Genomic DNA, 57,671 nt, shown 5'->3' with positions numbered 1-57,671 from the left:
CGCCGCGAACAACGCGGCCAAGGCGCTCGACCAGGTGGCGAGCACCGTCAACCAGCAGATCAATGCCGCGAAGGCCGGCATTGCGAGCGCGGCATCGGCCGTGCCGCCGCTGTCCGCGAGCGGCCTCGCGTCCGCCGCGCAGGCGCAGATCGATGCGGCCGCTTCCGCGGTCGTCGCGCATGCGGCATCGGAAGCCGGCGCGAAGATCGCGGAGGCCGGCAAGAAGCTCCAGCAGTGGAGCCAGCAGAACGCGTCGGGTGCGAAGCCGGCCAGCGGCGAGTAGCGGGCCTTGCGCAATCCGATAAATGTAATTATAGTGATTACACATTGTCGCCGGCTGCGGTTCGGGCCGGCGTCGCCGAGTGAGTGAGGAATGAATACCAGCAGCCGGTTCGCGTTTGCCGTTCACGTGCTCGCCTTGCTGTCGATGCAGGAAGGCGCGCCGCTGTCGTCCGACATCATCGCGGGCAGCGTGAACACGAATCCGGCGCTGATTCGCCGTCTGTTGTCGATGCTGGCGGCCGCCGGGCTGACCACGTCGCAGCTCGGCGCGGGCGGCGGGGCGCTGCTGGCGCGCGAGCCGGGCGAGATCACGCTGCTCGACGTGTATCGCGCGGTCGACGATGCGCAGCTGTTCGCGCTGCACCGCGAGGCGCCGAATCCTGCGTGTCTCGTCGGGCGGCACATCCAGGGCGTGCTGATCGACTATATCGGCGACGCGCAGCGCGCGATGGAAGCATCGCTTGCCACGCGCACGCTCGCGGACGTCACGGCCGACGTGTTCGCATCGGAGCAGCGCGGCCGGCCGGCGGGGAACGCGAGCGGCTGAGCGCAGGCAGCGGCTGAGGCAGGGCAGGAGGCCGGATGGCGCGCATTGCGTGGCGCCCGGCACGACGGAGTGCGGCTCCGTTTTTTTTCGGTCTTATATGTAATTGCTGTAGTTACTTATTTATTTCTGGAGAATCGACATGACGCAACGTTCCTTGAACATCGCACTGTTTGGCGCCACCGGGATGATCGGCTCGCGCATTGCCGCGGAAGCCGCGCGACGCGGCCATCGCGTGACCGCGCTGTCGCGCCATCCTGGGGCGGCGGCCGACGGCATCACCGCGAAGGCGGCCGACCTGTTCGATGCGGCCAGCATCGCGGCCGCGCTGCCGGGCCACGACGTCGTCGCCAGCGCGTACAGCCCGAAACAGGACGATCCCGCGAAGGTCGTCGCCGCGGCGAAGGCGCTGGTGGAAAGCACGCGCCAGGCGGGGCTGAAGCGGCTCGTGGTGGTGGGTGGCGCCGGGTCGCTCGAGGTGGCGCCGGGCAAGCAGCTGGTCGACACCGAAGGTTTCCCGGACGCGTACAAGGCGGTCGCGCTCGCGCACCGCGATGCGCTCGACTATCTGAAGACGGTCGGCGATCTCGACTGGACGTTCTTCGCGCCGGCCGCGCTGATCGCACCGGGCGAGCGCACGGGCACGTTCCGCACGGGCGTCGGCAAGCTGATCGTGGACGCGCAGGGCAACAGCAAGATCTCGGCGGAAGACTACGCGGTCGCGTTCGTCGATGCGCTCGAGCAAGACAGCTTCGTGCGCGAGATCGCGACCGTCGCGTATTGAGCGGCATCGTGGCGAGGCGGCACGCGAGTGCCGCATTCGCCGTGAGCGGCGCGCGGCACGCAGCGCAGCCGCAGTGACCACGGGCGATTCCATCTCGACGGGTGGAATCGCCCGTTTCGTTTGGGCGCCGATGATTCATGGAGCGATGCGCACGCGACCCGTGCGCGACGCGGATCCGTCCCAGCCTGATTGGTATTTATCCCGGTCGACGCCGCGCAGCGGTTTCCATATTGTTCCCCGTCATGCAGGATGTATAGAAAAAATTTCTATCTACGAGGGACTGGGTAAATGGATGCCATCGATCGCAAGCTGCTGGAGCTGTTGCAGGCAGATGCCACATTGCCGATCGCGGAACTCGCGCAGCGCGTGAACCTGTCGCAGACACCCTGCTGGAAGCGCGTGCAGCGGCTCAAGGAAACCGGCGCGATCCGCGCGCAGGTCGCGCTGTGCGATCCGCGCAAGCTCGGGGTCGGCACGACCGTGTTCGTCGCGATCCGCACGAACCAGCACACCGAGGAGTGGGCGCAGCGTTTCACGCAAGTCGTGTGCGACATGCCGGAAGTCGTCGAGGTCTATCGGATGAGCGGCGAGACCGACTATCTGCTGCGGGTGGTGGTGGCCGGCATCGACGATTTCGATCGCGTGTACAAGCAACTGATCCGCGCGGTGCCGCTGTTCGACGTGAGCTCGTCGTTCGCGATGGAGCAGATCAAGTATTCGACCGCGCTGCCGGTGCGCGATCTGGCCGAGCCGGCGTAGCGCGCGGGACGGCAATGCATCGCGTCGGTACGGGAGGGTGGATTGCGTGTTCCTGCCGCCGAGGCTCGCCGTCGTCGTAATGGCCCGCTCAGCGGCCGCGCGCCATGGCGCGTGCGCGTTCGTCCGCCAGCGCGTCGCGGCGCACGAACTCCGCGACGAACGGGCTGGCCGGCTGGTGATGCAGCGCGTACGGCGTGTCCCATTGCGCGAGCCGGCCGTCTTTCATCACGCCGATCCGGTCGGCGATCGCGAACGCTTCAGCCTGGTTGTGCGTGACGAGGATCGCGGTGTGACCCGTGCGCTTGAGGATGTCGCGCAGCTCGAACGCGAGCCGCTCGCGCGTATCGACGTCGAGATTCGAAAACGGCTCGTCGAGCAGCAGCAGCTCCGGCGACGGCGCGAGCGCGCGGGCGAGGGCGACGCGCTGCTGCTGGCCTCCCGACAGTTCGTGCGGATACGCGCTGCCTGACGCGGCGAGGCCGACGAGTTCGAGCAGGTCCGCGACGCGGGCGCGCCGCTCGGCCTTCGGCATGCGCCGCAGGCCGAAGGCGACGTTGTCGGCCGCGCTCAGGTGCGGGAACAGCGCGTAGTCCTGGAACATCATGCCGATGCGCCGCCGCTCGGGCGGCACGTCGAGCGACGGTGCCGAGACGGGCGTGCCGTCCAGCACGATGCGCCCCCTGCGTACGGGCTCGAAGCCCGCGATCGCGCGCAGCACGGTGGTCTTGCCGCAGCCCGATGCGCCGAGCAGGCAGCCGATGTCGCCGCGCGGCAGCGCGAGGCTCAGCCCTTCGACCACCGTGCGGCGGCCGTGCGGCGTATCGTAGGCGACGCAGAGGTCGTCGAGTTCGAGCAGGTTCACGGTGTCAGGCTCCGATCTTGTGACGGGTGCGTGCGAGCAGGATCACGGGCACGAGCCCGGCCAGCACGATCGCGAGCGCGGCGACCGCGCCTTGCTCGTAGGTGCCGCGCGCGGCTTCCGCATACAGCCAGGTCGCGAGCGTGTCGAAATTCAGCGGACGCAGCAGCAGCGTCGCCGGCAACTCCTTCATCGCATCGACGAAGACGAGCAGCGCGCTCGTCGTGAGCGCGGGCCGCAGCAGCGGCAGGTGCACGCGGCGCAGCGTGCCGCCGGCCGTCTCGCCGAGCGAGCGCGCGGCCTGTTCGAGCGACGGCGGAATGCGCGCGAGGCCGGCTTCGATGCTGCCGGCCGAGATCGCGAGAAAGCGCACGGTGTATGCGATCACGAGCGCGGCCGCCGATCCCATCAGCAGCAGCCCGTCGCGGCCGAGCGCGGCACCCAGCAGCCGGTCGGCGGCCGCGAACGGGATCAGCAGGCCGATCGCGAGCACGGTGCCCGGCACCGCGTAGCCGAGGCTCGCGATTCGCGCGCACACGCGGGCCGGGCCCGCGCGCGCGCTGTCGCGCTGCGCGCGCGCCGCCCACGCGACGACCAGCCCGCACGCGAGCGTCGCGACCGTTGCGGCGGCGGCGATCGTCAGCGTGTTCGCAAGCCCGGTCAGCAACTGCGCGGATACGCCGCCGACGAGATGCAGCCGCTTGCCGGTCTCGACCGCGAGGTACGCGGCCGGCGCGCCGAAGCCGAGCAGCACCGGCAGCCAGCCGAGCGCGGCGGCGCTCCACGCGGCCGCGCCCGTCAGCTTGCGCGGTGCGAGCGGACGCATGCGCCGGCCGTGCGCGTAGCGCTGGCGGCGGCGCCCGTGGCGTTCGAGCACGACCATGCCGACCACGATCGCGAGCATCGCGAGCGCGATCTGCGCGGCGCCCGCGAGATCGGAGCGCGTGATCCACGTGGTGTAGACCGAGACGGTCAGCGTCTGCACGCCGAGGAATTCCGACGCACCGATGTCGTTCAGCGTTTCGAGCAGCGCGAGGCTCACGCCGACCGCGATCGCGGGCCGCGCGAGCGGGACGACGACGCGCCAGAACGTCGCGATGCGTCCGGCGCCGAGCGTGCGCGCGGCTTCGAGCAAGCTCGCGGACTGCGTGACGAACATCGCGCGCGTGCTCAGGTACACATACGGATACAGCACGAAGCCGAGCACGAAGATCGCGCCGGGCAGCGAGCGCAGGTCGGGCAGGCGGAACTGGCGCGGGCTGTCGAAGCCGAGCAGCCAGCGGATCGCGCCCTGCACGGGGCCGATCGGGTGGAGCAGGTCGAGGTACGCGAACGCGACGATGTAGGTGGGCACCGCGAGCGGCAGCAGCAGCGCCCAGGTCAGCATCCGGCGGCCCGGAAAATCGTACGCGGTGACGAGCCACGCGCAGCCGGTGCCGACTATCGTGACAATCGCGCCGACGCCCGCGAGCAGCAGCAGCGTATTGACGAGCGCCTGCGGCAGCACGAATTCGGCGAGGTGCTGCCAGTGCGCGAGATCGGCGCCGAGCGCGGCGGCGACCAGCACCGCGAGCGGCGCGGCGACCACCGCGGCGATCGCGACGGCCGCGCCCAGCCAGAGGCTGCCCGCGCGCGAACCCGGCGGCCGGCGGCGCGCGCGGACGAACGCTGCATCAGTTGTCAAAGCCGACCTTGTCGACGAGCTGGCTGGCCGCCTTGCGGTGCTTCGCGATGTCGGCCAGCGGCAGCGGGTCGACCTTCAGCGTGCCGAAGCTCGCGATCACCGGGTCGAGCTTCACGTTCGCGCGCACCGGGTATTCGTAGTTCGCCTGCGCATACAGCGCCTGCGCTTCCGGCGACACGAGGTACTCGAGCAGCTTCACCGCGTTGGCCTTGTGCGGCGCGTGCTTCGCGACCGTCGCGCCGCTGATGTTGACGTGCGTGCCGCCGCTTTTCGCGTTCGCGAACGTCGGCCGCACGACCTTGATCGCGTCGCCCCACTTGCGCGCGTCGCTGCCGGCTTCCGCGTTCTTCATGTGACCGACGTAGTACGCGTTCGCGAGGCCGACGTCGCAGATGCCGCCGAGAATGTCGCGCGCGACGTCGCGGTCGCCGCCCGTCGCCTTGCGCGCGAGGTTCGCCTTCACGCCGCGCAGCCACTTTTCGGTCGCGGCTTCGCCGTCGTGCGCGATCATCGCCGCGACGAGTGCCGTGTTGTACGGATGCTGCCCCGAGCGGATGCAGACCTTGCCCTTCCATTTCGGATCGGCGAGATCCTCGTAGCGGAACGCGTCGACCTTCAGGTCCTTCTCCACGTACAGCACGCGATCGCGCAGCGACAGCGCGTACCAGTCGCCCTGCGCGCCGCGCAGGTTCGCGGGGATCGCGTCGTCGAGCACCTTCGAGCGCACCGGCTGCGCGAGCCCGCCGTCGACGAGATCGAGCAGGTTGCCGATGTCGACCGTCATCAGCACGTCCGCCGGCGACTGCGTGCCTTCCGCCTTCACGCGCTCGAGCAGGCCGTCCTTCACGAACACCGTATTGACCTTGACGCCGCTCTGTTTCGTGAACGCGTCGATCAGCGGCTGGATCAGCTTCGGTTCGCGGGTGGTGTACAGGCTCACTTCCTCGGCCGCGTGGGCCAGCGGCGCGAATGTGGCGGCGGCAAGGGCGAGGGCGCCGGAGAGCGGCAGCAGGCGGGTGCGCGGATTCGACATGGAGACTCCGATGAGGCAGGCGGACGAGGAAGCGTTCCGGGGCGAGCCTGCCGCCCGAGCGACCCGAAACATTACAAAGCGAAAGATTTCGGATTCTAGATCGAAATGGGAATGATTATCAAATGAAAGGTGATGGAAAGTGCTGCGGAAGGAACGGGGAGGGGCACGGCGACGGGGCGTCGCGGCACGGGCGCAAGCGCGTAGAATGCCCGCTTCAATGAATTCGACGGAGCCGCACCGACCATGAACGATCAGCGCAAGAAGAACCCTGTCCGCAACGTGAGCATCCTGATCGTCGTGGCCGTGCTGCTCGTGATCGGGACGATCCTGTACAACGCGATCTCGGAGAAGCACGCGTACGACGAGGCCCATCCGGCCGAGGCCGCGAGCGCCGCGTCGCACTGACGCTGACGCGGATGCGCACGATCGCTGCGTGGCCCGGACGGGCGGCCAGCGATGTGCGGGTGGGAAGCGGGAAGCGGCGGCGGGCGACGCGCGAAGCGCCGCGTTACGCCGGGAGAGACGCGGGCGCCGAAGCCGGCGCGCCGCATGCAAGGATCAGGCGTGCGTCATCGTGACGCAGGCGCAAACTTCGGGCGGATCCGTGCGTAGAACACGGCCGCGAGCAGCGCGAGCCATGCCGCGCCGACGTAGAGCGCGACACGCGTATCCTCGAACCAGCCGAGCATCACGATCACGAAGCCCATGAACGCGATCGTCAGCGCGGGCGCGACGGGCCACAGCGGCACCTTGAACTTCAGCGCCGCGACTTCCGCGCTCGACAGGCGACGGCGCATCGCGACCTGCGACAGCAGGATCATCAGCCACACCCATACGGTCGCGAACGTCGCGATCGCCGCGACCACCAGGAACACGTCCTTCGGCATCAGGTAGTTGAGCAGCACGCCGATGAGCAGCGCGCCGGCCATCACGAGCACCGTGACCCACGGCACGCCGTGCCGCGACGTCGTCATCAGCACGCGCGGCGCCTGGCCCTGCCGCGCCATCCCGAACATCATCCGGCCCGCGCCGAAGATGTCGCTGTTGATCGCCGAGATCGCCGCGCTGATCACCACGAGGTTGAGGATCGTCGCGGCCGACTTCACGCCGAGCGCCGAGAAGATCTGCACGAACGGGCTGCCGTCGCTGCCGACGCCGGTCCACGGGCTGATCGACATCAGCACGACCATCGTCAGCACGTAGAACAGCAGGATGCGTGCGGGCACCGCGTTGATCGCGCGCGGAATCACGCGCTCCGGGTCCTTCGCTTCGCCGGCGCTCATCCCGATCACCTCGATGCCGCCGTACGCGAAGATCACGACCGACAGCGACGCGATCAACCCGCCGATCCCGTTCGGGAAGAAGCCGCCATGGTTCCACAGGTTCGCGAACGTCGGCACGTCGGCCGAATGGCCGAAATGCATGCCGGCGAGCAGGATCGCGACGCCGCCGCCGATCATCGCGACGATCGCGCCGACCTTGATGATCGACAGCCAGAATTCGAGCTCGCCGAACACCTTCACGTGGCACAGGTTCAGCCCGCAGATGACCGCGACGACGCCGAGCACCCAGATCCATTGCGGGACATCCGGAAACCAGAAGCCCATGTAGATGCCGAACGCGGTGATGTCGGCGATCGCGACGATCACCATTTCGAGCGTGTAGGTCCAGCCGGTGACGAAGCCCGCGAACGGGCCGAGGTTTTCGGTCGCGTAGTGGCCGAACGAGCCGGCGACGGGCTCGCGCACGGCCATCTCGCCGAGCGCGCGCATCACCATGTAGACGGCCGCGCCGCCCAGGATATAGGCCAGGATCACCGCCGGGCCCGCGAGCTGGATCGCGGACGCCGAGCCGTAGAACAGGCCGGTGCCGATCGCCGAGCCCAGCGCGAGAAAGCGGATGTGCCGCGCGCTCAGGTGGCGCTGCAAGTTTTTCATCGAGTCTCCGATATCGTTTTATGCGACGGACCGGGCGAGCGGGGCCGGTCCCGATGGCTCAAGTTGTCTATACAACTTAAATGTGAACGAATGATAACAAGCCGGGCGATGTGACCGGAATCGGGTATTCCCTGACTGGCGCAACCGGCGGAATCGGGCGTGGGGCCATCGCGCGACGGGCGCGGCGGGCTCTGTGGGGCGTGCGGGGCGGGCGGGGCATGCGGCGGAAGGGTATTGCGGGAGCGGGGCGCGCCGCCGGCCGGCCTGCATGCGCGGGCGGCCGGCGGCGGGACAACTTCATGCCGTCATGCGGGCAGGCGGATGACGCTTGCGTCCTTGCGGATCAGCAGCGACGACGCGAGCATCTGCTTGCACTGATGTGCGAGCACCTTCAGGTCGTGCGTGAGCTCGGCGCCCACCGCATCGGATTTTTCCGCGGACACGACCATCGCGTCGAGCTCGCGCGTGATCTGCTTCGTCGCGTCGAGCTGGTCGGCCGGCGGCGGCTCGCCGGCTTCCGCTTTCTCGAGGTTCTCGAGCACGGCGGACAGGCCGCGGCGCAGCGCATCGTCGTGGACGAGGTGCGCGTCGGCCGCGCATGCGCTTCGGATCAGCGGTGCGGCGGCGGTGATCTGCGCGCCGAGCACGTGCGTCTGCACGAGCAGGTCGTTCAGTTCGGGCACGAAGCGCTGGTGCGCCTTCGGCTCGATCATCATCCGCTGGAACGCCTGGCCGAGGTTCGCGAACGCGATGTGCACGTCCTTGCGCGCAAGGCGGTAGCGGTAGTCGTCGTCGAGGGTGGCGGCCGGTGTCTCGATCGCCGCGGCGACGATCGGCACGACCGCCGCGCCGTCGGCGGCCGGCACCGGCGGCGGCGATGCACCGCGCCCGGCGCGCCAGACGGCCTCGAAATACTTGCGGGTCGACGTCAGCATGTCGGTGACGAGCTTGCCCATCAGCCGGTATTCCCAGTACGGGAACAGGCGGCTCGCGGCGATCGCGATCATGCAGCCGACCACCGTGTCGATCGCGCGCTCGCCGATGATCCGCATGCTGCCCGGCGCGAGCAGGTGGAACATCAGCAGTACATAAGACGACGTGAATACGACGCTCGCCGCGTAGTTGAACAGCAGCAGGCTGTAGCTCATCACCATCGACCCGAACATGATCGCGATCAGCAGGTGCGGCTCCTTGACCGTGTAGATCAGCGCGATGCTCGCCGCGCAGCCGATCAGCGTGCCGACGATACGCTGCGCGTTGCGCTGCTTGGTGAGCGAGTAGCCGGGCTTCAGGATGATGATGGTCGTCATCACGATCCAGTACGCGTTCGTGAGCGGCAGCAGCCGGCCGAGCCAGAAGCCGACCGCGACCGCGATCGTCACGCGCAGCGCGTGGCGGAAGCTCGGCGAGCGCATGTTCAGGTTCGAGAAGATCAGCAGCGGCGACATCCGGCGCCGCTGCAGGAAGCGCGTCAGCGCCTTGTCGATCTTCAGTTCGGTCTGCTGCGGGTCGGCATGGCCCGACAGGTTGCGGCGCATCCGGTCGATCAGGCGCGTCGCGCTCCAGATGCGCCGGAACGTCGCGAGCACGGCCGCGTAGGCTTCCGCGTTGGTGGCCGGGAAGCTCTTCTTGCGCATCAGCTCGATCTCGTACTCGATCGCGCGCAGTTCTGCCTTCACGCTGATGCGCGAATGCGGCGCGCGGTTCTCGAGCACCGCGAGGCCGATCTCCTCGAGATCGGCGGCCGCCTTGCAGATCAGGTCGCGATAGAAAATGATCAGGTCGGAGCCGCCGAACGTGTTGCGTATGAGCGGGTAGTCGGTATGTGCGCCAACGAACAGTTCGTGCAGGTCGACGCTGTTGATGAACAGGTTGTACATCGTCGCGCGGCCGGGATCGAGCTTGCCGCGGCGCAGCTTCGGCAGGTTGCGCAACACGATGTCGCGCGCGGTTTCCTGCGTTTCGACCGCGGTGATCTGCTTCGCGACGAGATTGCGGTAGCACTCGTCGAGATCGGCGTCGAGATCGTAGAACCGCGCGCGCGCGAGCAGGTAGTCGGCGCACGCGAACAGGCTTTCGGCGAGCGCCTGCTGCTCGATCCGGCGCGCCTGCCATTGCGACACGAGCGTCGCCCAGTACGTGTACCAGAGGCCGCCCGCGAGAATCCAGCCGGCATTGATGAACGCCTGCAGCGGCGTGAACTTCTCCTCGAGCGTCATCACCATCATGAACAGCGTCGCGAAGCTGATCTGCGGCCAGCGGTTGCCGTAGACGACGATCAGCGACAGCACGAACGTGAGCGGCACGATCGTCAGCCACAGCGCGAAGATGTTCGGCGTGGCGAGGCCGGTCGCGAGCGCGGCCAGGAAGCCGATCACGCTGCACGCGAGCATTTCGTTGTGCTTGTACTTCAGCGGGCCCGGCATGTCGACGACGCACGCGCCGAGCGCGCCGGTCGAGATCGTGAAGCCGAGCTCCCGGTTGTGAAACACGATCAGGCACAGCACGGCCGGCAGCGATACGCCGACCGCAATCCGCAGGCCGCCGAAGAAGTACTGGCTGTAGAAAAACTTTCTGATTTCGACCGAATAGCGCATCGATGGGCTGAATGACAGACGAAGACGCCCGGGGCGGCGTATTGACTGGCGACGAGTCTATCGTATTTCGCGGTCCGCAAAACCTGGCCGTTCGGACGACGTTCATCGCGACGGCCCTTTTGCTATCCTTGGTGCTCCCGTTCGCCCGGCCCGTCCGGCGCGAGGCTCCGACACCCGCTTCATGCTCCATCTCTTCTATTCGAACCGTCACGAGACGCTGGCCGACGCGCTGCTCGACGACCTGGCCGCGTTCCCGGCCCGCAACGGCCCGTGGGCGCCGCAGCAGGTCATCGTGCCGAGCGCGGCGCTGCGCCGCCGTCTGGAACTCGACATCGCCGCGCGCCACGGCGTGTGCGCGAACGTCGAGTTCACGTATCTCGCGCAATGGCTGTGGGCGCAGATCGGCCGCGTGCTGACGGTGCCGGCACGCTCGCCGTTCGCACCCGATCGCCTCGTGTGGCGCTGCTACCGGCTGTTCGCGCAGGGCGCGGGCGGCGCGCCGTGGCTCGCGTCGCCGCGGCTGGCCGCGTATCTGTCCGCGTCCGACGATGCAATGCGCTACGAGCTCGCGCAGCGCGTCGCGGCCGTGCTCGATCATTACCTGACTTACCGACCCGAATGGCTGGCCGCGTGGCAGGCCGGCGAATCGGTGCTCGCGGGCGACGCCGCGCCGCGCGGGATCAGCGACGCCGCGCGCGACGACGAGCGCTGGCAGGCCGCATTGTGGCGCGCGCTGCTCGCGGAGCTGAGCGACAGCGGCACGCCGCCCGCGCATCGCTTCCTCGTGGAGGCGCGCAACCTCGATCCCGAAACCGTCCCGCGTGCCGACTGGCCGGAATCGGTCAGCGTGTTCGCGCTGCCGACGATGCCGCCGCTGCACGTCGCGCTGCTGCGCGAGCTGTCGCGCTGGATCGACGTGCGCGTCTATGCGCTCAACCCGTGCCGCGAATTCTGGTTCGACATCGTCACCGCCGCGCATGCCGAGGCGCTCGACGCGGCCGGCCGGCTCGACTACCAGGAAGTCGGCCATCCGCTGCTCGCCGAGTGGGGCCGGCAGACGCAGGCGCAACTGCACATGTTGCACGAACTGACTGAAAGCGCCGCGTCGGGCGATGCGTCGCGTTTCGTCGGGAATCCCGCGCCGACCTGGCTTGCGCGCGTACAGAACGCGATCCTCGACCTGCAGCCGGAGGCCGCGCTCGGCGAAGCGCCGGTCGAGCGCGGGATCGAGGTGCACGTGTGCCACAGCCTCGCGCGCCAGCTCGAGGTGCTGCACGACCGCCTGCTCGCGTGGTTCGATGCGGACGCGACGCTGCAGCCGTCCGACGTGCTGGTGGCGGTCGCCGATCTGGCAGCGGCCGGGCCGCTGATCGATGCCGTGTTCGGCACGGCGGGCGCCGGCGGCGCGCGCGTGCCTTACCGGATCACCGGCCTGCCGCCGTCGCAGGCGAACCCGGTCGCGCGCGTGCTGCTCGAATGGCTCGCGTTGCCGGAACGGCAGGTCGGCGCGCCGGAGCTGGTCGAATGGCTGCGCGTCGACGCGGTGGCGGCCCGTTACGGCATCGACGCGGCCGCGCTCGAGACGGTGCAGACCTGGCTCGCGGCCGCCGGCGCGCGGCGCGGGCTGTCGCCGACGGCGAGCGACGATGCGGCGGTGCCTGCGCCGCGCCATACGTTTTCCGATGCGCTGGCGCGGCTGTTCCTCGGCTACGCGATGCCCGAAGGCGCGGCACCGGTCGGCGCGTGGCTGCCGATCGAGGCGGCCACCGGCAGCGAGGCCGAACTGCTCGGCCGGCTCGCGCGCTTCACGGACGATCTCGACGGCTTCTCGCGACGGCTCGCCGACGCACACACGCCGCGCGCATGGAGCGAACTGTTCGCCGACACGCTCGCACGGTTCTCCGACTCCGGCGCCGCGTATGCCGATGCGCTCTCGGGCGTGCGCGACGCGCTCGACGCGATGCTCGCCGCGATGACGGAAGGCGCGCCCGACGAGGCCTTGCCCGCAGCCGTCGTGCGCGCGGGGCTGGCCGCCGCGCTCGACGATCCGGCGCGCGGCGGGGTGCCGTGGGGCGGCGTCACGTTCTCGTCGCTGACGAGCTTGCGCGGGCTGCCGTACCGCGTCGTGTGCCTGCTCGGGATGGACGACGGCGTGCTGCCGAGCCTCGCCCGCGCGGACGAGTTCGACCTGATGGCCGTGTTGCCGAAGCTCGGCGACCGGCAGCGCCGCGACGACGAGCGCAACCTGTTCCTCGACCTGCTGCTCGCCGCGCGCGACCGGCTGCTGATTGCCTATACGGGGCGCAGCATTCGCGACAACGCGCCGTTGCCGCCCGCGGCGCTCGTCGACGAACTGCTCGACCATCTCGCGCTCGTCACCGCCGGCGAGGACGCCGCGCCGGACGCGGTCGATGCCGCGCGGCGCGCGTTCATCGTCGAACATCCGCTGCAACCGTTCGCGGCCGAGTATTTCCGGCCCGGCAGCGAACTGGCTTCGTACGACGCCGAGCGCGCGACACTCGCGTCGCTGCTGGCAGCCGAAGCCGCGCGCGACGCGACGCGCGAGCAGCCGTTCTTCGCGCAGCCGCTGCCGGCCGAGCCGGTCGAGCCCGTCGCGTTCAGCGAATTCGAACGTTTCTGGCGGCATCCGGCCCGCGCGCTGCTGCGTGCCCGGCTCGGCATCGTGCTGTCCGACGCGCAGGCCGAACTGCTCGATACCGAACCGTTCGCGCTCGACTTCGCGGGCAGCGACGCGCTCGCCGAGCGCGTGCTGCCGCTTTTGATCGAATCGGACGAAGGCGGCGTGCACGATCATGCGCTGCGCATCGCGGACGCCAGCCCGGAACTGCCGGGCGGCGCGACGGGCGCGGTGTGGCGCGACCAGGCGCTCGGCTCGATGACGCAGCTCGCGTCGAACGTGCGGCGTGCGCTGGCCGACGGCATGGAACGGCGGCCGTTCACGCTCGCGATCGCGCCCGCATGGCCCGACACCGACCACGCGCTGTTCGGCGCCGACGACGCGATGCTGTCGCGCGATGCGGTGAGTGCGCCGCTCGAATTGCACGGCACGCTGAACCGGCTGACGGCGGCCGGCCAGATCATCTATCGCTATGCACGGCCGAGCGCGCGCGACTACCTGTCCGCGTGGCTCGCGCATCTCGTCTATTGCGCGGTGGAGCCCGAGGGTCCGCGCCGCACGCTGTGGTTCGGCAGCGGCGGCGCCTTCGAGCTCGCGCCGGTCGCGGCGCCGCTGGAGCGCCTTGCGCCGCTTGCCGCGCTGTTTCGCGCGGGGCGGCGCATGCCGCTGCGCTTCTTCCCGCGCAGCGCATGGGCGTGCGTGTCCGACGGCGAGGCGAAGGCCGCGAGCGTGTGGATCAACGAGCGCGTGGTGAGCGAAGCCGACGATCCGGCCATCGCGATCGCATGGCGCGGCGCGCATCCGTCGCTCGACGAGCCGTTCGGCACGCTCGCGCGGCTCGTGTTCGAGCCGATGCTGGAACACCTGAAGGAGGTCGCATGAGCGCCGCATCCCGGCCGCAGGCGGCGCTCGAACTCGACGTGTTCGCGTGCCCGCTCGACGGCGTCAACCAGATCGAGGCGTCGGCCGGTACCGGCAAGACCTGGAACATTTGCGCGCTTTACGTGCGCCTGTTGCTGGAGAAGGATCTCGGCGCGGACGAAATCCTCGTCGTGACCTTCACGAAGGCGGCGACGGCCGAATTGCACGAGCGGATCCGCGGCCGGCTGGCGCAGCTCGCCCATGCGCTCGATACCGGTGACGACGGCGGCGATCCATTCGTCGCGCGCCTGCTCGAGACGACGCTCGGCGCAGCCGGCGCGCTCGACCCCGAGACCGCCGCCAAGCGGGTCCGGCGTGCGCTGCGCGCATTCGACCAGGCGGCGATCCACACGATCCACGCGTTCTGCCAGCGTGCGCTGCAGGAAGCGCCGTTCGCGGCCGCGATGCCGTTCGCGTTCGACATGCAGGCCGACGATGCGGCGCTGCGCTTCGAGCTTGCGGCGGACTTCTGGCGCACGCGCGTCGAACCGCTGGCCGCACGCTGGCCGGGCTTCGCGACGTGGCTCGTCGATTCGGGCGCGGGCCCGGCCGCGCTCGACGCGCAGCTGGCGCGCCGGCTGAAGAAGCCGCTCGCCGCACTGCGCTGGGACGGCGTCGTCGAACCGGACGAATCGGCCGAGGCCGCTGCCGCCGAATGCTTTGCGGAGGCCGCACGGATGTGGGCCGCCGAGCGCGACGCGATCGATGCGTTGCTGCGCACCGCGCAGCCCGCGCTCAACCAGCGTTCGCACAAGCCTGACGCGCTCGCCGATGCGCTCGCAGCATGGTCCGCGCATTTCGCGCAGGGCAATGCCGCGGCCGCGCTGCCGAAGGCGGCGCTCAAGCTCACGCGCACCGCGCTCGTGAAGGCGACGAAAAAGGGCGGCGCAACGCCCGAGCATGCGTTCTTCGACGTCGCCGATGCGCTCGAAGCGGCGGTGGCCGCGGCCGAGGCCGCGCAGCGCGCGCGCTGGCTCGCGCTGATCGCCGACTGGCTCGACACCGCGCCGGGCGCGCTGGCCGAACGCAAGCGCACGCGCCGCGTCGTGTCGTTCGACGACCTGCTCGCGAACCTGTATCACGCGCTGCATGCGCATCCGTGGCTCGCCGAGACGCTGCGCGCGCGCTATCCGGCCGCGCTGATCGACGAATTCCAGGATACCGACCCGCTGCAGTTCGCGATCTTCGACCGGATCTTCGCGCCGGGCGGCCCGCTCTTTCTCGTCGGCGATCCGAAGCAGGCCATCTACAGCTTCCGTGCGGCGGATCTGCACACGTATCTCGCCGCGCGAGCCAGCGCGAGCGCGTGCTACACGCTCGCGGTCAACCAGCGCTCGACGCCGGCGATCGTCGATGCGTGCAACCGCTTCTTCAAGTCGAACCCGCGCGCGTTCGTGCTCGACGGGCTCGACTATTACGCGGTGCGGGCCGGCACGCGCGTGCGTGCACCGTTCGTCGACGGCACCGATCCGGGCCCGGCCGGCGATTTCCGGATCTGGGCGCTGCCGGGCGGCGACGGCACGCTGCTCAAGCGCGAAGCACAAGCACAGGCCGCGCAGGCGTGCGCGGCCGAGATTGCCCGGCTGATGCGCGGCGCGCGCGAAGGGCATGTGCGGCTCGGGCGTACGCCGCTGTCGCCGGGCGACATCGCGGTGCTGGTGCAGACGCACCGGCAGGGCAGCCTCGTGAAGCGCGTGCTCGCGACGTGGGGCATCGGCAGCGTCGAGCTCGCGCAGGCGTCGGTGTTTTCGACCGGCGACGCGGAGCAGCTCGAGCGCGTGCTGGCGGCGATCGATGCGCCGGGCGACCTGCGGCGCCTGCGCGCGGCGCTGGCGGCCGACTGGTTCGGCCTCGATGCGGGTGCGCTGTGGCGAATGGAGCAGGGCGACGGCGACGCGTCGCGCGAAGCTGACGACAGTGCGGACGCGATGAGCTGGGTCGAGCGCTTCTCGCGTTATCGGCTGCTGTGGCGCGAACGCGGCTTCGCGGTGATGTGGCGCACGTTCACGCGCGAGTTGCGAATCGCCGAGCGGCTGATGGCCGGCGCGGACGGCGAACGCCGCGTGACCGACATCAACCATCTGGCCGAGCTGACGCAGGCGCGCGCGTCCGCGCAGCCGGGCATCGCGCCGACGCTGCGCTGGCTCGCCGCGCAACGGCTCGACGGCGGCGGCGAGGAAGCCCAGTTGCGTCTCGAATCCGATCGCAACCTCGTGCAGATCGTGACCGTGCACAAGTCGAAGGGCCTCGAATACGCGGTCGTGTTCTGTCCGTTCCTGAACGACGGCGGGCTGCGCGAGCCGCCCGCGTCGGCGCTGCCCGACGCCCGCGAGTATCACGACGACGCGGGCGACGCCGTGCTGCATTACGGGTGCGACGACGAGGCCGCCGAGCATGCCGCGCGCCAGGCGCTGCGCGAACAGGCGGCGGAACGCGCGCGGCTCGTCTACGTGGCGCTCACGCGCGCGGTCTATCGGTGCTATCTCGTCGCCGGGCCTTATCTGTCGTCGCGCTCGACCCGCGAGGCGCGACGCAGCGTGCTGAACTGGCTCGTGGCCGGCGCCGGCCAGTCGTTCGACGCGTGGCTCGACGAGCCGCCCGACGAAGCTGCGCTCGACGCGGCGTGGCAAGCACTCGCGAGCGGGCCCGTGAGCGTTGCACCGTTGCCGGTGCCGGCGCGCCCTGAGCGGCTCGCGGCCGGGCACGATGCATCGCAGACGCTCGCGGCACGTCATGCGACGCGCGTGTTGCGCGACGCGTGGCGGATGGCGAGCTTCAGTTCGCTGACCGCGTCGATGGCACGCGAGGAAGCAGGCGTCGCGGTCGTGCCGGACGACGAGCTGCGGCCCGATCACGATGCGCTTGCCGCCGTGGCGCCGGACGGCGCATTCGTCGTGGCCGACACCCCGGCGGTCGAGCCGCCGGACGACGACATCCTCGTGTTTCCGCGCGGTGCGGCAGCGGGCGAATGCCTGCACCGCCTGTTCGAACTCAGCCGGTTCACCGAGCCCGATTCGTGGCACCGGGCGGCGCTCGGCGCGCTGCACGACCGGCCGGTCGAGGCCGAGCCCGAACTCGCGACGCGCCTGCCGGCGATGATGGCGCGGCTCGTCGGCGATGTCGTGCGCACGGAGCTCGTGCCGGGCATGCGGCTTGCGGATCTCGACCCCGCCAGGCGGCTCGACGAAATGGGTTTCCTGTTTCCGGCGCCGTCGCTCGAGCTGGGCGCGCTGCGCCGGTTGCTGGTCGCGCACGGCTATCCGGACGTTGCGCTGGACGCGGGCGTGCTCGCCGGTTTCATCAAGGGTTTCATCGACATGATCGTCGAACACGACGGCCGCTTCTGGATCGTCGACTGGAAGTCGAACCACCTCGGCAATACGCCGGATGCCTATGGTCCGCGCGCGCTCGACGTCGCGATGGCCGATCACGCGTATCACCTGCAGGCACTGCTCTATACGGTCGCGCTGCATCGCTATCTGCGCGGGCGGCTGCCCGACTATGACTACGACACGCACATGGCGGGCTACCTGTACCTGTTCGTGCGCGGCGTGCGGCCCGGCTGGCGCAGCGGCGGCGAACCGGCCGGCGTGCATGCGCGGCGGCCCGCGCGCGAACTCGTCGACGCGCTCGACCGGATGATGGAAGGGGGCCGCGCATGAACGTCACCGACGATACGCTCGAATTCACCGGTGGCCTCGTCGCGCGCCTGCCCGAGCCCGCGGATTTCGGCATCGCGCTCGCGGAAGGGTTCGCGCGGCGCATCGGCGACCTGTCGCGCCGCGCGGGTGCGCCGGCCGCGGCTGCGCGCTGGGCGGCGCGCGCCGCGTTCGCGACGAGCCGGGCGACCGCGGGCGGTCACGTGTGCGTGTCGCTCGGCGCGCTCGCGCAACGCTACGAGGAACCGGTCGACGACGTACGCGCGGCGCTTGCCGCGAGCGGCGTGGTGGCGTTCGGCACGCTCGCGCGCGGCGACGAGCGGCCGCTGATCGTCGACCGGCTCGACCATCTGTATCTGTCGCGCTATTTCGACTACGAACGTCGGCTCGCTGATGCGCTCGTCGCGCAGGCCGGCGTCGCCGCGCCGGGCGACGCGCTGTCGCCGGACCGGTTGCGCGACAGTCTCGCGCGTTACTTCGGGCCCGCGACGGGCGACGTGGACTGGCAGCGCGTCGCGGCGATCGTCGCGCTGACGGGACGCGTGACGATCGTCAGCGGCGGCCCCGGCACCGGCAAGACGACGACCGTCGTCGGCGTGCTGGCGTGCCTGCTCGACGCGCATCCGGGCTTGCGCATCGCGCTGGCGGCACCGACCGGCAAGGCCGCGCAGCGGATGCAGGAAGCGCTGCACGCGCGGGCGGGCGACCTGCCGCCGGAACTTGCCGCGCGCCTGCCGGACACGTCGTACACGCTGCACCGCCTGCTGGGCGGCGGCGGCGCGGCGGGCTTCCGCCATCATCGCGACAATCCGTTGCCGTACGACCTGATCGTGGTCGACGAGGCGTCGATGATCGACGTCGCGCTCGCCGCGCATCTGCTCGATGCGCTCGCGCCCGGCGCACGGCTCGTGTTGCTCGGCGACAAGGACCAGCTTGCCGCGGTCGAAGCCGGCGCCGTGTTCGCCGAACTCAGCGCCCGGCCGACGTTTACCGCCACGGCGCGCACGCGCATCGCGGACGCGCTCGGGGTCGACGAGGCGGCGTTCGTCGCGGCGTTGCCGGTGCCGGACGGCGAGGCGGCGGGGGCGGTCGGGGCGGTTGCCGCGCCAATTCCAGCGCCAGCATCCGTTTCGTTACCGGCTGCTCCCGCGCGCAAGGCGTCGGCGCGGCGGAACGTGGATACGCGCCAGGCGTCGCTGTTCGACGATGAGCCGCAGGCTGAAGCGGTTTCGCCGGCCGATGCCGCGCCACCCGCGGCTTCGTTGCCGCCTGCGGCGCTTGCATCGACCGGCACCGATCGCAGCTCGGCGGCCACCGATCCTGCATGGATCGACGCCGGCGAACTCGCGTGGCTCGACGCGGTCGAGCTCACGCCGTTCGATCCGGCCGCTGCGGGCGATTCGGCGTGGGCGTCGACCGTTGCAACGCGCGCCGCCGAAGGCGTTGCCACCGCGTCCCCCGCACCCGCACCACTCGCGGACTGCGTCGTGTGGCTCGAACGCAATTACCGTTTCGGTCTCGATTCGGCGATCGGCCGCCTGTCGCTCGCGATCCGCCGCGGCGACGTGCAGGGTGCGCTCGACGCGTTGCCGACGGACGAGGCCGCGGCCGCGTCGTTTCATGACGATGCGGGCGACACGCTTGCGGCGTCGACGATCGAGCGACTCGCGCGCCGGTTCGGCGCCTACCTCGATGCGTTGCGCGCCGCGTTGTCCGCGCCGGTGCCCGACCCGTTGCCGTTGTTCGATGCGCTCAACCGCTTCCGGATCCTGTGCGCGACGCGCACGGGCTCGCGCGGCGCCGAGCACGTCAATGCGCTGGTGGCCACGCATGTGCGGCATGCCGCGCGCGTGCCGCTCGCGGTCGGCGCACACTGGTTCACCGGGCGGCCGATCATGGTGACGCGCAACGACTATGCGCTCGCGCTGTTCAACGGTGACATCGGCATCGCGCTGCCGGACGCGCACGGCGTGCTGCGCGTGTGGTTCCGCCGCGCGGACGGCTCCGCGCGCGCCGTGTCGCCTGCAGCGCTGCCGCCGCACGAAACGGCGTTCGCGCTGACCGTCCACAAGTCGCAAGGCTCCGAATTCGACGAGGCCGCGCTCGTGCTGCCGGCGTCGTTCAGCCGCGTGCTCACGCGCGAACTCGTCTATACGGCCGTCACGCGCGCGCGCACGCGCGTGCAGGTGATCGGCCCGCGGCGTGTGCTGGCGCAGGCGGTCGCGACGCGCACGCAACGCGATTCGGGCCTCGCGGCCCGCGTCGACGAGGCGCTCGCGCGGCGCCGCAAGGAGACGTCGCGATGATGATCCGCTACACGCTCGATCCGGCCGAAGTCGAATGGACCGCCGTGCGCGCGCAGGGCGCGGGCGGCCAGAACGTCAACAAGGTATCGAGCGCGATTCACCTGCGCTTCGACATCCGCGCGTCGTCGCTGCCGCCCGTCATCAAGGAGCGGCTGCTTGCGCTGTCCGACCAGCGCATCACGCGCGACGGCATCGTCGTGATCAAGTCGCAGGAATACCGCACCCAGGAGAAAAACCGCGAGGCAGCGCTCGCGCGGCTCGATGCGTTGATCGGCAGCGTCGCGTTCACGCCGCGCGCGCGCGTGGCGACACGGCCGACGCGCGCATCGAAGGAGCGGCGGCTCGAACACAAGTCGCGCCGCAGCGTGGTGAAATCCGGAAGAGGGAAGGTGATCGACTGACGGAAGGTCGACCCGGCTGACCCCAGCCGACCCAGCCGACATGGCGGGCCCCGCCGCGCCCGTCAGCGCATCACGGTGCCCGCGCTGTCGAGCACGAAGTCGACGCAGAACACGACGAGGCGGCTTTGCGCACGAATCGCGACGGCCGCCGTGTAGCAGTCGCGGCCTTCGGTTAGCGAGAAGTGCGGGCCCATCAGCGCGACGCGCCCCGGCGCCGCGATCGCGCGCTGGAAGTACGGGCGCCGCGACCAGTTGCTGTGCGTCTCCGGGAACAACGGTGCGAGCCGCGTGCCGCTCGCCTGGCCATCCTCGGGGCGCGCGCCGATCGACGGCAGGAACTGTTCGCCGATCTCGTCCGTGACGAACACGCGGCGCGCGGCCGGCACCGCGAATACGCGCTGCGCGGCGTCCTGCAGGTTGCCGCTCGCGGAAAAGGCGGCCGCGCCGGCGAGCACGAGCCGCTCGATCGCATCGAAGCCCGGTTGCTCGGCGATCGCCGGCGTATGCCGGCGCGCGATGAAGCGTTGCCACGCGGCGTCGAGCATCGCGGGCGCCGCAGCGCTCGCGTGCGCGATCGACGCATCGGGCTGGCCGAACTGGAAGCCCTGGACGAAATCGATATCGGCTTCCATCAGCGTCTGCAGCGCGTCGTCGCTTTCGACACCCTCCGCGAGCACCATCGCGCCGGCCTGGTGGAGCATCGATACCAGGTGATGCATGATGCGGCGATCGTCGGCCGACGCGTTCGCGCGCTCGACGAGCGAGCGATCGAGCTTGACGATATCGGGTCGCGCGCGCCACACGCGGTCGAAATTCGAGAATCCGGTACCGAAATCGTCGATCGCGATCAGGAAGTCGCGATGCTGGATCATGTCGATCGTGCGGGCGAGTGCGGCTTCGTCGCGCGACGGCTGCTCGACGACTTCCAGCACGATGCGGTTCGGCGGCAGCGCGAAATGACGGCACAGCGCCTCGACGAATTCGCGCTGCACGAGGCCCGAATCGAGCACGCGTGGCGTCACGTTCAGGAACAGCCAGCCGTCGCCGATGCCCTGCGCGACGAAGTTGGCCGTATGCAGGCAGCGGGCGAGCCGGTCGAGCAGCAGCGCGTCGGCAGCGGCGCGCGTCTTGTCGAACAGCGCGACCGGCGAAGCCAGCGTACCGTTCTCGTCCACGACGCGCAGCAGCGCTTCATAGCCGACCACGCGCTTGTGCGTGATCGACAGCACGGGTTGGAACACGCTGCGCAGCGTCGTGTCGCGATACGTGGCGATCCAGCCGCTGGGCGTCGGTGTCAGGCGTTCGAGCAGGGAATCGAGCGAGAGGTCGCGGGCGGGCTTCATGTCAACGATGCCCTGGGGCGATCGGGGGGCGGTGTCGTGCGCGCCACGCAGAAGCCGTCGCACGCGCAGGTGGACGCGAAAGAACGTGGTGCATCGTGACCGCCTTCTGCGGATGAGTGCTACGAGTGTAACGGGAATGGCGCGGTGCGCGTATCAGGGTAACTCCAGACGCAAACGCTACACCGTCGCCTGGACGGGGTTGTCCGCCCGCAAGCTCGACACGCAAGGGCCGCCGGTCGTGCACGCGGCGACAGCGCCGCGTATGCCGCGTGCATTGCGTGCGAAGAAGGCCGGCGGATCAGGAAAACGGAAAAACGGGCAAGCCATGCGGCTGCATCGGCATCAGGTGCAAAACGACCTGCGCCGTCGCGCACCGGTCCATGCGCGGCGCTCGACGAACGGTGGCCGGCGTGTCGCGGGAAACCGGAAACCGGCAGGGCGCGGGCCCTGCGCGTCGCTCAGGCCGCTTCGCCGCCGCGCGGGCCCAACCCGGGAATCCGCTTGATCACGCCGGTCGCGAGCGCGGTGCCGACGAGCACGATCGCGCAGCCTTCGATCATCACGACCGACACGTGTTCGCCGAGGAACAGCGCGCCCCACAGCAGGCCGAACACCGGGATCACGAACGTCACCGTAATCGCGCGGGCCGGGCCGACATGCGCGATCAGATAGAAGAAGATGAAATATGCGATGCCCGTGCAGGCGATGCCGAGCGCGAGCACGGCGCCCCACGCATGCGCGCTGACGGCAGCCGCGGGCCAGGTCGCGATCGCGAACGGCAGCAGCAGCACGGTCGAGCCGATCATGCTGCCGGTCGCGTTGACGAGCGGGTCGACGCCGCTGAGCGTGCGCTTCGTGTAGTTGGCCGCGATGCCGTACAGCAGCGTCGCGCCGAGCGCGGCGGCGGCGGCCAGCGCGGTCGCGCTGGCGCCGGTGCTGCCGCTTGCGTTGGCGACCTGGTCCCACACGAGCGTGAGCACGCCGGCAAAGCCGATCACGAGGCCGAGCGCGCGCGGCAGCGACAGCTTGTCCTTCAGCCAGAGGTAGGCGACGAGCGCGCCCCACAGCGGCGTCGTCGCGTTGATCACCGACGTCATGCCGGCCGACAGCGTCAGCTCGGCGAACGCGAACAGGCAGAACGGGATGCCCGAGTTCAGCGCGCCGACGACGAACAACGGCCATGCGCGACGGCGCAACTGCGCGCCGAGCTCGGCGGGCTTGAAGCGCGTCAGCGCGAAGCCGGTGAGAAACAGCGCGCCGATACCCACGCGCAGCGCCATCAGCGGCGCGACACCGAAGTCGGCGACGCCGACCCGGATGAACAGGAACGACGCGCCCCACAGGGCGGCGAGGACGGTCAGCAGAAAGGCGTTCTTGGGCGACATCGAGCGTGGCGGGCGAGGGGACGGGATGCAAAGGATCTTACACCGCGTTACCGCGCCGTCGTTTCACGATCGGATGAAACGACAAGAAACGGGAACGTCGCCGGTCGCCGGCTCGGGGCGGCCGGCGGCTGCGGGCCGCCGGCTCCGGATGGAGCGGTGCGCTCAGTGATGGTGGTGCCAGCCGCCGCGTCTGCCGAAGCCGAAATTGAGCGACAGCGCGGGTCCCCAATAACCGCCCCATGCCGGCGCATACGCAGGCGCCGGGTAGTAGTAGGCGGGGCCCGGATCGACGTACACGGGTGCCGGCTGTACCGGTGCGGCCGCGTAATAGCCGCCGGGATAATAGCCGTACGGGTAGTAGCAGCCGGCGAGCGTCGTGCACGCGAGCGCCGCGGCGGCGAGTGCGACGAGGGTCCTGTTCATGATGTCTCTCCGGCGGAGCCGGCAATCGGCAGATGCTTAAGCTTAGGCCGCGCGACGATGACAAGATGCGCAAAACGGTAACGGATCATTTCCGGGCCGCTGCGTCGTGTTGCGGCGCCGCATACGAAAAACGGCGCTTCCGCCGCGCGGAAACGCCGTCAGGCCGGAGCTTGCCGCGCGTCGCGGCAGCCGGGTAAGCCGGTCGGCTTATTTGCCGACCTGGTTGCCGATGATGCCGCCGGCGGCTGCGCCGCCGAGTGTCGACAATGCGTTGCCGCCGATCGCCGCGCCCGCGACGCCGCCAACACCCGCACCGATTGCCGTATCGCGCTGGCGCCGCGTCATCGAATCGCAGGCCGACAGGCTGGCCACCGTCGTGACGAGCAGCGCGCATACCCCAAAACGCCGAATCGAAGCATTCATGATGGTTGTCCTTGCGATAGTGAACGGAAGGTCGCACGGGCGCATCGCGGCCGCGCATGAAACCAATCTACCTGCCGTCCCAGCGGGCTGCTGTAAGGACTTGTTAAGGCTCGGGCGGTTTCGTAATCAATTGTTTCCCTTGCGCCGGCAGGCACGACGCATGCGCGCGCACGCAAAAAAGCCCGCTCGAAAGCGGGCCTGGTGCAGTGCGCCACGATGCGGTCCGTGCGGACCGCCGCGTTCGCTGGCCGGCTTACTGACGGTGATAGATCTCGGCGCCGGTCTTCACGAACTCGACCGCCTTGACTTCCATCCCCTTCTTCAGCGCTTCGCTTTCCGATACGCCCTGTTGCGCCGCGAACTCGCGCACGTCCTGCGTGATCTTCATCGAGCAGAAGTGCGGGCCGCACATCGAGCAGAAGTGCGCGACTTTCGCGGAATCCTTCGGCAGCGTCTCGTCGTGGAATTCGCGCGCCTTGTCCGGATCGAGGCCGATGTTGAACTGGTCTTCCCAGCGGAACTCGAAGCGCGCCTTCGACAGCGCGTTGTCGCGGACCTGCGCGCCGGGGTGACCCTTGGCGAGGTCGGCCGCGTGCGCGGCGAGCTTGTACGTGATGATCCCTTCCTTCACGTCGTCCTTGTTCGGCAGCCCGAGGTGTTCCTTCGGCGTCACGTAGCACAGCATCGCGGTGCCGAACCAGCCGATCATCGCGGCGCCGATGCCCGACGTGATGTGGTCGTAGCCCGGCGCGATGTCGGTGGTCAGCGGCCCGAGCGTGTAGAACGGCGCTTCCTTGCACCAGTCGAGCTGGAGATCCATGTTCTCCTTGATCAGCTGCATCGGCACGTGGCCGGGGCCTTCGATCATCACCTGCACGTCGTGCTTCCACGCGATCTGCGTGAGCTCGCCGAGCGTCTTCAGCTCGCCGAGCTGCGCTTCGTCGTTCGCGTCGTAGATCGAGCCGGGGCGCAGGCCGTCGCCGAGCGAGAAGCTCACGTCATACGCCTTCATGATCTCGCAGATCTCTTCGAAGTGTTCGTACAGGAAGCTTTCCTTGTGATGCGCGAGGCACCACTTCGCCATGATCGAGCCGCCGCGCGACACGATGCCCGTCATCCGGTTCGCGGTGAGCGGCACGTATTGCAGACGCACGCCCGCGTGGATCGTGAAGTAGTCGACGCCTTGCTCGGCCTGCTCGATCAGCGTGTCGCGGAAGATTTCCCAGGTCAGGTCCTCGGCCTTGCCGTTGACCTTCTCGAGCGCCTGGTAGATCGGCACCGTGCCGATCGGCACCGGGCTGTTGCGGATGATCCACTCGCGCGTTTCATGGATGTGCTTGCCGGTCGACAAGTCCATCACCGTGTCGCCGCCCCAGCGGATCGCCCACGTCATCTTGTCGACTTCCTCGCCGATCGACGACGTGACGGCCGAGTTGCCGATGTTCGCGTTGATCTTCACGAGGAAGTTGCGGCCGATGATCATCGGCTCGGATTCCGGGTGGTTGATGTTCGCGGGGATGATCGCGCGGCCGCGCGCGACTTCGTCGCGCACGAACTCGGGGGTGATCTCGGCCAGCGCGTTCGCGCCGAAGGCCGCGGCGCCGAACGCCTGGCCCGGGTGCTGGCGGCCCATCATCGCGGCGAGCTTCGCGCCGTTCGGGCCGCTCGACTTCAGGCTCTCGATGTATTCGGCGCGGCGCTGGTTCTCGCGAATCGCGATGTATTCCATTTCCGGCGTGATGATGCCCTGCCGCGCGTAGTGCATCTGCGTGACGTTCTTGCCGGCCTGCGCGCGGCGCGGGTTGCGGTGCAGGCCCGGGAAACGCAGGTCGGCGGTAGCCGGGTCGGCCGCGCGCTCGAGGCCGTACTGGCTCGACAGGCCGTCGAGCACTTCGGTGTCGCCGCGCGCTTCGATCCAGCGCTGGCGCAGCGCGGGCAGGCCCGCGCGGATGTCGATCTTCGCGTCCGGATCGGTGTAGGGGCCCGACGTGTCGTACACGTAGATCGGCGGATTCTTTTCGCCGCCGAAGCCGGTCGGCGTGTCGGCCTGCGTGATTTCACGCATCGGCACGCGGATGTCGGGCTGCGAGCCGGTTACATACACCTTTCGCGAATTGGGCAGCGGCGCGACGGCAGCAGCGTCGACGTGGGCGTCGGCAGACAGAAACTTCGGATTGGCGTTCATGCAATCTCCTGTGTGAGCGCCGGACAGGCGCTTCGGCGCTTGCCCGGAGCCCTTGACGAATGTGGGGCTCGAGCTAAGCAGGAGACGAGGCTTGGTGAGGCGGCGGATTTCGTCAGAAGGATGGCGGTGAAATCCGTACGCTTCCCTGCGCTGGCATTATCCAGATCAGGTTCAAAGGGTATTTCTCACCCGCAATGCCGGTTGTTTGACCGAACGCATTGCAGGACCCCCGCGTTAGCAGCGCACACGATACACTGGCTTGGCGGCGGTTTCAACCGGGACGGGATCGGCCGTCCCGGTGCGGCCGCAGCATGGCGGGCGGTGTGATGGCCCGTCGAAGTGACAGCGCGCGTCGCCGCCGCGCGGCCCCACGGCTCGGCCGGCCGCGGCGAAGCGGTGCAACATGGCGCGCCTTCGCGCGACCTCAAAAAAAATTTCGCAGCGGCTGTCATTTCCCGCGACGTCGTCCGTCTATTCGGCTCCTTAAACCCATGTTTTGGAGAGATGTCATGAAAAACGTACTGATCGCCACCTGTGTCGCTGCTTTCGCCACGCTTGCAACGGGCGCGTATGCGCAGAACGACGCGATGTCGCAAAACGGCTCGTCGATGTCGAAGGACGCGATGGGGCACGACGCGATGGCGAAGGACGGCGCGATGAAGAAGGACGCCATGAAGAAACATGCGATGAAGAAGGACGCGATGAAGAAAGACGCGATGTCGCACGACGAGATGGGCAAGGCGAAGTCGGACGACAAGATGGCGCCGTCGAACTGACGGAGCCGGGCAGGGCGTGCGGCCGGCGCATGTGCTCGACGACGGCCGCCCGCGTCTCGTTTTGTCTCGACTCGACTCGTCTCGTCGACGCGTTCCGGGAGTCTTCATCATGCAAACCGTTCCCGCCACCGGGCGCGCGGCCGTCACGCCGCCCGCCCGCAAGATTCACCCACTGTGGGTGCGCGTGAGCCACTGGCTCAACGCGCTCGCGGCGATCCTGATGGCGCTGTCCGGCTGGCGCATCTACGATGCGTCGCCGATCTATCCGCCGTTCGTGTTTCCGCACGGCATCACGCTCGGCGGCTGGCTCGGCGGCGCGCTGCAATGGCATTTCGCGGCGATGTGGCTGCTGGTCGGCAACGGGCTGTTCTACCTGGCGATGTCGATCGCGACCGGACGCCTCGCGCGCAAGATGCTGCCGGTCACGCCGGCGTCCGTGTGGCGCGACGTGCGCGCCGCGCTGCGCGGCCGGCTCGCGCACGACGATCTGAGCGTCTACAACGCGGTGCAGCGTGCCGCGTACCTGGTCGCGATCGTCGATCTGATCGTGCTGGTGCTGTCCGGGCTGACGATCTGGAAGTCGGTGCAGTTTCCGCTGCTGCGCGAACTGTTCGGCGGTTACGACAACGCGCGCGTCGTGCATTTCTGGGCGATGTCGCTGCTCGTCGCGTTCTTCTTCGTGCACGTCGCGATGGCGCTGCTGGTGCCGCGCTCGCTGCTCGCGATGCTGCGCGGGCGCTGACCCGTCAACTCCGGGTGAAGGAAATCATCATGTCCGATTCCGAATACAGGCGCGCCGATTCGAGCTGGACGCTCGACCGCAAGTCGCTCGAACTCGACGTGCGCCGCGAGCTGGAGATGCCGTCGCGACGGCTGTTCAATCGCCGCATCCTGACGCTCGGCGGCCTGACGATGCTGACCGGCTGCACGCTGAAGGACGACGCGTCGGTCAACACGTTCCTCGAGAAGGTGTCGCGCATGAACGACCGCGTGCAGGCGTGGCTCTTCAGCGGCGAGCGGCTCGCGCCGACCTACACCGAGGCCGACATCACGCGGCCGTTCCCGTTCAACGCGTATTACGGCATCGACGAGGTGCCGCACGTCGACGCATCGACGTACCGGCTCGTGCTGTCGGGCCGCGTGACGGGCAAGCGCGTGTGGACGCTCGACGAGCTGTATGCGCTGCCGCACGCGGAGCAGATCACGCGGCACATCTGCGTGGAAGGGTGGAGCGCGATCGGCCGCTGGGGCGGCACGCCGTTCGGCGCGTTCCTAGCGCGTGCCGGCGCCGATACGCACGCGAAATACGTCGGCTTCAAATGCGCGGACGACTACTACGAAAGCATCGACATGCCGACCGCGCTGCATCCGCAGACGCTGCTCGCATTCGACTACGACGGCCATCGCCTGCCGCCGGAATTCGGTTTCCCGATGAAGCTGCGGATGCCGACCAAGCTCGGCTACAAGAATCCGAAGCACATCATGGAGATCTTCGTGACCGATACCTTCCCGGGCGGCTACTGGGTCGATCAGGGGTACAACTGGTTCGGCGGATCGTGAAGCGGCGGCGCGCGAACGCGTGCTGCCGTGCGTCGCGGCGTGTCACACGGATTCGCGCACCTGCAGGTCGACGCGCAGGCCGACCGCCGCCGCCATGTTCACGAGCGCGTCGAGCCCGAACAGGTTGATCTTGCCGCGCAGCAGGTCGGACACGCGCGGCTGCGTGACGCCCAGCCGTTGCGCGGCCTGCGCCTGGCTGAGCTCGAGCTGCGCGATGCGCTGCTTGAGCGCGATCATCAGCTCGGAGCGCAGCTTCATGTTCTCGGCTTCGGCCGGCCGGCCTTCGAGTGCGTCCCAGACGCTCGCATGACGTTCGTTGCTCATCGTTTCCTCTCCATCATCAGCGCCCGGTAGCGCCGGGCAGCCAGGTCGATATCGGTCCTGCAGGTGCGCGCCGACTGCTTGCGGAAGCAATGCAGCACGTAGATCGCGTCGGCGAAGGTCGCGACGTAGACGATCCGGAACGCACCGCTCGCGTCGCGCAGGCGAATTTCCCGCACGCCCGGGCCAACGGTGCGCATCGGCTTCCAGTCGTCGGGCGCGAGGCCGCGCTGCACCTGGTCGATCTGGTGGCCGGCTTCGCGGCGCGCGAGAAGCGGAAAGCCGCGCAGGTCGTCGAGTGCGGTGCCGACGAACACGACCGGCTTCGGCGGAAGAATGGTGGAATTATACAAAATTTTGTATGGATGGTGGGCGGATTGAAAGGGCGAATGTCGGTGGCCGGACGCGCCTGCCGACCGTCACCGATCATCACCATAAGCGCGAAGCGACCGCTGAAGCGCATGACTGGCCATCAGGCCGATGGAGCGATCGCCACGGGCGGGACCGGATGCCGGGCGGCCCGCGCGACGCCCGCGCCGCGCGTATCGAGCCCCCGATCCGGTTGGTCCGGATGCCGAAAAATGTCGCGCCGAAACGTCAGTGGATAAGCTTTCAGACTGGTCTGATGATGCTTTCGAATCCTTGATGCCATAATGCCGAGCGGGCGCAGCCGAAGCGGCTCGCGCCCGCTTTTCGACCTTCTGCCGCCGCTTGCCGGTTCTTATTCGTCGCCGTTCGCACTGCCATGTCGTTCCGCACGTCCGTCTCCGCCTTCCCGGTCCAGTCAGGGCCGTTTGCCGGTCTCTCCGGCGTCTTTCAGCGGAGCACGCGACACGTCGTGCGGGCGGGCTGAACGATGACCCCGCTCGACCGCCTCCTCGATTTCCTCGCCCGCCTGCCGATCCGGATCCGCCTGCCGCAAAGCCGCGGCGGCCGCGTCGCGCTCGCCCTGGTCTTCATCTATTTCGTCTGGGGTTCGACCTACAGCGGCCTGCATTTCGCGCTGCAGTCGTTCCCGCCGCTGCTGCTGTCGGGGCTGCGCAACCTGCTCGGCGGGATCGGCCTGTTCATCTTCGCGCTGCGGCGCAAGCCCGAATGGCCGACGCTGCTCGAAATCCGCAACTCGGCGATCGTCGGCACGATGCTGGTCGCGCTGTCGTCGGGCACGATCGCGCTCGGGATGCGCACGGTCAGCAGCGGCTCGGCCGCGGTGATGGTCGCGACGGTGCCGCTGTTCGCGACCGTGATCGCGGCGGTCGCCGGACGCCCGGTGACGAAGGGCGAGTGGGCGGCCGTCGCGCTCGGGATGGTCGGCATCGTCGTGCTGAATTCGGGCGGCGCGGCCGCCGCGAACTCGGCGCTCGGCACGATCTGCGTGCTGGCCGGCGCGCTGTTCTGGGCGGGCGGCGCGCATCTCGCGACGCGGCTCAAGCTGCCGTCCGACCTGTTCCTGTCGACGTCGCTGCAGATCGGCCTGGGCGGGTTGATGTCCACGATCGGGGCGTGGCTGATGGGCGAGCGCATCGAACAGGTCGCGGTCGCGCCAGTGTTCGCGTTCGTGTACCTGATGGTGTTCTGCACGATGGCCGCGTACGTCGCGTACGGCTACCTGATTCGCCACACGAGCCCGATCATCGCGAGCAGCTGCATGTACGTGAACCCGATCGTCGCGGTCGCGCTCGGCGCGCTGATGCTCGGCGAGCCCGTGACGATGGCAACCGTGGTCGCGACGGTCGCGATCCTCGGCAGCGTCGGGCTGTCGTTCCTGTTCGATCCCGCGCGCCGGCCCGCGGCGCGCGCGGCGGCCGACGCTTCTCCGGCCGTGGCGACCGCGGCAACCGTCGCCGCCGAATCGACGGCGGATGCGGCGCCCGCACCGGCTCAGGCGGCGATGCCGGAGCCGGCACCGATCCTCGCGCCTTCCGCGGTACCGCTTGCGGTGCCCGCACCGGCCGCCGTCGTGGACCCGGCCGCGGTCATGGATCCCGCGCAGGCATTCACGCCGCCGCCTGCCGTCGATCCGGCCGCGTCGCGGGCCGACGCATGACGCCGGTGCGCGACGCGGCGTTCAGCCGCGCCGTGCGCCGCGATGGTGGGACCAGCCGGCGAGTGCGGTAAACAGCAGGCCGGCCGCGCACATGCCGATCCAGCCAAAGGCGTGCCACGCGGCGACGCCGGCCGACGAGCCGAGCGCGCCGCCGATGAAGTAGCACACCATGTACACGGTGTTCACGCGGCTGCGCGCCTCGGGCTTCAGCGCGTAGATGCGCGACTGGTTCGAGATCTGCGCGGCCTGCACGCCGACATCCAGCACGATCACGCCGATCACGAGCCCGACGAGGCTCGTCCCCGACAGCGCGAATATCACGAACGACGCCGCGAGCAGCGCGATCGCGAGCGAGATGATCGCGCGCGGGCCGCGCGTGTCCGCGAAACGGCCCGCGTACGGTGCGGCCAGCGCACCGGCCGCGCCGACGATGCCGAACAGCCCTGCGGCCTGCGGGCCGAGATGGAACGGCGCACCGGCGAGCAGCAGCGTGAGCACCGGCCAGAACGCGCTGAACGCGGCGAACAGCGCGGAGCCCGTCAGCGACGCCTCGCGCAGCCCGCGCAGTTCGACCGCCAGGTGCCACATCGAGCCGAGCAGCTTGCCGTACGGCAGCGTCGACGTCGGCGAGCTGCGCGGCAGCCGCAGCACGATCACCGCGGCCAGCGCGACGAGCGCCGCGACCGACGCGCTGAACACCGCCCGCCAGCCGAAATATTCGGCGACGAAGCCGGCCGCCGTGCGCGCCAGCAGGATGCCGAGCAGCAGGCCGCTCATCACGGTGCCGACCGCATGCCCGCGCTCGGCCGGCGGCGCGATCTCGGCCGCGAACGGCACGGCCTGCTGCGCGATCGTCGCGAGCACGCCGATCGCGAGGCTCGCCACGGCCAGCACCGCCAGCGACGGCGCGGCCGCGGCCACGATCAGCGCGATCGACAGGCCCGCGATCTGCATCAGGATCAGCCCGCGGCGATCGAAGCGGTCGCCCAGCGGCGCGAGCAGGAACATCCCGGCCGCATAGCCGAGCTGCGTCGCGGTCGGCACCGCGCCGATCCACGACGCGCCGTCCGGGAAGGCCGAGCGGAAGCTGTCGAGCAGCGGCTGGTTGTAGTAGATGTTCGCGACCGACACGCCCGCGATCGTCGCGAGCAGCAACAGCAGGCTGCGCGAGTAGTGGGGCGAGGCGGCGTCGGTCGGGCGGTCGGTGGAGGCGGCGGACATGGCGGCAACGGAACGGAGTTGGGCGGCGTGGCGCGCGGCGCGGCGTCGGCGGCGCAGGCGGCCGGGCGCCGATCGAGCGTGCCGATCATACCGGAGCACCGGGAATCGTGCCGGCGGTGCTGCGGTGCTGAGGCTCAGCGGCTCAGCGGCCCAACGGCCAAACGGCCAAACGGCTCAGCGGGCCCAGAGGCCAGAAGCCCAGAAGCGCAGAAGCGCAGAAGCGCAGCGGCGCAGCGGCGCGGTCGGCTGCGCGGCCGGCGCGATCGCAGCATGGCCGGCCGCGCTCAGCCGCAATCAACCGCAATCATTCGACGCGGCCCCCACCGGCCGCAGCCGCTCGTCATGCATCCGCGATTGCGTACCGTTCAATCGACCAGTTCCCCGCTCGGCTCATAGAACGGATACGGCCCGTCGCCTTCGTCCACGTACACGTGGTGGGACGTCATTCCCGCGTCCGGCGTATGGACGTGCACCGCGAACGCGGGCGGCTCGAGCCGGAACGCGGACGGCGCGTCCGCTCGCAAATCGAACGCCACCTGGTGCGCGGGCGCCGGCACGGCCGACGCGAGCGTGCCGCCGAAGCGCGTGAACATCGTCCGGTGCACGTGGCCGCACAGCACGCGCTCGACGTTCGGATAGCGGCGCAGCAGCGCGTCGAGTTTCGCGGCAGCGGTGGGCGCGAGGCGCAGCGCGTCCATATGTCCGATCCCGGACACGAACGGCGGGTGATGCAGCGCGACGATCACCGGCCGGTCGCGCGCGGCGTCGAGTTGCGCGGTGAGCCACGCGAGCCGCGCATCGCACAGGTCGCCATGGCTCGTGCCGGGCACCTGCGAATCGAGTGCGAGCACGCGCACGGCGCCGATATCGAGCGCGTACTGCACGAACTCGCCGTCCTGCAATTCGGGACGATCGGCGAACGCGCGGCGCAACCCCGCACGATCGTCGTGATTGCCGACCATCAGGTAATACGGAATCTCGAGCGGCGCGAGCAGGTCGCGCAGGTGGCGGTATTCGTCGTCGTGGCCGAAGTCGGTCAGGTCGCCGGTGACGAGCACCGCGTCGGGGCGCGGCACCAGCGCGTTCAGCTTCGCGATGCAGCGCGCGAGCGCGGCGGCCGTGTCGACGCGCCGGTACGCGAGCTGGCCCGGGCGCTTGATGTGGAGATCGCTGATTTGAGCAAGCAGCATCGTCGTTCCTCGGAATGTGTGGTTATCGTGGGGCGGTGTTACGCGGCGAGTGCGATCAGGCCTTCCGCCGCGATCGTGAGGCCGACCGCCGTGCCGCGCGCGAGCTCGATGCGGCCCGGCACGTCGATCACGAGCGCGTCGGGTGCCGCGTGCTCGATCGTGAGCCGCGTGCGTTCGCCGAGGAACGCGCACGCGCCGATCGCGCTGCGCAGCGGCGCATGCGCGGGATCGGCGAGCCGCGCATCCTCCGGACGGAAGAACCACTCGTCGGCGGCATGCGGCGTGACGATCGAGCCCCCCGTCGTCACGAGCGCGCCGTCCTGCCATTGTCCTGCAAGCCGGTTCAGCGTGCCGATGAACTGCGCGACCGTCCGGTTCGCCGGCCGGTAGTAGATGTCGCGCGGCGTGCCGATCTGCTCGATGCGGCCCGCGCCCATCACGACGATCCGGTCGCCGAGCTCCATCGCCTCGGCCTGGTCGTGCGTGACGTAGACGGTCGTCACGCCGAGCTCGCGCAACAGCGCATTCATCTCGCGGCGCAGCACGTCGCGCAGCTTCGCGTCGAGCGCGGTCAGCGGCTCGTCGAGCAGCAGCACGCGCGGGCGCACCGCGAGCGCACGCGCCAGCGCGACCCGCTGGCGCTGGCCGCCGGACAGCTGATCGACCGGTTTGTCCGCATGCGCGTCGAGCCGCATCATCGCGAGCAGCTCGTCGACGCGTTCGCGCAGCGCGCGCGGCTCGGTCTTGCGGATCTTCAGTCCGTAGCCGACGTTGCCGCGCACCGTGAGGTTCGGGAACAGCGCGTAGTTCTGGAACACCATGCCGACCTGGCGGCGCTCGATCGGCAGCGCGGTCACGTCGTCGCCGCCGAACCGGATCGTGCCGCCGGCATCCGGCGTGTCGAGGCCCGCGATCAGGCGCAGCGTCGTCGTCTTGCCGCAGCCCGACGGGCCGAGCAGCACGAGCGTCTCGCCCGCGCCGATCGACAGGTCGAGCGGTTCGAGCACGCGCGTGCCGCGGAACGTCTTCGCGCAGCGGGTCAGGGTGATGGGGGTGGAATCGAGTTTCATGGGAAGGGTAAGGTCAGCGCAGGGTCAGCGCGGGCGACGCTTCGGCGCGCGCGTGCCGGACGGATCGACGCCGAGCCACTGCATCGCGACGAGGAGCGGCAGCGTCATCAGCAGGAACACGATCGTGTACGCGCTGCCGACTTCGAGGCGCAGCGACGCATAGGTATCGGCAAGCCCGACAGGCAGCGTCTTCGTGTCGGGTGTATGCAGCATCCAGGTCAGGTTGAATTCGCCGATCGACAGCGTGAGCACCGCGAGCGCGCCCGCGACGATGCCGGGGCGCAGGTTCGGCAGCACGATCGTGACGAAGCGCGTGACGAACGACGCGCCGAGGCTCGCCGCACCTTCCTCGAGCGTACGCAGGTCGGCGCCGGCGGCGACCGCCGCGACCGCGCGCACCATGAACGGCAGCGTGAACACGACGTGGCCGACGACGATGAACCACAGGCTCATCCGGAACGCGGTGAAGCCGCCGTACACGACCAGCAGCGCGAGCGCCGACGCGAGGCCCGGCAGCGCGACCGGCAGCACGAGCGCTTCCTCGATCACGCGGGCGACGCGGCTCTTGCTGCGCGCGAGCGCATAGCCGGCCGGCACGCCGACGGCGAGCACGATCGCGAGCGTCGCGAACGCGACGCCGAGCGACAGCGCGACCGAGCCCTGGTACTGCTGCCACACCTGTTCGAGCCAGCGCAGCGTGAGGCCGCTCGACAGCCCGCGGAAATAGTTGACGGTGAGGCCCGCGAGCACCGACATCACGACGGGCACGATCAGGAACGCGCACAGCAGCAGCGTGACGCCCCATTGCAGCGCGGCGATCGCGCGCGCGCCCGACACGCGCGGCGCGCGTCGGGCGGCGCCGTTCGCCTGCGACGAAGCAGGCGACGGCGCGGACGAACCGGAAAGCGATTGCATGAAGGAATCCTCAGGCCGCGGCAGCGGCGGTGTGGCCGGTGAACCGGCGCGCGAGCGCGAGCACGGCCCACGTGACGACGCCGAGCACGATCGACAGGCCGGCAGCCGTCGCGATGTTCGCGTTCAGCGTGAATTCGGTGTAGATCGTCATCGGCAGCACGTTCAGGTCGGTGGCGAGCGTGAAGGCGGTGCCGAACGCGCCCATCGCGGTCGCGAAGCAGATCGCGCCGGCCGCGACCAGGCCCGGCGCGAGCGCCGGCAGCACGATGTCGACGAAGATGCGCCACGGCGACGCGCCGAGCGAGCGCGCGGCTTCCTCGAGCGACGCGTCGAGCTTCGACGCGGCCGCGATCACGGTGACGATCACGCGCGGGATCGAGAAGTACAGGTAGCCGACGAACAGCCCGGCGACCGAATACGCGAACACCCACTTGTCGCCGGTCAGCTTCGCGGACAGCATGCCGATCAGCCCTTGCCGGCCGGCGAGCATGATCACCATGAAGCCGACCACGACGCCCGGGAACGCGAGCGGAAAGGTGAGCAGCGCGAGCAGCACGCGCTTGCCGGCGAATTCGCGGCGCGCGAGCAGCAGGCCCGAGATCGTCGACAGCGCCAGCGTCGCGAGCGTGACGCCGGCCGACAACGCGATCGTTTCGCCGAGGCTCGTCATGTAACGCGCGTTGCCGAGCAGCGCCGCGTATTGCGCGAAGAACGCGCCGTCGGCGGACACCCGCACGAGCGCCGCCATCGGCAGCAGCCAGAACGCGGCGAACACCGCGAGCGCCGGCGCGACGAGGGCGACGCGCCAGCGCAGCGGGAAAGTCAGGTCGAGCATGGCGTGGTCCGGCGCTTACTGCATCACTTGCAGGTATTGCTGGCCGAACGCCTGCTGGCCGGCCGCCATCTTGCCGAAGTCGACCGATTTCGCCCGGGCGTATTCGCTCGCCGGCAGGAACTTCGCGGCGACGTCGGCGCCGAGCGTTTGCGCGCGCACCGGACGCAGGTACGCATTGGCCCACAGCTTCTGGCCTTCGTCGGACAGCACGAAGTCGAGCACCTTCCTGCCGTTCGCGTCGTGCGGCGCACCCTTCACGAGGCTCATCACGTACGGCACCGCGATCGTGCCTTCCTTCGGAATCACGAACTCGACGTTCGCATGATCCTTGTACTTCGCGCGATACGCGTCGAAGTCGTAGTCGAGCAGGATCGGAATCTCGCCGGACAGCACGCGCGCATACGCGGTCTGCTTCGGCACGATCGGCGCGTTCGCCTTCAGCTTGCGGAACCAGTCGAGCCCCGGCTTGAAGTCGTCGAGGCTGCCGCCGAGCGCCTGGTTGACGGCCACGGCGCCTGCATAGCCGACGAACGCGCTCGACGGATCGAGGTAGCCGACCATGCCCTTGTATTCGGGCTTCAGCAGGTCGGCCCACGAGCGCGGGACCGGCTTGCCGTCGAGCGCGTCCTTGTTCACGAAGAAGCCGAGCGTGCCCGAGTGGATCGCGAACCAGTAGCCCTGCGGGTCCTTCAGGTTCGCGGGGATGTCGTTCCAGTGCGCGGGCTTGTACGGCGCGATCACGCCCTTGTCCTTCGCCTGGAACGCCGACGACACGCCGAGATAGACGACGTCGGCGACCGGGCTCTTCTGCTCGGCGATCAGCTGCGCGATCGCCTGGCCCGAGTTCTTGTTGTCGAACGGCACGCGGATGCCGGTCTTCTGCTTGATCGCCGCGATCTGCGCGGCCCAGTCGGCCCATTCGGGCGGGCAGTTGTAGCAGATCGCGGATTCGTCGGCATGGGCCGCGGGTGCGAACGCGACGAGCGCGGCGCAGGCGACGGGGGCTGCGAGCACGCGCAGCAGCGAGGTCAGGCGAAAGGACACGGTGGATCTCCGGGCGGGGTCGGGGTAGCTTGCGCGCGCCGCGCACGATGGCGTGGCGCGCGTGTTCAGGCTTGGTGCAACTGCAGGTCGGCGGCCGGCGGCGCGACCGTCGCGCCGTCGCGTACCGTATGCGGCAGGATCAGCGACGTGCGCTCGATCGTCGCGCCGCCGATGCATTCGACGAGGCGCTGCCATGCATGACGGCCGATGTCCTGGTTCGGCGTCGCGACGCTCGCGAGCGGCGGCGCGAGCAGCTCGCCGATCGCGATGCCGTCGAAGCCGAGCACCGACAGGTCGTCGGGAATCGAGAAGCCCGCGCGGCGCAGGCCGCGCATCACGACCATCGCGAGCAGGTCGTTGCTGCAGAAGAGGGCGGTCGGGCGCGTGGCTCGCGCGGTGAGGTGCGCGAGCACCGCGTCGGGCAGCTCGGCCGCGTTGAAGTCGACCTCGACCGGCGGCAGCGTCGCGACGCCGGCCTCCTCGAGCGCCTGCGCGTAGCCGAGATGGCGCTGGCGAGCGCGATCCGACGCGGCGAGCGAACCGGCCAGCATCAGCACGCGGCGATGACCGCGTGCCGTCAGCATGCGCACGCCGTCGTAGGCGGCGCTGCGGTTGTCGACCGACACCGACGGGCGGCGTTGCGTGTCGTTGTGCATCAGCACGTAGTGCGGGCCGTCGCGGTCGAGCATGTCGAGCAGCGGATGCGTGTCCGCATCGGCGACGGTCAGGATCAGCCCCTCGACGCGCTGCTCGCGCAGCGTCTCGATCGCGTGGCGCTCGCGCGCCGCGTCGTATTCGGTCGTCATCAGGATCAGCTTGAAGCCGGCCGCGGTCGCGAGTTCGTCGATGCCCTGCAGGCAGTCGGCGAATACCGGATTCGACAGCGTCGGCAGGACGACGCCGACGAGCCGCGTGCGCTCGCCGCGCAACTGCCGGCCGAGCGGGCTCGGGCGGAACTGCAGCGTGTCGATGGCGGTGCGGATGGTCGCCAGCGTGGCGGGGCTGACGGTATGCGGCGCGTTGATCGCACGCGAGACGGTGGCGATCGAGAAGCCGGCGAGCGCGGCGACGTCCTTGATGGTCGGGGGCATGAAGTTACGCGATGTAAACGTTTTCGACGGGAGAATTATCGAAAGCGTTTGTGACTTCGCGATGACTGACGAGACGTCTGTTTCGCAAAAGATGCGATACAAACATCAGACGGTTGGCGCCCGGCGAGCGGGGCGGGTTCGATTGTATCGGCGGATGCTGCGGCGCGGGAGGAAATCGGTGACGGTGTCGCGCCGACGTCGATTGCGGTGCTCGGGTTCGGGTGTGGACAGGGTAGGCCGACATGCTGCATCGCGATGCAATGCACGCGAATCAGCTAATGCATGTGCAAGCAATGGTAGAATCGCGTCCGCCCTTTTGCCGGGGTGATGAAATTGGTAAACATAGCGGACTTAAACGATTGAGTGCCCGGCCGGAAACGACCGGTGCAGAACCCTTCAAATTCGGTGAAACCCCTGACGCGCGCCGTGCGTCGAGGCAACGCCGAGCCAAGCCTCGCGGTACGACTGCAGCGAGGAAGGTGTAGAGACTAGACGGGGGGCGCCTAAGGCGCACGGGCGGCAACACCGCCCGCGCGCGACGGCGAAGGCATAGTCCAGCGCACGAACGGCGTCGTTTCGACGACGCCGGCTTTGAAAGAAGCAGTGTGACGAAAATCCGCCGCCTTAACTGGCTTGCCGGTTCGAGTCCGGTCCCCGGCACCAAGATCGCTTCCGTGCGATTCCATGAAGTTCCGAAAACCCGCGAGAAACAAGCCGCTCGCGGGTTTTTTGTTTTTCAGGTCGTGCTTCGATTGCGGCGGCCGGTTCCCGTAGATCCCCGCGCCGGCCAAACGCAAACGTACCGGCGATTGAAATATCGATTCCCCGCGATTTGCTTCAGGCGTCCGCTCGTCGCCCGAATGAAGCGCGCTTCAACACCCGGCTATCCGCTTTCCGCGCCGAAAAACAGCCGGCGTTCTGGAGAGCACCTTTCCGCCGCAGGCCGCTAACAGCAGAAAAACGGCTCATTACACTGCGCCCGTCGCATCGCCGGGAAACATCGACGCGACGCACCTTCGCAGCACGCAACCGTTGCGACCAGCAAACGAAAGACCTGGGGGTAAATCGTCATGAACATGCGTTGGGGGATCATCGCACCCGCCGCGTTGCTTGCTGCTGCGGCGCATGCACAAAGCAGCGTGACGCTGTACGGCAAGATCGAGGACGGCATCAACTACACGAGCAACGCGCGCGGCCACGGAACCGTGCAATTGCAAAGCGGCTACGACTACGGCAGCCGCTGGGGTATCAAGGGCACCGAAGACCTCGGCGCAGGTTACCAGGCGATTTTCACGCTCGAGAGCGGCTTCGACGTCAACAACGGAAAAATGAGCCAGGGCGGCCGGGAATTCGGCCGTCAGGCTTTCGTCGGCATCGCGTCGGATCGTTACGGCACCCTGACGTTCGGTCGCCAGTACGATCCGAGCGTCGACGTCTTCTCGCCGCTCACCGCAAACGGCAACTGGACCGGCTACCTGTTCTCGCATCCGTACGACAACGACAACACCGACTACTCGTTCCGCGTGAACAACGCGGTCAAGTACGTGTCGCCCGCGTGGCACGGTGTTACCGCGGAGGCGATGTATGGATTCAGCAATCAGGCGGGCGGTTTCGCGAACAACCGTCTCTATGGCGCCGCGCTGCAATACCAGCAGGGCGGGCTGACGGTCGGCGCGTCGTACCTGAAGATCAACAACGCACGCAATGCCGATTCGGCCGGGGCGATCACCGGCGACAACACGTTCGATGCGTCGTCGCAGCAGAACATCGGCATCGGCGTGAATTATGCGTTCTCGAATGCGCTCGTGGGATTCACGTATTCGCACGTCGACGTCTACGATCCGACGTCGAACGCGTATTTCACCGGTACGACGCAGCCGGCGGGCGGTGCGTGGCAGTCGTGGAAATTCGACAACTTCGAGGTGAACGGCCTCTATCACTTCACGACCGCGTTCTACATCGGCGCGGCATACACGTACACCCAGGCCCGCGTGGCGTCGACGGTCGGCTCGTTCAATCCGAAGTGGCATCAACTGAGCGCGAAGCTGAACTACGACTTGTCGAAACGCACGTCGGTATTCGTCGAAGGTGTCTATCAGCATGCGCTGAACGCGCACACTGGCACCGACTTCGACTACGCGTACATTCCGGGCGCCGCCGATATCTCGTCGGGTCCGAATCAATACGTCGCGCGTGTCGCGCTGCTGCATCATTTCTGACGCTGCTCTCCGGCGGTTATCGGTCATGTGTGGGTAAAAAAGTCCTGAACTTCGGGCTTGAAGGGAAATGTCGGCTCGACGGGCCATGGCGGGCCACTTCGCTGCGACGAAAGCGCCGCCATGTGATACTTGGCACGTACGTCGCACAGGCCGTCGCCACCACCGTCGCCGCACGTGACGCGGCCGATGGAATCAAACGACGTTTCCCTCCCGCAAGACCACCCGCCATGACCGACTCGAACTACCACTATTACGAACCGTCGCAAGGCCACGGGCTGCCGCACGATCCTTTGAACGCGATCGTGGGCCCGCGCCCGATCGGCTGGATTTCCTCCCGCGGCAACGACGGCACGCTCAACCTCGCGCCGTACAGCTTCTTCAACGCATTCAACTATCGTCCGCCGATCATCGGCTTTTCGAGCACGGCCGCGAAGGACAGCCTGCGCAACGTGCAGGAAACCGGCGAGTTCGTCTGGAACCTCGCGACGCGCGACCTTGCCGACCGGATGAACCAGACCTGTGCCGCCGTGCCGTACGGCGTGAACGAATTCGAACTCGGCGGCCTGACCGCGATTCCGTCGCGCCTCGTCGGCGTGCCGCGCGTGGCGGAAAGCGGCGTCAACTTCGAATGCAAGGTGACCGACGTGATCCGGCTGCGCGACCACCGCGGCGTCGAGACGCCGGCCACGCTGGTGCTGGGCGAGGTCGTCGCCGTGCATATCCGTCACGACCTGCTGAAGGACGGCCTCTTCGACACGTTCGGCGCGGGCATCATTCTGCGCGCGGGCGGCCCGTCCGCCTACGTGCACGTGACGCCCGACAGCCGCTTCGACATCGCGCGCCCCGACGCGTGACGCATCGCATCATCGACGCATCGCGCCTTCGCGCCTTCGCGCGCCGGAACGATCCGGCGCGCGAGCGCTGAAGCACGCGGACGCGCACCGACAAAGACAAAGACCCCGCCGAAATCCAGGATTTCGCGGGGTCTTTCGCTTCGTACCCTCCGACACGCGTGACAGACGCGCATCGATTCCGCGCTCGCCGACGCGTTGACGCATCGCAGCACACGCAACCGTCCTTCAAACCCACCGGCAACGCCGCTCGCCCATCGTCGCCGCCATGGCAAATCTGCTCACCCCGAACGAGCGGGTTGGGCATCGACGTCCGGCACGGCAAGGCATACATTCCCAAGGTTGGCGTGCTTATCCGCGCGCCAGCCCGCGCGTGAGCCGGCAACCGGCCGCGCGTTTCAATCAGCGTGAGACACAATCGAGCGTGGAGACGACACGATGAGCCTGTCAGAGCCATTGCGTCTGCATGTGCCGGAGCCCACCGGGCGCCCGGGCTGCAAGACGGATTTTTCCTATCTGCATCTATCGCCGGCCGGCGCGGTTCGCCGCCCGCCGATCGACGTAGCGCCGGCGGACACCGCCCATCTCGCCCGCAGCCTGGTGCGCGTGCTCGACGATCACGGCGAAGCCCTCGGCCCGTGGGCGCCGGATCTCGACGATGCGCGCCTGATCGCCGGGATGCGCGCGATGCTGAAGACCCGCATCTTCGACGCGCGCATGATGATCGCGCAGCGTCAGAAGAAAATCTCGTTCTACATGTTGAGCCTCGGCGAAGAGGCGATCGGCGCCGCGCATGCGATGGCGCTGCGTCACGGCGACATGTGCTTCCCGACCTACCGCCAGCAAAGCATCCTGATCGCGCGCGACGTGCCGCTCGAACGGATGATCTGCCAGCTGATGTCGAACGAAGGCGACCCGCTGAAGGGGCGCCAGCTTCCGGTGATGTACTCGGACCGCGAAGCCGGCTTCTTCTCGATCTCCGGCAATCTCGCGACGCAGTTCATCCAGGCGGTCGGCTGGGCGATGGCGTCGGCGATCAAGGGCGACACGAAGATCTCGTCCGCGTGGATCGGCGACGGCGCGACCGCGGAAGCCGACTTCCACACCGCGCTGACGTTCGCGCACGTGTATCGCGCGCCGGTCGTGCTGAACGTCGTCAACAACCAGTGGGCGATCTCGACGTTCCAGGCGATCGCGGGCGGCGAGGGGACGACCTTCGCCGGGCGCGGCGTCGGCTGCGGCATCGCTTCGCTGCGCGTCGACGGCAACGACTTCCTCGCGATCTACGCGGCGTCGACCTGGGCCGCCGAACGCGCGCGCCGCAATCTCGGCCCGACGCTGATCGAGTGGGTCACCTATCGCGCCGGCGCGCATTCGACGTCGGACGATCCGACGAAATACCGGCCGGCCGACGACTGGGCCCATTTCCCGCTCGGCGATCCGATCGCCCGCTTCAAGCAGCACCTGATCGCGAAGGGCATCTGGTCGGACAGCGCGCACGACGCGCTCACGGCCGAACTGGAAGCCGAGGTGATCGCCGCGCAGAAGGAAGCGGAGAAGTTCGGGACGCTGGCCGACGACCGGATTCCGTCGCCGGCCTCGATGTTCGACGACGTGTACAAGGAGCTGCCCGCGCATCTGCGCCGTCAGCGCCAGGAACTGGGAGCGTGATCATGGCGCAACATGAAACAACGACGTCATCGGCCCAGCCGATGACGATGATCCAGGCGCTGCGCTCCGCGATGGACGTGATGCTCGGCCGCGACGACGACGTGGTCGTGTTCGGGCAGGACGTCGGCTACTTCGGCGGCGTGTTCCGCTGCACCGAGGGGCTGCAGGCCAAGTACGGCAAGTCGCGCGTGTTCGACGCGCCGATCTCGGAAGGCGGGATCGTGGGCGCTGCGGTCGGGATGGGCGCGTATGGCTTGCGGCCGGTCTGCGAGATCCAGTTCGCGGACTACTTCTACCCGGCTTCCGACCAGATCGTGTCGGAAGGCGCGCGGCTGCGCTATCGCTCGGCGGGCCAGTTCACCGCGCCGATGACGATCCGGATGCCGTGCGGCGGCGGCATCTACGGCGGCCAGACGCACAGCCAGAGCCCGGAGGCGATGTTCACGCAAGTCTGCGGACTGCGCACGGTGATGCCGTCGAATCCGTACGACGCGAAAGGACTCCTGATCGCGTCGATCGAGAACGACGATCCGGTGATCTTCCTCGAGCCGAAACGCCTGTACAACGGGCCGTTCGACGGCCATCACGAGCGTCCGGTCACGTCGTGGCTCAAGCATCCGGGCAGTGAGGTGCCGGACGGCTATTACACGGTGCCGCTCGACACGGCCGCCGTCGTGCGGCCCGGCAACGACGTGACGGTGCTGACGTACGGCACGACCGTCCACGTGTCGCTGGCGGCTGCCGAGGAGACCGGCATCGATGCGGAAGTGATCGACCTGCGCACGCTATGGCCGGTCGATCTCGACACGATCGTCGCGTCGGTGCGCAAGACCGGCCGCTGCGTGGTCGTGCACGAGGCGACGCGCACCTGCGGCTACGGCGCGGAGCTGGTGTCGCTCGTCCAGGAGCATTGCTTCTACCATCTGGAGGCACCGGTCGAGCGGACGACGGGCTGGGACACGCCGTATCCGCACGCGCAGGAATGGGCGTATTTCCCCGGGCCGGCCCGGGTCGGCGAAGCGTTGCGACGCGTGATGGAGGCCTGAGATGGGGATTCATGTCATCAAGATGCCGGATATCGGCGAAGGGATCGCCGAGGTCGAGCTGGTGGCCTGGCACGTGCAACCGGGGCAGACGATCGCCGAAGACCAGCCGCTCGCCGATGTGATGACCGACAAGGCGGCGGTGGAGATTCCGTCGCCGGTGGCGGGCAAGGTGCTGGAGCTCGGCGGCCGGATCGGCGAGATGATGGCGGTCGGCAGCGAGCTGATTCGTCTCGAAGTCGAAGGCGACGGCAACCTGAAATCGAGCGCGAAAGCACGCGATGCAGGCCCGGATGCGACGCAGCGAGCGGCGGCGGTCGACGTGCCTGCCGATTCATCTTCCATCGCTGAGGGATCCGAAACACATGCGTCGTCGAAGGCGGCGACGCACGCCGCGTCCCGCGCGCCGGCCGAGCCGCGCCACGCGGAACATGCGGCGCCGCCGCGCGCGGCACTCGCGCCGGGCGAGCGGCCGCTCGCGTCGCCGGCGGTGCGCCAGCGCGCGTGGGACATGGGCATCGAGCTGCGCTACGTGCGCGGCACCGGCGAGGCCGGGCGGATCCTGCATGCGGACCTCGACGCGTATGCGCGCACGGGCGGGGGCGCCGCGCGCGGATCGCAAGCGCGCGGCTACGCCGAGCGCAACGACGCAACCGAGGTGCCGGTGATCGGCCTGCGGCGCGCGATCGCGCGCAAGATGCAGGAAGCGAAGCGCCGCATTCCGCACTTCAGCTACGTCGAGGAGATCGACGTCACCGAACTCGAAGCGCTGCGCGCCGAGCTGAACCGGCGCCACGGCGACACGCGCGGCCGGCTCACGCCGCTGCCGCTGCTGATCCGCGCGATGGTGATCGCGCTGCGCGACTTCCCGCAGATCAACGCGCGCTACGACGACGAAGCCGGTGTCGTCACGCAATACGGCGCGGTGCACATGGGGGTCGCGACGCAGACGGACGGTGGCCTCACGGTGCCGGTGCTGCGTCATGCGGAAGCGCGCGACGTGTGGTCGATCTCGGCGGAAATCGCGCGGCTCGCCGACGCAGTGCGCGCGAACCGCGCGCAGCGCGACGAGCTGACCGGCTCGACGATCACGATCTCGAGCCTCGGCGCGCTCGGCGGCATCGTGTCGACGCCGGTCATCAACCATCCCGAGGTCGGCATCGTCGGCGTGAACCGGATCGTCGAGCGGCCTATGATCCGCGACGGCGCGATCGTCGCGCGCAAGATGATGAACCTGTCGTCATCGTTCGACCATCGCGTCGTCGACGGCGCGGACGCGGCCGAATTCATCCAGGCCGTGCGCGAGGTGCTCGAGCGCCCGGCGCTGCTGTTCGTGGAGTGAGCCCGATGAAGAACGAACACACCACGCTGCTCGTGATCGGCGGCGGGCCGGGCGGTTACGTCGCCGCGATTCGCGCGGGGCAGCTCGGCATTCCGACGGTGCTCGTCGAGCGCGACCGGCTCGGCGGCACGTGCCTGAACATCGGCTGCATTCCGTCGAAGGCGCTGATCCACGTCGCGGACGCGTTCGAGCAGGCGCGCGGGCAGGCCGGCGAGGGGATGCTCGGGATTCGCGTGCGCGCGCCGGAGATCGACATCGCGAAAAGCGTCGCATGGAAGGACGGCATCGTCGAGCGGCTCACGCGCGGCGTCGGCGCGCTGCTGAAGAAGCACGGCGTGCGCGTGCTGCACGGCGACGCGCGCGTCGTCGACGGCAAGACGGTCGATGTCGTCGCCGGCGACCACACGACGCGGATCGCCTGCGAGCACCTGTTGCTCGCGACGGGCTCGGAGCCGGTCGCGCTGCCGTCGATGCCGTTCGGCGGCCACGTCGTCTCGTCGACCGAGGCGCTGTCGCCCGCGTCGTTGCCGAAGCGGCTGGTCGTCGTCGGTGCCGGCTACATCGGGCTCGAACTCGGATTCGTCTATCGCAAGCTCGGCGTCGACGTCAGCATCGTCGAGGCGGCCGAGCGCGTGCTGCCTGCATACGACGCGGAACTCGCGAAGCCGGTCGCCGATTCGCTTGCGCGGCTCGGCGTCGGGCTATGGACGGGCCACCAGGTGCTGGGCCTCGCGAGCGACGGCGCGGTGCGCGTGCAGACGCCCGACGGCGCGGAGAAAACGCTGCCGGCCGATCGCGTGCTGGTCGCGGTCGGCCGCCGGCCGCGCGTCGACGGCTTCGGGCTCGAATCGCTGCCGCTCGATCGCAACGGCCGCGCACTGCGCATCGACGACGAATGCCGGACGTCGATGCGCAACGTATGGGCGATCGGCGACGTCGCCGGCGAGCCGATGCTCGCGCATCGCGCGATGGCGCAAGGCGAGATGGTGGCCGAGCTGATCGCGGGACGGCGCCGCAAGTTCACGCCGGCCTCGATCCCGGCCGTGTGCTTCACCGATCCCGAGGTCGTCACGTCCGGCTGGTCGCCCGACGACGCGAAGGCGGCCGGTGTCGACTGCATCAGCGCGTCGTTCCCGTTCGCGGCGAACGGCCGCGCGATGACGCTGCAGGCGACCGATGGTTTCGTGCGCGTCGTCGCGCGGCGCGACACGCACCTGATCGTCGGCTGGCAGGCGGTGGGGCGCGGCGTGTCGGAACTGGCCGCCGCGTTTTCGCAATCGCTCGAGATGGGCGCGCGGCTCGAGGACATCGGCGGCACGATCCACGCGCATCCGACACTCGGCGAAGCGATGCAGGAGGCGGCGTTGCGCGCGCTGGGACATGCGCTGCATGTGTGAGCATGTGCCGGCCCGTGCGGCTGATCGAAGCCCCGCCACGGCGGGGCTTCTTGTTTGTGTCGATCGCGGGCGTCGGCTTCGTGTCTTCCGCGCCGGATTCGACATGACGGTTCGCGCTTCGAATATCCGGATTGCCGACGATCGGTCAAGGCCGACGCCGCGCTCGACGCGCGCCCGGGCGTGCAGGTGATCGGATCGGAACGGTTGGCCTGAACCGGAACCGGCGACGACGTGCCGCCGGCGGCACGGCTGAACGAACGGACGGCCTGCGCCGGCGGTTCGCGCACGACGCCATCAAGCAGGCCGACCTGTTGCAAGACTGTTTCGTCACACCAGGCAATAGCGGACATGTCGCGTGCAGGCTGACCTACGATGAAGACATCGCGTCCATCGTCTGCCCAACCATGTGCACCCGCTACCGCGCCCCCGATGAAGACCCGGGCATCAGCGAGCTGAGGATCGGCATCGGCGACCTGTTTCGCCGCGACCCGTGGGAACTCGACGTATATCCGGACTATGCGGCGCCCATCGCGCGTGCCGACGGCGACGGTCTCGCGGTCGTCAGCGCGGTGTTCGGCTTCTGGCCGAAGTTCATGCAGCCCGAGCGTCTCGACGAGCACGGCCGCAAGCGAAAGAAGCTCGATACGGTGAACGCGCGCGCGGAGACGGTCGGTGAGTCGCGACTCTACGGCAACGCCTGGCGCAACGGCCAGCGCTGCCTGATTCCGGCGCGCTGGATCTTCGAGCCGTGCTACGAGACGGGCCGCAACGTGTGGCACCGGATCGGCTTCGACGGCTGGCAACCGTGCTGCGTCGCCGGCCTCTGGCGGCGCTACGAAGCGGCCGACGGCCACGAGCGGATCGGCATGACGATGCTCACGGTCAATGCCGACGATCATCCGGTGTTCGCGCGCATGCACCGGCCCGGCGACGAGAAGCGGGGCGTCGTGATCCTGCGTCGCGACGACTACGACGAATGGCTGCATGCACGCGACGTCGAGGCCGTGCGGCGCATGCTGACACTCCTTCCTGCGGCCGACATGGTCGCCGCACCCGATCAGGTGTCGCCCGCCGGCGCCTGAGCTTTCGTTTTTCATACACTTTCCATACGCGCAACCGACTGCTCCGCAGCTTGAACGTATCCCGTTTTCTCAGACGATTTCGAAAATTACCGGATTCCGGGTAATCACCGATATCAGCCAAGTTGTATATACAAGATCATCCGCTGGCAATGTCGGCACACGTCGTGCCCATTGCGCGCCAGCGTGCTGACCGTGCGTGCGTGGCGCATGCCGGCGATCCACGGCGCCCCGCACCCGACGGGCCGAAAGGGCGGCTCGGCACGTTTTCCGTCTCGTCCCAACATTTGTGATCCTCAGTATCTTGGAGATTTACCCGTGTCAACGAATCCCAGTGGAAAAGCCGGCGGTCTGATCGAGGTACGCTCGATCGATTTCATTCCCGATGCCGAACGCCACGGCGGACTGCTGAGCCAGTTCACGCTGTGGCTGTCCGCGAACATGCAGATCACGGCCATCGTCACGGGCGCGCTGGCGGTCGTGCTCGGCGGCGACGTGTTCTGGTCGCTGGTCGCGCTGCTGCTCGGCCAGTTCATCGGCGGCGCGGTGATGGCGCTGCACGGCGCGCAGGGGCCGCAGCTCGGGCTGCCGCAGATGATCTCGAGCCGCGTGCAGTTCGGCGTCTACGGCGCGATGATCCCGATCGTGCTCGTGTGCCTGATGTACATCGGTTTTTCCGCCAGCGGCTCGGTGCTCGCCGGGCAGGCCGTCGCGCAACTGCTGCACGTCGACGACGCGGCCGGCATCCTGCTGTTCGCGGCCGTGATCGTCGTGCTGACGGTGTTCGGCTATCGCGCGATCCACTTCGTCGGGCGGATCGCGAGCGTGATCGGCATCGTCGCGTTCGTCTACATGTTCACGCAGCTGTTCGCGAACCACGACGTCGGCGCGCTGCTCGCGAATAGGCACTTCTCGCTCGCGAGCTTCCTGCTGTCGATGTCGCTGTCCGCGTCGTGGCAGATCGCGTTCGGCCCGTACGTCGCCGACTACTCGCGCTACCTGCCGCGCTCGACGTCGTCGGTCGCCACGTTCCTCGCGGTCGGCCTCGGCTCGGTGATCGGCGCGCAGGCGGCGATGGTGTTCGGCGTGTTCGCGGCCGCGCTGGCCGGCAGCCAGTTCGCCCACCACGAGGTGTCGTATATCGTCGGCCTCGGCTCGACGGGCGCCGTGGCCGCGCTGCTGTACTTCAGCATCGCGTTCGGCAAGGTGACGGTGACCGCGCTCAACGCGTACGGCAGCTTCATGTCGATGGCGACGATCGTCAGCGGTTTCCGCGGCAAGGGCGCGGTGTCGTCGAAGAGCCGTCTCGTGTACATCTTCGGGATGATCTGCGTGTCGACGCTGATCGCGCTCGCCGGCCGCCATTCGTTCCTGAAGGAATTCACCGCGTTCATCCTGTTCCTGCTCGCGTTCTTCACGCCGTGGAGCGCGATCAACCTGGTCGACTACTACTGCTTCACGCGTTCGCGCTACGACGTGCCGGCGCTGTCCGATCCGGATGGCCGCTATGGCCGCTGGAACGTGATGGCGATCACGATCTACGTGGTCGGCATCCTGGTGCAGCTGCCGTTCATGTCGACGCACATCTACACCGGTGCGCTCGTCGACGCGCTCGGCGGCACCGACATCTCGTGGATCCTCGGCCTCATCGTGCCGGCCGTGCTGTACTACGTGGGCGCGCGTGCGTCGCGGCGCAGCATCCCCGAGCGCCTGATCCTGCCGCTCGAACGCGGCGAGGTTCATCACTGACGCATCGCGTCGTCCGTCGGGCCGGCCTGTAGTCGGCCTGAGCGGCCCGCCGCGCCGAACCGGGCGCGACCGGCTGCCGCGCTGCACCTCACCTTCGTTATCCGCGATGCCGGCATGGCAGACCACCGTGCCCGGCATCGTTCCATTCTCCTTTGATTGAATAGTAGGACTAATCAGATGAACGCACGAGACAATCGTTCCCGGGCGCGATCGGCGCATGCCGGTCTTCGCATGGCCGTTACGGCCGCATGCCTGGGTGGGTCGGGCGCCGCGCTCGCGCAGGACGGCGTCACGCTGTACGGCGTGATCGACGAATTCGCGCAGTACGTGAATACCGGCAACGGCTACACGGCGGCGATCGGCTCGGGCGGCCAGTGGGGCAGCCGCTTCGGGCTGAAGGGCGGCGAGGACATCGGCGGCGGCCAGAAGATCGAGTTCGCGCTCGAGAACGGCTTCAACCCGAACGACGGTTCGCTGGCAAGCTCGGGCAGCATGTTCAACCGGCAGGCATGGGTCGGCATCGCGGGGCAGTGGGGCAAGGTGCGTGCGGGCCGCCAGAATTCGCCGCTATTCAACGACCAGGGCGGGCAGGACGCGTTCGGCGGCGTCACGCAGGCGTCCGGCATGGACAACCTGACCGTGTTCGCGTTCCGCACCAGCAATACGCTGTCGTACCAGAGCCCCGAGATCGCCGGTTTCCAGGCCGGGCTGTATTTCGGATTCGGCGACGCGGGCGGCGTGCGCTCGGCAGGCTCGAGCCAGCAGTTCGACGTGACCTACGAGCACGGGCCGTTCGCGGCATTCGTCGCGGGCCAGTGGCTGAAGAACAAGACCGCGACCACGACCGATCGCACGATCATGGCCGGCGCGTCGTACGCAATCGGCAAGGCGACGGTATACGGCGGCTTCTCCGCGGTGAAGTGGGCCGACCTCGGGATCGATTCGCGCGTGTACGGGCTGTCGGTCAAGTACCAGCTCAATCCGGCGAACTACGTCGCGCTCGGCTATGCGTACCTGCATGACCAGACGTCGCAGGGCGACAACGCGGACCAGTTCGGGCTGATGTACGAATACGACCTGTCGAAGCGCACGAGCTTCTACGGCGCGCTGTCGTACCTGCGCAACCGCAACCAGGCCGGCTACACGCTCGCCGGCGCGGCGAACCCGGGCCTGCCGCTCGCGTATCCGGGCGCGAATGCGCGCGGCGTGCAGCTCGGCATCGTGCATCGCTTCTGACGGGGCAGCGGGCGCCGGGCCGCGCGGGCCCGCGCCTGTTTCCCTCACGGGTGCGCGCATTCGCGCGCCGGCATGCGTGCGCCCGCGTTCGCGCGCCAACATCCGCGCGCTCACATCCCCAGCCGTTCCGCGAGCGAATGACGCTGCATGCAGCGCTCCATCGCGTCGAGGAACGCCTGCTCGGCCGCGTTCATCTTGCGGTCGCGATGCCACAGCAGGAACACGTCGACGTCGACGAGCCCATCGTCCGGCGGCAGGCGCCACAGGCGTTGCTGCGCGATGTCGTCGCGCACGATGTGCTCCGGCAGGCAACCGATGCCGTAACCGGCGAAGATCAGCCGCCGCACTTCCTCGAGGCTCGGCGACGACGCGACGATGCGTCCGGTGAAGCCCTTCTGGTCGCGGAACACGGTGAGCGGCGACAGGCTGTCGCCGATCTGGTCGCTCGTAAACGACACGAAGTTTTCCGCGAGCAGGTCGTCCATCCGCAACTGCGTCTGCCCGAACAGCCGGTGATGGCGGCCGCAGTAGATCGCGTAGCGCTGCCGCAGGAAGCAGCGCATCTCCAGCTTGTCGTGCGGCGTGCGGCACAGGCCGAGCCCGGCGGTGGCCGTCTTCTGCAGCAGCGACGACAGGATGTCCGACGAGCGCATCACTTCGATCTGCAGGTCGATGCGCGGATACGCGCGATGGAAGTCGGCGAGGAATTCGTCGTAGACGGGCGACTCGATGCGGCTCACCGTCAGCAGCCGGATCGAGCCGGTGAGGTCGGCCGTGCTGTCGTCGAGCTCCGTTTCGAGCCGCGACACGCCGCCGTAGATGTCGCTCGCGATCCGGTACACGGCTTCGCCGGCCGGCGTCGGCGCGAAGTGCGCGCCGCGCCGCTCGATCAGCTTGCGCTCGAGGGCCTCCTCGAGCCGCCGCAGCGCCTGGCTCACGGCCGGCTGCGTCACGTGCAGGCGCGCGGCCGCGCGGCTTACGCTGCGCTCCTGCATGATCACCAGGTAGGTGCGCAGCAGGTTCCAGTCGAGGCGGTCGTTGAGGAAGGGGGCGAGATCGGCGCGCATCGAATCAGTCATTAGCTGAATTTATACGCGAAATAATAACTTGAAATTTGACTAATGATGTGCGGTCGCCGATAAAGGAGGGGCGCCGCACCGTGCGGCGCGAGGCCGCGACAGACGGCCGGCCATCACGATATCGCGCGTGCCGCGGCGCGCGCCAGGAGCCCGCATGACCCAGTCCCTTCCTTCCGCCCGCCAGCCGGCGCGTGCCGCGACGGCCGCGTTCATCGGCACGATGATCGAGTGGTACGACTTCTACATCTACGCGACCGCCGCCGCGCTCGTGTTCGGCGAACTCTATTTCCCGTCGCATGACCGCTTCGTCAGCACGATGGCGTCGTTCGCGACGTTCGCGGTCGGCTTCTTCGCGCGCCCGCTCGGCGGCATCGTGTTCGGCCACCTCGGCGATCGCATCGGCCGCAAGAAGGCGCTGATGACGACGCTGATGATGATGGGCGTCGCGACCGTCTGCGTCGGGCTGCTGCCCGACTATTCGACGGTCGGCATGCTCGCGCCGGTGCTGCTGGTCGCGCTGCGCGTCGTGCAGGGGATCGCGGTCGGCGGCGAGTGGGGCGGCGCGGTGCTGATGGCGGGCGAACACGCGCCGCAGGGCCGCCGCACCTTCTTCGCGTCGTTTGCGCAGCTCGGCAGCCCGGCCGGGCTGATCCTGTCGCTGGTCGCGTTCCGCGCGGTCACGTCGATGGACAAGGCCGACTTCCTCGCCTGGGGCTGGCGCCTGCCGTTCCTCGCGAGCTCGGTGCTGCTCGTCGTCGGCATCCTGATCCGGCTCGGCGTGAACGAGTCGCCGGAGTTCGCGCGCGTGAAGGAGGCGAACCGCACCGTGAAGCTGCCGGTCGCCGAAGTGTTCCGCTCCGCATCGGGGCTCGTGCTGCTCTGCATCGGCGCGAACACGATCGGGATCGCGGGCGTCTATTTCACCAACACGTTCATGATCGCGTACACGACGCAGTACGTCGGTGTGTCGCGCTCGCTGATCCTCGACAGCCTGTTCGCGGTCGCGATCATCCAGTTCATCGCGCAGCCGATTGCCGCGTGGATCGCCGAGCGCATCGGCGGCGCGCGTTTCCTGAAGATCGCCGCGCTGCTCGCGATGCTGTCGCCGTACCCGATGTTCATGCTCGTGCAGGGCGGCACGTCCGCGTCGCTCGTCGCGGGCATCGCGCTCGCGGTCGTCTGCATGGCCGGTTTCTATTCGGTGATCGCGGGCTTCGTGAGCGGCGTGTTTCCCGCGCACGTGCGCTATTCGGCGATCTCGCTCGCTTATCAGATCTGCGGCGCGATCGCGGGCGGCCTGACGCCGCTCGTCGGCACCTGGCTCGCGCATCGCTTCGCGGGCCAGTGGTGGCCGCTCGCGGTGTTCTACACGGGTCTCGCCGGCGTCTCGCTGCTTTGCATCGTCGCGCTCGACGCGCGCCGCGCGGCCCGGCCGGCCGCCGCCGAAGCGCTCGGCTCGCGCTGAAACTCGACGAACGAATTCATCGGAGTGCAAATGAAAGACCTGCTGGAAATCGACGGTGCCCGCCTGTGGCGGAGCCTGGCCGACATGGCGCGCATCGGCGCGACGCCGCGCGGCGGCGTGCGGCGCCTTGCGCTGACCGACGACGATCGGCGCGGGCGTGACCTGTTCGCGCAGTGGTGCCGCGACGCGGGAATGACGGTGAGCGTCGATGCGGTCGGCAACCTGTTCGCGCGGCGCGCCGGCACCGATGCGCAGGCCGCGCCGGTGCTGATCGGCAGCCATCTCGACACGCAGCCCGAAGGCGGGCGCTTCGACGGCGTGTACGGCGTGCTCGCCGCGCTGGAGCTCGTGCGCACGCTGAACGATGCGGGTATCGCGACCGACAAGCCGCTCGAGATCGTGTCGTGGACCAACGAGGAAGGCGCGCGTTTCGCACCGGCGATGCTCGGCTCGGCAGTGTTCACGGGCGCGCTGCCGCTCGACGACGCGCTCGCGAAGCAGGATGCCGACGGTGTCACGCTCGGCGCCGCGCTGGACGCATGCGGCTACCGCGGCACGCGCGCGCCGGGCGGCGCGCTCGACGCGTATTTCGAAGCGCATATCGAACAGGGCCCGGTGCTCGAGGCGAACGGCACGACGATCGGCGTCGTCACGGGCGGGCAGGCGATTCGCTGGCTCGACGTGAGCGTGACGGGCGTGGCCGCGCATGCGGGCACGACGCCGATGCCGTATCGCAAGGATGCGTATTTCGCGAGCGCGCAGATCGCGCTCGAACTGGAACGGATCGTCGCGGGCTACGCGCCGCGCGGGCTCGCGACGATCGGGCAGGTCGGCATCCGCAACGCGTCGCGCAACACGATCGCAGGCGACGTGACGTTCACGGTCGACCTGCGCCATCACGACGACGCGCAGGTCGATGCGATGGAGCGCGACCTGCGCGATGCCAGCGCGCGCGTGGCCGCCGCGCGCGGCGTTCAGGTATCGATCGACACCTGCTGGCGCAGCCCGGCGACGCCGTTCGACCGCGCCTGCGTCGAACTGGTCGCGCAGGCGGCGGCCGCATTCGGCTACACGAACGAGCGGATCGTCAGCGGCGCCGGCCACGATGCGATCCTGCTCGCGCGCCGCGTGCCGACCGCGATGGTGTTCATCCCGTGCGTCGGCGGACTGTCGCACAACGAGGCCGAAGACGCGTTGCCCGACGACGTGACGCGCGGCACGAACGTGCTGCTCAACGCGGTGCTCGCGCGCGCGGGCGTCGCGACGCGCGTGGCCGCGGCGGCGCACGACGCATGACGCACGACCCGGCGAATCGACGAGGACCCACGATGAAAACCTATTTCCACCCCGAACAGTTGCTGCACCATCCGCGCACCTACCTGTCGCGCGGCAGGATGCGCGAGCCGCAGGAGGTGCCCGAGCGCGCGGCGCGGCTGGTCGCGGCGGTGCATGCGCTCGACTTCGACGTGCGCGAGCCGGCCGACCGCGGCACCGCACCGATCGCGGCCGTGCACGACATGAACTACCTGCGTTTTCTCGAGGAGGCGCACCGCGACTGGAAGCGGATGCCCGACGACTGGGGCGACGAAGTGATGTCGAACGTGTTCGTGCGCGACCCGAACCCGCTGCGCGGCGTGCTCGCGAAGGCCGCGCGCTATCTCGCCGACGGCAGCTGTCCGGTCGGCGCGAACACGTGGCGCGCCGCGTACTGGTCCGCGCAGAGCGCGCTCGCGGCCGCGGCGGACGTGAGCGACGGCGCGCACGATGCGTACGCACTGTGCCGGCCGCCCGGCCATCACGCACGCCGCGATGCGGCCGGCGGCTTCTGCTACCTGAACAACGCGGCGATCGCCGCGCAGGCGCTGCTCGGCCGCCATCGCCGGGTCGCGATCCTCGACACCGACATGCATCATGGGCAGGGTGTGCAGGAGATCTTCTACGGCCGCGACGACGTGCTGTACGTATCGATCCACGGCGACCCGACCAATTTCTATCCGGTCGTCGCCGGTTACGAGGACGAGACGGGCGCGGGCGCCGGCGACGGCTACAACCTGAACCTGCCGATGCCGCACGGCGCGCCCGAGTCGGCGTTCTTCGAGCGGCTCGACGACGCGCTGCGGGCGCTCGCGCGGTTCCAGCCCGACGCGCTCGTGCTCGCGCTCGGCTTCGACATCTACAAGGACGACCCGCAATCGCAGGTGGCCGTCACGACCGACGGGTTCGGCCGGCTCGGCGGCGCGATCGGTGCGCTCGGCTTGCCGACGGTGATCGTGCAGGAAGGCGGCTATCATCTCGAGAGCCTCGACGCGAATGCGCGCGCGTTCTTCGGCGGGTTCACTGCCGCGCGCTGAGGCACTGAGACGTCGAAACGTCGGTACGTCGGTACGTCGGTACGTCGGTACGTCGAAACGTCGAAACGTCGAAACGTCGAAACGTCGAAGCGTCGAAGCGTCGAAGCGTCGAAGCGTCGAAGCGTCGAAGCGTCGAAGCGGCGGTGCGCGATGCGCGATGCGCGATGCGCGGGCCTTCAACGAAAGTGCCCGCGCCGGGATCCCGGCGCGGGCATTTCTCAATCGAGGTGCCGCGTATCGGCACCACGCGGATCACCGGGCGCTTACGAATTCGCGGCGACCGGCGCGCGGCGGCGCTGGATCATCTGCAGCGCGACCAGCGCGAGCCCCGCCGCGGCGATCAGCCCGCCGACGAGCGGCACCGCCGCGTAGCCGAAGCCGGCCGAGATCGCCGCGCCGCCCGCTGCCGCGCCGACTGCGTTGCCGAGGTTGAACGCGCCGATGTTGACGGCCGACGCGAGGCCCGGGGCTTCATGCGCGGCACGCATCACGCGCATCTGCAGCGGCGGGACCACCGCGAACGTCGCGACACCCCAGACCAGCAGCGTGACCGCGGCGCCGGCATGGGTGCGCGCGAGCAGCGGGAACGCGGCCATCGTCACGATCAGCAGCACCAGGAAGCCGATCAGCGTGCCGTCGAGCGAGCGATCGGCGAGGCGGCCGCCGGCGATGTTGCCGATCGAGAAGCCGACGCCGATCAGCACGAGCATCGCGGTGACGAAGCCGGGCGTCGCGCCGCTCAGGTGTTCGAGCGTCGGGGCGACATACGTGTACAGCGTGAACATCGCGCCGGCGCCGAGCACCGTGGTCCCGAGCGCGCCGAGCACGACCGGGCGCGTCAGCACCGACAGTTCGGCACGCAGGTTCGGCATCCTGCCGGCTGCGCCCTTCGGCAGCGCGGCGAACAGGCCGGCGATCGCGATCAGGCCGAGCACGGCGGTCGCCGCGAACGACATGCGCCAGCCGATCATCTGGCCGAACCAGGTCGCGGCCGGCACGCCGCCGACGTTCGCGATCGTGAGGCCCATGAACATCGTCGCGACCGCGCTGGCCTGCTTTTCGCGCGGCACGATGCTGGCCGCGACCACCGAGCCGAGCCCGAAGAACGCGCCATGGTTCAGGCTCGTGACGAGTCGCGCGAGCAGCAGCGTCGTGTAGTCCGGCGCGACGGCCGACAGCAGGTTACCGATCGTGAAGATCGACATCAGCGCGATCAGCGCCGAGCGGCGCGACCAGCGCGCGAGCAGCAGCGTCATCAGCGGCGCGCCGACCATCACGCCGATCGCATACGCGCTGATCAGCATGCCGGCCTGCGGAATCGACACGTGCACGCCGTCGGCGATCACGGGCAAGAGGCCCATCGGCGAGAACTCGGTCGTGCCGATGCCGAACGCGCCGGCGGCGAGCGCCAGCAGCGGCAGCGCGGCGCTGCCGCCCGGGCGGGAAGGGGAAGAAGTCGTGGTGTTCACGCGATGCGCTCCGGTAAGCATGGGGCAACGGCACCGGGCCGTTGTGGACAGCGTGAAGTGTGCCTGCGTTACTTTTGCGGAAAAAGCCGTGCTCGGGCGAAATTATCTTGATTTCATGTCAACAATGCGCGATTGGGGCGGCACGCGCGTACGGCCCGCCGGGCGGGGCTTCCCGCGATGCGACGGCCGGCCGCCGGCCGTGCGGACGATCGAACCGTGTCCGGAGCAAGGTTTTCGTCGTCGGACGGAACGCGGTGTCCGGGCGGATGCGCGATCCGCTTGAGCGTCGCGCTCGATACGCGGCGGGTGTTCGACGTGATGCGGGCGGCAGGCGGGGCAGGCGCGCGCGCGCGCGGGGGCGTGCCGGCGTGCCGTGTCGTCAGGCCGGTCGGGCGACGGGCCGGCGCGGCCGGCGGGGGCCCGGCTCGAGCGCGTCATCCTCCCCGCCAACCCACCCTTTACCGGCGCGGCTTGCCGCCAAAAAAAT

The 57,671-nt window shown here is 69.0% G+C and carries 46 protein-coding genes and 1 riboswitch (1 of these 47 running past the window's edge); of the genes, 25 read left to right on the top strand and 21 right to left on the bottom strand.

The genetic code is table 11. The annotated features are described in order from the left end of the window. The 4 genes from NQV17_RS32470 to NQV17_RS32455 all read left to right on the top strand — a co-directional run. Positions 1–283, top strand: the 3' portion of a protein-coding gene (locus NQV17_RS32470; protein ID WP_257775410.1) for a hypothetical protein. Its footprint begins 146 nt before the window's first position; 283 of the gene's 429 nt are visible here — the last part of the coding sequence; its start codon lies beyond the left edge, outside the window; its stop codon occupies positions 281–283. 90 nt (positions 284–373) lie between these two features. Continuing rightward, the gene (locus tag NQV17_RS32465; protein ID WP_257775409.1) at positions 374–829 is read left to right on the top strand and encodes an Rrf2 family transcriptional regulator; all 456 of its coding nucleotides are present in this window, start codon (positions 374–376) and stop codon (positions 827–829) included. A 139-nt stretch (positions 830–968) separates the two neighbouring features. Continuing rightward, entirely contained in the window at positions 969–1,610 is a 642-nt protein-coding gene (locus NQV17_RS32460; protein ID WP_044848025.1) for an NAD(P)-dependent oxidoreductase, read from the top strand. A 288-nt stretch (positions 1,611–1,898) separates the two neighbouring features. After that, positions 1,899–2,369 (top strand): Lrp/AsnC family transcriptional regulator, encoded by a 471-nt coding sequence (locus NQV17_RS32455; protein ID WP_044848024.1) that lies wholly within the window; start codon positions 1,899–1,901, stop codon positions 2,367–2,369. An 88-nt stretch (positions 2,370–2,457) separates the two neighbouring features. Here NQV17_RS32455 and NQV17_RS32450 read toward each other — a convergent pair whose 3' ends face one another. The 3 genes from NQV17_RS32450 to NQV17_RS32440 are packed head-to-tail and all read right to left on the bottom strand — an operon-like array spanning position 2,458 to position 5,945. Continuing rightward, a complete protein-coding gene (locus tag NQV17_RS32450) occupies positions 2,458–3,231 on the bottom strand; it encodes an ABC transporter ATP-binding protein (protein WP_257775408.1) in 774 nt (257 codons plus the stop codon). A gap of 4 nt (positions 3,232–3,235) precedes the next feature. Next, the gene (locus NQV17_RS32445) at positions 3,236–4,912 is read right to left on the bottom strand and encodes an iron ABC transporter permease (protein WP_257775407.1); all 1,677 of its coding nucleotides are present in this window, start codon (positions 4,910–4,912) and stop codon (positions 3,236–3,238) included. Further along, positions 4,902–5,945 (bottom strand): Fe(3+) ABC transporter substrate-binding protein, encoded by a 1,044-nt coding sequence (locus NQV17_RS32440; RefSeq protein ID WP_257775406.1) that lies wholly within the window; start codon positions 5,943–5,945, stop codon positions 4,902–4,904. The genes NQV17_RS32445 and NQV17_RS32440 overlap by 11 nt, the downstream gene beginning before the upstream one ends. A 243-nt stretch (positions 5,946–6,188) precedes the next feature. On the opposite strand from NQV17_RS32440, the gene NQV17_RS32435 reads away from it, so the two are divergent. Next, entirely contained in the window at positions 6,189–6,350 is a 162-nt protein-coding gene (locus NQV17_RS32435) for a hypothetical protein (RefSeq protein WP_257775405.1), read from the top strand. A gap of 164 nt (positions 6,351–6,514) precedes the next feature. Here the strand turns inward: NQV17_RS32435 and NQV17_RS32430 are convergent, their stop codons facing one another. Further along, complete coding sequence (locus NQV17_RS32430; protein ID WP_257775404.1) at positions 6,515–7,882, bottom strand: amino acid permease; 1,368 nt, start codon at positions 7,880–7,882, stop codon at positions 6,515–6,517. Between the two features lie 305 nt (positions 7,883–8,187). Beyond that, positions 8,188–10,479, bottom strand: coding sequence for an FUSC family membrane protein (locus NQV17_RS32425; RefSeq protein WP_257775403.1), 2,292 nt, complete (start codon positions 10,477–10,479; stop codon positions 8,188–8,190). A gap of 181 nt (positions 10,480–10,660) precedes the next feature. On the opposite strand from NQV17_RS32425, the gene recC reads away from it, so the two are divergent. The 4 genes from recC to arfB are packed head-to-tail and all read left to right on the top strand — an operon-like array spanning position 10,661 to position 20,404. Further along, positions 10,661–13,999, top strand: coding sequence for an exodeoxyribonuclease V subunit gamma (gene recC / locus NQV17_RS32420; protein WP_257775401.1), 3,339 nt, complete (start codon positions 10,661–10,663; stop codon positions 13,997–13,999). Next, on the top strand, positions 13,996–17,700 hold the full coding sequence (recB, locus tag NQV17_RS32415; protein ID WP_257775400.1) for an exodeoxyribonuclease V subunit beta: 3,705 nt from the start codon (positions 13,996–13,998) through the stop codon (positions 17,698–17,700). The genes recC and recB overlap by 4 nt, the downstream gene beginning before the upstream one ends. Beyond that, complete coding sequence (locus NQV17_RS32410) at positions 17,697–20,003, top strand: AAA family ATPase (RefSeq protein WP_257775399.1); 2,307 nt, start codon at positions 17,697–17,699, stop codon at positions 20,001–20,003. The genes recB and NQV17_RS32410 overlap by 4 nt, the downstream gene beginning before the upstream one ends. Continuing rightward, positions 20,000–20,404 (top strand): alternative ribosome rescue aminoacyl-tRNA hydrolase ArfB, encoded by a 405-nt coding sequence (gene arfB, locus NQV17_RS32405; protein WP_044848015.1) that lies wholly within the window; start codon positions 20,000–20,002, stop codon positions 20,402–20,404. The genes NQV17_RS32410 and arfB overlap by 4 nt, the downstream gene beginning before the upstream one ends. Positions 20,405–20,466: 62 nt before the next feature. Here arfB and NQV17_RS32400 read toward each other — a convergent pair whose 3' ends face one another. The 5 genes from NQV17_RS32400 to thiC all read right to left on the bottom strand — a co-directional run bounded on the left by NQV17_RS32400 (position 20,467) and on the right by thiC (position 26,163). After that, positions 20,467–21,747, bottom strand: a complete 1,281-nt coding sequence (locus NQV17_RS32400) for an EAL domain-containing protein (RefSeq protein WP_257775397.1) — start codon at positions 21,745–21,747, stop codon at positions 20,467–20,469. A gap of 458 nt (positions 21,748–22,205) precedes the next feature. Further along, the gene (locus NQV17_RS32395; protein ID WP_257775396.1) at positions 22,206–23,132 is read right to left on the bottom strand and encodes a DMT family transporter; all 927 of its coding nucleotides are present in this window, start codon (positions 23,130–23,132) and stop codon (positions 22,206–22,208) included. Positions 23,133–23,294: 162 nt separating this feature from the next. Next, complete coding sequence (locus NQV17_RS32390; RefSeq protein WP_257775395.1) at positions 23,295–23,555, bottom strand: hypothetical protein; 261 nt, start codon at positions 23,553–23,555, stop codon at positions 23,295–23,297. Between the two features lie 207 nt (positions 23,556–23,762). Further along, positions 23,763–23,978 (bottom strand): glycine zipper 2TM domain-containing protein, encoded by a 216-nt coding sequence (locus NQV17_RS32385; protein ID WP_044848011.1) that lies wholly within the window; start codon positions 23,976–23,978, stop codon positions 23,763–23,765. 253 nt (positions 23,979–24,231) lie between these two features. Then, positions 24,232–26,163 carry a phosphomethylpyrimidine synthase ThiC gene (gene thiC, locus NQV17_RS32380; protein WP_044848010.1) on the bottom strand — a complete coding sequence of 644 codons (1,932 nt, stop codon included), beginning with the start codon at positions 26,161–26,163 and terminating at the stop codon, positions 24,232–24,234. A 124-nt stretch (positions 26,164–26,287) separates the two neighbouring features. Further along, positions 26,288–26,404, bottom strand: a riboswitch (TPP riboswitch). A gap of 268 nt (positions 26,405–26,672) precedes the next feature. Between thiC and NQV17_RS32375 the strand changes: the two genes are divergently transcribed. From NQV17_RS32375 to NQV17_RS32365, 3 genes are all read left to right on the top strand, one after another. Continuing rightward, positions 26,673–26,939 (top strand): pentapeptide MXKDX repeat protein, encoded by a 267-nt coding sequence (locus tag NQV17_RS32375; protein WP_044848009.1) that lies wholly within the window; start codon positions 26,673–26,675, stop codon positions 26,937–26,939. A gap of 109 nt (positions 26,940–27,048) precedes the next feature. Then, positions 27,049–27,681, top strand: coding sequence for a cytochrome b/b6 domain-containing protein (locus NQV17_RS32370; RefSeq protein WP_044848008.1), 633 nt, complete (start codon positions 27,049–27,051; stop codon positions 27,679–27,681). Between the two features lie 29 nt (positions 27,682–27,710). Continuing rightward, the gene (locus tag NQV17_RS32365; RefSeq protein ID WP_257775393.1) at positions 27,711–28,499 is read left to right on the top strand and encodes a molybdopterin-dependent oxidoreductase; all 789 of its coding nucleotides are present in this window, start codon (positions 27,711–27,713) and stop codon (positions 28,497–28,499) included. Between the two features lie 42 nt (positions 28,500–28,541). Here the strand turns inward: NQV17_RS32365 and NQV17_RS32360 are convergent, their stop codons facing one another. Continuing rightward, a complete protein-coding gene (locus NQV17_RS32360) occupies positions 28,542–28,823 on the bottom strand; it encodes a helix-turn-helix domain-containing protein (RefSeq protein ID WP_124487536.1) in 282 nt (93 codons plus the stop codon). Further along, positions 28,820–29,173, bottom strand: coding sequence for a type II toxin-antitoxin system RelE/ParE family toxin (locus NQV17_RS32355; RefSeq protein WP_257775391.1), 354 nt, complete (start codon positions 29,171–29,173; stop codon positions 28,820–28,822). Before NQV17_RS32355 ends, NQV17_RS32360 begins: the two co-directional genes overlap by 4 nt. Positions 29,174–29,676: 503 nt before the next feature. On the opposite strand from NQV17_RS32355, the gene NQV17_RS32350 reads away from it, so the two are divergent. After that, positions 29,677–30,867 (top strand): EamA family transporter, encoded by a 1,191-nt coding sequence (locus tag NQV17_RS32350; protein WP_257775390.1) that lies wholly within the window; start codon positions 29,677–29,679, stop codon positions 30,865–30,867. Between the two features lie 21 nt (positions 30,868–30,888). Here NQV17_RS32350 and NQV17_RS32345 read toward each other — a convergent pair whose 3' ends face one another. The 7 genes from NQV17_RS32345 to NQV17_RS32315 form a co-directional block, all read right to left on the bottom strand. Next, positions 30,889–32,088 (bottom strand): MFS transporter, encoded by a 1,200-nt coding sequence (locus NQV17_RS32345; RefSeq protein ID WP_257775389.1) that lies wholly within the window; start codon positions 32,086–32,088, stop codon positions 30,889–30,891. Between the two features lie 365 nt (positions 32,089–32,453). Then, positions 32,454–33,278, bottom strand: a complete 825-nt coding sequence (locus tag NQV17_RS32340; protein ID WP_257775388.1) for a phosphodiesterase — start codon at positions 33,276–33,278, stop codon at positions 32,454–32,456. 38 nt (positions 33,279–33,316) lie between these two features. After that, positions 33,317–34,348, bottom strand: coding sequence for an ABC transporter ATP-binding protein (locus tag NQV17_RS32335; protein WP_257775387.1), 1,032 nt, complete (start codon positions 34,346–34,348; stop codon positions 33,317–33,319). Positions 34,349–34,372: 24 nt separating this feature from the next. Then, entirely contained in the window at positions 34,373–35,263 is an 891-nt protein-coding gene (locus NQV17_RS32330; protein ID WP_257775385.1) for an ABC transporter permease, read from the bottom strand. 10 nt (positions 35,264–35,273) lie between these two features. After that, the gene (locus NQV17_RS32325; protein ID WP_257775384.1) at positions 35,274–36,098 is read right to left on the bottom strand and encodes an ABC transporter permease; all 825 of its coding nucleotides are present in this window, start codon (positions 36,096–36,098) and stop codon (positions 35,274–35,276) included. A 15-nt stretch (positions 36,099–36,113) separates the two neighbouring features. Beyond that, positions 36,114–37,142, bottom strand: a complete 1,029-nt coding sequence (locus NQV17_RS32320) for an ABC transporter substrate-binding protein (RefSeq protein WP_124487543.1) — start codon at positions 37,140–37,142, stop codon at positions 36,114–36,116. A 65-nt stretch (positions 37,143–37,207) separates the two neighbouring features. Continuing rightward, positions 37,208–38,233: a substrate-binding domain-containing protein gene (locus tag NQV17_RS32315; RefSeq protein ID WP_044844945.1), complete on the bottom strand. Its 1,026-nt coding sequence runs from the start codon at positions 38,231–38,233 to the stop codon at positions 37,208–37,210. A 1,070-nt stretch (positions 38,234–39,303) separates the two neighbouring features. Between NQV17_RS32315 and NQV17_RS32310 the strand changes: the two genes are divergently transcribed. The 9 genes from NQV17_RS32310 (at position 39,304) to NQV17_RS32270 (ending at position 50,820) form a co-directional block, all read left to right on the top strand. Next, positions 39,304–40,452, top strand: coding sequence for a porin (locus tag NQV17_RS32310; RefSeq protein ID WP_257775383.1), 1,149 nt, complete (start codon positions 39,304–39,306; stop codon positions 40,450–40,452). Between the two features lie 227 nt (positions 40,453–40,679). After that, positions 40,680–41,306 (top strand): flavin reductase family protein, encoded by a 627-nt coding sequence (locus NQV17_RS32305; protein ID WP_257775382.1) that lies wholly within the window; start codon positions 40,680–40,682, stop codon positions 41,304–41,306. 435 nt (positions 41,307–41,741) lie between these two features. Further along, positions 41,742–42,974 (top strand): 3-methyl-2-oxobutanoate dehydrogenase (2-methylpropanoyl-transferring) subunit alpha, encoded by a 1,233-nt coding sequence (locus NQV17_RS32300; protein WP_257775381.1) that lies wholly within the window; start codon positions 41,742–41,744, stop codon positions 42,972–42,974. A 2-nt stretch (positions 42,975–42,976) separates the two neighbouring features. Beyond that, positions 42,977–44,020: an alpha-ketoacid dehydrogenase subunit beta gene (locus tag NQV17_RS32295; protein WP_257775380.1), complete on the top strand. Its 1,044-nt coding sequence runs from the start codon at positions 42,977–42,979 to the stop codon at positions 44,018–44,020. A 1-nt stretch (position 44,021) separates the two neighbouring features. Further along, positions 44,022–45,359, top strand: coding sequence for a dihydrolipoamide acetyltransferase family protein (locus tag NQV17_RS32290; RefSeq protein ID WP_257775379.1), 1,338 nt, complete (start codon positions 44,022–44,024; stop codon positions 45,357–45,359). 5 nt (positions 45,360–45,364) lie between these two features. Continuing rightward, positions 45,365–46,756: a dihydrolipoyl dehydrogenase gene (lpdA, locus tag NQV17_RS32285; protein ID WP_257775378.1), complete on the top strand. Its 1,392-nt coding sequence runs from the start codon at positions 45,365–45,367 to the stop codon at positions 46,754–46,756. 404 nt (positions 46,757–47,160) lie between these two features. Next, positions 47,161–47,838 (top strand): SOS response-associated peptidase, encoded by a 678-nt coding sequence (locus tag NQV17_RS32280; protein WP_257775377.1) that lies wholly within the window; start codon positions 47,161–47,163, stop codon positions 47,836–47,838. A 315-nt stretch (positions 47,839–48,153) separates the two neighbouring features. Then, positions 48,154–49,584 (top strand): cytosine permease, encoded by a 1,431-nt coding sequence (locus NQV17_RS32275; RefSeq protein WP_257775376.1) that lies wholly within the window; start codon positions 48,154–48,156, stop codon positions 49,582–49,584. A 177-nt stretch (positions 49,585–49,761) separates the two neighbouring features. Continuing rightward, entirely contained in the window at positions 49,762–50,820 is a 1,059-nt protein-coding gene (locus tag NQV17_RS32270) for a porin (RefSeq protein WP_257775375.1), read from the top strand. 110 nt (positions 50,821–50,930) lie between these two features. Here NQV17_RS32270 and NQV17_RS32265 read toward each other — a convergent pair whose 3' ends face one another. Continuing rightward, positions 50,931–51,887: a LysR family transcriptional regulator gene (locus NQV17_RS32265; RefSeq protein WP_124487628.1), complete on the bottom strand. Its 957-nt coding sequence runs from the start codon at positions 51,885–51,887 to the stop codon at positions 50,931–50,933. A gap of 166 nt (positions 51,888–52,053) precedes the next feature. Here NQV17_RS32265 and NQV17_RS32260 point away from each other — a divergent pair, with 166 nt between their 5' ends. The 3 genes from NQV17_RS32260 to NQV17_RS32250 are packed head-to-tail and all read left to right on the top strand — an operon-like array spanning position 52,054 to position 55,715. After that, positions 52,054–53,364 carry an MFS transporter gene (locus tag NQV17_RS32260; RefSeq protein ID WP_257775374.1) on the top strand — a complete coding sequence of 437 codons (1,311 nt, stop codon included), beginning with the start codon at positions 52,054–52,056 and terminating at the stop codon, positions 53,362–53,364. Positions 53,365–53,394: 30 nt separating this feature from the next. Further along, the gene (locus NQV17_RS32255; RefSeq protein WP_257775373.1) at positions 53,395–54,660 is read left to right on the top strand and encodes a Zn-dependent hydrolase; all 1,266 of its coding nucleotides are present in this window, start codon (positions 53,395–53,397) and stop codon (positions 54,658–54,660) included. A gap of 32 nt (positions 54,661–54,692) precedes the next feature. Then, complete coding sequence (locus NQV17_RS32250) at positions 54,693–55,715, top strand: histone deacetylase family protein (RefSeq protein WP_257775372.1); 1,023 nt, start codon at positions 54,693–54,695, stop codon at positions 55,713–55,715. Positions 55,716–55,978: 263 nt separating this feature from the next. Here NQV17_RS32250 and NQV17_RS32245 read toward each other — a convergent pair whose 3' ends face one another. Continuing rightward, positions 55,979–57,184: an MFS transporter gene (locus NQV17_RS32245; RefSeq protein ID WP_257775371.1), complete on the bottom strand. Its 1,206-nt coding sequence runs from the start codon at positions 57,182–57,184 to the stop codon at positions 55,979–55,981. Positions 57,185–57,671 lie beyond the last annotated feature (487 nt).

It is taken from the genome of Burkholderia sp. SCN-KJ, from assembly GCF_024656005.1.
Taxonomy (GTDB): domain Bacteria; phylum Pseudomonadota; class Gammaproteobacteria; order Burkholderiales; family Burkholderiaceae; genus Burkholderia.
Note: the sequence above shows the minus strand (reverse complement) of the source record. Positions and strands in the feature narration are given on the sequence as shown.

Bases quoted from the DNA above. Each gene is read 5' to 3' on its own strand.
- NQV17_RS32345 (WP_257775389.1), bottom strand. From the start codon at position 32,088: ATGTCCGCCGCCTCCACCGACCGCCCGACCGACGCCGCCTCGCCCCAC.
- NQV17_RS32305 (WP_257775382.1), top strand. From the start codon at position 40,680: ATGACCGACTCGAACTACCACTATTACGAACCGTCGCAAGGCCACGGG.
- NQV17_RS32300 (WP_257775381.1), top strand. From the start codon at position 41,742: ATGAGCCTGTCAGAGCCATTGCGTCTGCATGTGCCGGAGCCCACCGGG.
- NQV17_RS32280 (WP_257775377.1), top strand. From the start codon at position 47,161: ATGTGCACCCGCTACCGCGCCCCCGATGAAGACCCGGGCATCAGCGAG.
- arfB (WP_044848015.1), top strand. From the start codon at position 20,000: ATGATGATCCGCTACACGCTCGATCCGGCCGAAGTCGAATGGACCGCC.
- NQV17_RS32250 (WP_257775372.1), top strand. From the start codon at position 54,693: ATGAAAACCTATTTCCACCCCGAACAGTTGCTGCACCATCCGCGCACC.
- recC (WP_257775401.1), top strand. From the start codon at position 10,661: ATGCTCCATCTCTTCTATTCGAACCGTCACGAGACGCTGGCCGACGCG.
- NQV17_RS32255 (WP_257775373.1), top strand. From the start codon at position 53,395: ATGAAAGACCTGCTGGAAATCGACGGTGCCCGCCTGTGGCGGAGCCTG.
- NQV17_RS32340 (WP_257775388.1), bottom strand. From the start codon at position 33,278: ATGCTGCTTGCTCAAATCAGCGATCTCCACATCAAGCGCCCGGGCCAG.
- NQV17_RS32385 (WP_044848011.1), bottom strand. From the start codon at position 23,978: ATGAATGCTTCGATTCGGCGTTTTGGGGTATGCGCGCTGCTCGTCACG.
- NQV17_RS32370 (WP_044848008.1), top strand. From the start codon at position 27,049: ATGCAAACCGTTCCCGCCACCGGGCGCGCGGCCGTCACGCCGCCCGCC.
- lpdA (WP_257775378.1), top strand. From the start codon at position 45,365: ATGAAGAACGAACACACCACGCTGCTCGTGATCGGCGGCGGGCCGGGC.
- NQV17_RS32375 (WP_044848009.1), top strand. From the start codon at position 26,673: ATGAAAAACGTACTGATCGCCACCTGTGTCGCTGCTTTCGCCACGCTT.
- NQV17_RS32425 (WP_257775403.1), bottom strand. From the start codon at position 10,479: ATGCGCTATTCGGTCGAAATCAGAAAGTTTTTCTACAGCCAGTACTTC.
- NQV17_RS32460 (WP_044848025.1), top strand. From the start codon at position 969: ATGACGCAACGTTCCTTGAACATCGCACTGTTTGGCGCCACCGGGATG.
- NQV17_RS32260 (WP_257775374.1), top strand. From the start codon at position 52,054: ATGACCCAGTCCCTTCCTTCCGCCCGCCAGCCGGCGCGTGCCGCGACG.
- NQV17_RS32360 (WP_124487536.1), bottom strand. From the start codon at position 28,823: ATGAGCAACGAACGTCATGCGAGCGTCTGGGACGCACTCGAAGGCCGG.
- NQV17_RS32265 (WP_124487628.1), bottom strand. From the start codon at position 51,887: ATGCGCGCCGATCTCGCCCCCTTCCTCAACGACCGCCTCGACTGGAAC.
- NQV17_RS32410 (WP_257775399.1), top strand. From the start codon at position 17,697: ATGAACGTCACCGACGATACGCTCGAATTCACCGGTGGCCTCGTCGCG.
- NQV17_RS32435 (WP_257775405.1), top strand. From the start codon at position 6,189: ATGAACGATCAGCGCAAGAAGAACCCTGTCCGCAACGTGAGCATCCTG.
- NQV17_RS32270 (WP_257775375.1), top strand. From the start codon at position 49,762: ATGAACGCACGAGACAATCGTTCCCGGGCGCGATCGGCGCATGCCGGT.
- NQV17_RS32395 (WP_257775396.1), bottom strand. From the start codon at position 23,132: ATGTCGCCCAAGAACGCCTTTCTGCTGACCGTCCTCGCCGCCCTGTGG.
- NQV17_RS32390 (WP_257775395.1), bottom strand. From the start codon at position 23,555: ATGAACAGGACCCTCGTCGCACTCGCCGCCGCGGCGCTCGCGTGCACG.
- NQV17_RS32440 (WP_257775406.1), bottom strand. From the start codon at position 5,945: ATGTCGAATCCGCGCACCCGCCTGCTGCCGCTCTCCGGCGCCCTCGCC.
- NQV17_RS32330 (WP_257775385.1), bottom strand. From the start codon at position 35,263: ATGCAATCGCTTTCCGGTTCGTCCGCGCCGTCGCCTGCTTCGTCGCAG.
- NQV17_RS32465 (WP_257775409.1), top strand. From the start codon at position 374: ATGAATACCAGCAGCCGGTTCGCGTTTGCCGTTCACGTGCTCGCCTTG.
- NQV17_RS32350 (WP_257775390.1), top strand. From the start codon at position 29,677: ATGACCCCGCTCGACCGCCTCCTCGATTTCCTCGCCCGCCTGCCGATC.
- NQV17_RS32325 (WP_257775384.1), bottom strand. From the start codon at position 36,098: ATGCTCGACCTGACTTTCCCGCTGCGCTGGCGCGTCGCCCTCGTCGCG.
- NQV17_RS32365 (WP_257775393.1), top strand. From the start codon at position 27,711: ATGTCCGATTCCGAATACAGGCGCGCCGATTCGAGCTGGACGCTCGAC.
- NQV17_RS32400 (WP_257775397.1), bottom strand. From the start codon at position 21,747: ATGAAGCCCGCCCGCGACCTCTCGCTCGATTCCCTGCTCGAACGCCTG.
- NQV17_RS32310 (WP_257775383.1), top strand. From the start codon at position 39,304: ATGAACATGCGTTGGGGGATCATCGCACCCGCCGCGTTGCTTGCTGCT.
- NQV17_RS32335 (WP_257775387.1), bottom strand. From the start codon at position 34,348: ATGAAACTCGATTCCACCCCCATCACCCTGACCCGCTGCGCGAAGACG.
- NQV17_RS32455 (WP_044848024.1), top strand. From the start codon at position 1,899: ATGGATGCCATCGATCGCAAGCTGCTGGAGCTGTTGCAGGCAGATGCC.
- recB (WP_257775400.1), top strand. From the start codon at position 13,996: ATGAGCGCCGCATCCCGGCCGCAGGCGGCGCTCGAACTCGACGTGTTC.
- NQV17_RS32295 (WP_257775380.1), top strand. From the start codon at position 42,977: ATGGCGCAACATGAAACAACGACGTCATCGGCCCAGCCGATGACGATG.
- thiC (WP_044848010.1), bottom strand. From the start codon at position 26,163: ATGAACGCCAATCCGAAGTTTCTGTCTGCCGACGCCCACGTCGACGCT.
- NQV17_RS32290 (WP_257775379.1), top strand. From the start codon at position 44,022: ATGGGGATTCATGTCATCAAGATGCCGGATATCGGCGAAGGGATCGCC.
- NQV17_RS32315 (WP_044844945.1), bottom strand. From the start codon at position 38,233: ATGCCCCCGACCATCAAGGACGTCGCCGCGCTCGCCGGCTTCTCGATC.
- NQV17_RS32430 (WP_257775404.1), bottom strand. From the start codon at position 7,882: ATGAAAAACTTGCAGCGCCACCTGAGCGCGCGGCACATCCGCTTTCTC.